At 51.3% G+C, this 57,671-nt stretch carries 51 protein-coding genes, 2 tRNA genes and 1 other RNA gene (2 of these 54 cut by a window edge); 41 read left to right on the forward strand and 13 right to left on the reverse strand.

Annotated features, from left to right (window positions below):
• The 9 genes from fdnI to darG all read left to right on the forward strand — a co-directional run.
• Positions 1-427, forward strand: partial view of a formate dehydrogenase-N subunit gamma gene (gene fdnI, locus AC3ISQ_RS00230; RefSeq protein ID WP_489349997.1) — the 3' portion only. It extends 212 nt beyond the left edge of the window; the window shows 427 of its 639 coding nt (coding positions 213-639); its start codon lies off the left edge, out of view; it ends in the stop codon at positions 425-427.
• Entirely contained in the window at positions 424-1,350 is a 927-nt protein-coding gene (fdhE, locus tag AC3ISQ_RS00235; protein WP_489349999.1) for a formate dehydrogenase accessory protein FdhE, read from the forward strand. The genes fdnI and fdhE overlap by 4 nt, the downstream gene beginning before the upstream one ends.
• 116 nt (positions 1,351-1,466) lie before the next feature.
• The gene (locus tag AC3ISQ_RS00240) at positions 1,467-2,120 is read left to right on the forward strand and encodes a DcrB-related protein (RefSeq protein WP_489353447.1); all 654 of its coding nucleotides are present in this window, start codon (positions 1,467-1,469) and stop codon (positions 2,118-2,120) included.
• A gap of 13 nt (positions 2,121-2,133) precedes the next feature.
• Positions 2,134-2,748 (forward strand): glutathione S-transferase, encoded by a 615-nt coding sequence (locus AC3ISQ_RS00245; protein ID WP_489350001.1) that lies wholly within the window; start codon positions 2,134-2,136, stop codon positions 2,746-2,748.
• 9 nt (positions 2,749-2,757) lie between these two features.
• On the forward strand, positions 2,758-4,140 hold the full coding sequence (selA, locus tag AC3ISQ_RS00250; protein WP_489350003.1) for an L-seryl-tRNA(Sec) selenium transferase: 1,383 nt from the start codon (positions 2,758-2,760) through the stop codon (positions 4,138-4,140).
• Positions 4,137-5,972, forward strand: coding sequence for a selenocysteine-specific translation elongation factor (gene selB / locus AC3ISQ_RS00255; protein ID WP_489350004.1), 1,836 nt, complete (start codon positions 4,137-4,139; stop codon positions 5,970-5,972). The genes selA and selB overlap by 4 nt, the downstream gene beginning before the upstream one ends.
• 64 nt (positions 5,973-6,036) lie before the next feature.
• Complete coding sequence (locus AC3ISQ_RS00260) at positions 6,037-6,621, forward strand: DarT ssDNA thymidine ADP-ribosyltransferase family protein (protein ID WP_489350006.1); 585 nt, start codon at positions 6,037-6,039, stop codon at positions 6,619-6,621.
• Positions 6,621-7,265 (forward strand): type II toxin-antitoxin system toxin DNA ADP-ribosyl transferase DarT, encoded by a 645-nt coding sequence (gene darT, locus AC3ISQ_RS00265; protein ID WP_489350008.1) that lies wholly within the window; start codon positions 6,621-6,623, stop codon positions 7,263-7,265. The genes AC3ISQ_RS00260 and darT overlap by 1 nt, the downstream gene beginning before the upstream one ends.
• Positions 7,266-7,277: 12 nt before the next feature.
• A complete protein-coding gene (gene darG / locus AC3ISQ_RS00270; RefSeq protein WP_489350010.1) occupies positions 7,278-8,351 on the forward strand; it encodes a type II toxin-antitoxin system antitoxin DNA ADP-ribosyl glycohydrolase DarG in 1,074 nt (357 codons plus the stop codon).
• A gap of 79 nt (positions 8,352-8,430) precedes the next feature.
• On the opposite strand, the gene AC3ISQ_RS00275 is transcribed toward darG, so the two are convergent.
• Together AC3ISQ_RS00275 and AC3ISQ_RS00280 are read right to left on the reverse strand one after the other, a co-directional pair.
• The gene (locus AC3ISQ_RS00275) at positions 8,431-9,699 is read right to left on the reverse strand and encodes a tetratricopeptide repeat protein (RefSeq protein ID WP_489350012.1); all 1,269 of its coding nucleotides are present in this window, start codon (positions 9,697-9,699) and stop codon (positions 8,431-8,433) included.
• Between the two features lie 198 nt (positions 9,700-9,897).
• Entirely contained in the window at positions 9,898-11,142 is a 1,245-nt protein-coding gene (locus AC3ISQ_RS00280; RefSeq protein ID WP_489350014.1) for an MFS transporter, read from the reverse strand.
• Positions 11,143-11,333: 191 nt separating this feature from the next.
• Between AC3ISQ_RS00280 and AC3ISQ_RS00285 the strand changes: the two genes are divergently transcribed.
• The gene (locus AC3ISQ_RS00285) at positions 11,334-12,323 is read left to right on the forward strand and encodes an acyltransferase (protein ID WP_489350015.1); all 990 of its coding nucleotides are present in this window, start codon (positions 11,334-11,336) and stop codon (positions 12,321-12,323) included.
• On the opposite strand, the gene xylB is transcribed toward AC3ISQ_RS00285, so the two are convergent.
• Positions 12,324-13,775, reverse strand: a complete 1,452-nt coding sequence (xylB, locus tag AC3ISQ_RS00290; protein ID WP_489350016.1) for a xylulokinase — start codon at positions 13,773-13,775, stop codon at positions 12,324-12,326. It lies immediately after the preceding gene.
• 62 nt (positions 13,776-13,837) lie between these two features.
• A complete protein-coding gene (xylA, locus tag AC3ISQ_RS00295; RefSeq protein ID WP_489350017.1) occupies positions 13,838-15,157 on the reverse strand; it encodes a xylose isomerase in 1,320 nt (439 codons plus the stop codon).
• Between the two features lie 352 nt (positions 15,158-15,509).
• Here xylA and xylF point away from each other — a divergent pair, with 352 nt between their 5' ends.
• The 4 genes from xylF to xylR all read left to right on the forward strand — a co-directional run bounded on the left by xylF (position 15,510) and on the right by xylR (position 20,512).
• The gene (gene xylF, locus AC3ISQ_RS00300; RefSeq protein ID WP_489350018.1) at positions 15,510-16,505 is read left to right on the forward strand and encodes a D-xylose ABC transporter substrate-binding protein; all 996 of its coding nucleotides are present in this window, start codon (positions 15,510-15,512) and stop codon (positions 16,503-16,505) included.
• A 47-nt stretch (positions 16,506-16,552) separates the two neighbouring features.
• Positions 16,553-18,076, forward strand: a complete 1,524-nt coding sequence (locus tag AC3ISQ_RS00305; protein WP_489350019.1) for a xylose ABC transporter ATP-binding protein — start codon at positions 16,553-16,555, stop codon at positions 18,074-18,076.
• A complete protein-coding gene (xylH, locus tag AC3ISQ_RS00310; protein WP_489350020.1) occupies positions 18,054-19,238 on the forward strand; it encodes a xylose ABC transporter permease XylH in 1,185 nt (394 codons plus the stop codon). Before AC3ISQ_RS00305 ends, xylH begins: the two co-directional genes overlap by 23 nt.
• Before the next feature lie 95 nt (positions 19,239-19,333).
• Positions 19,334-20,512 carry a D-xylose utilization transcriptional activator XylR gene (xylR, locus tag AC3ISQ_RS00315; RefSeq protein ID WP_489350021.1) on the forward strand — a complete coding sequence of 393 codons (1,179 nt, stop codon included), beginning with the start codon at positions 19,334-19,336 and terminating at the stop codon, positions 20,510-20,512.
• 124 nt (positions 20,513-20,636) lie between these two features.
• Here the strand turns inward: xylR and AC3ISQ_RS00320 are convergent, their stop codons facing one another.
• Positions 20,637-21,059 carry a lysozyme inhibitor LprI family protein gene (locus AC3ISQ_RS00320; RefSeq protein WP_489350022.1) on the reverse strand — a complete coding sequence of 141 codons (423 nt, stop codon included), beginning with the start codon at positions 21,057-21,059 and terminating at the stop codon, positions 20,637-20,639.
• Positions 21,060-21,289: 230 nt separating this feature from the next.
• Between AC3ISQ_RS00320 and AC3ISQ_RS00325 the strand changes: the two genes are divergently transcribed.
• From AC3ISQ_RS00325 to AC3ISQ_RS00360, 8 genes are all read left to right on the forward strand, one after another.
• Positions 21,290-21,384, forward strand: a tRNA-Sec gene (locus AC3ISQ_RS00325).
• Between the two features lie 298 nt (positions 21,385-21,682).
• Entirely contained in the window at positions 21,683-22,099 is a 417-nt protein-coding gene (locus AC3ISQ_RS00330) for a PPC domain-containing DNA-binding protein (protein ID WP_489353448.1), read from the forward strand.
• Between the two features lie 25 nt (positions 22,100-22,124).
• Positions 22,125-22,703, forward strand: a complete 579-nt coding sequence (locus tag AC3ISQ_RS00335; protein WP_489350023.1) for an ECF transporter S component — start codon at positions 22,125-22,127, stop codon at positions 22,701-22,703.
• Positions 22,703-23,413, forward strand: a complete 711-nt coding sequence (locus tag AC3ISQ_RS00340; protein ID WP_489350024.1) for an energy-coupling factor transporter transmembrane component T family protein — start codon at positions 22,703-22,705, stop codon at positions 23,411-23,413. The genes AC3ISQ_RS00335 and AC3ISQ_RS00340 overlap by 1 nt, the downstream gene beginning before the upstream one ends.
• 5 nt (positions 23,414-23,418) lie before the next feature.
• A complete protein-coding gene (locus AC3ISQ_RS00345; RefSeq protein WP_489353450.1) occupies positions 23,419-24,078 on the forward strand; it encodes an energy-coupling factor ABC transporter ATP-binding protein in 660 nt (219 codons plus the stop codon).
• A complete protein-coding gene (locus AC3ISQ_RS00350) occupies positions 24,072-24,752 on the forward strand; it encodes an ABC transporter ATP-binding protein (RefSeq protein ID WP_489350025.1) in 681 nt (226 codons plus the stop codon). Before AC3ISQ_RS00345 ends, AC3ISQ_RS00350 begins: the two co-directional genes overlap by 7 nt.
• 286 nt (positions 24,753-25,038) lie before the next feature.
• Positions 25,039-26,217 (forward strand): putative lipopolysaccharide heptosyltransferase III, encoded by a 1,179-nt coding sequence (gene rfaQ / locus AC3ISQ_RS00355; RefSeq protein ID WP_489350026.1) that lies wholly within the window; start codon positions 25,039-25,041, stop codon positions 26,215-26,217.
• Positions 26,217-27,440 carry an O-antigen ligase family protein gene (locus AC3ISQ_RS00360; protein WP_489350027.1) on the forward strand — a complete coding sequence of 408 codons (1,224 nt, stop codon included), beginning with the start codon at positions 26,217-26,219 and terminating at the stop codon, positions 27,438-27,440. Before rfaQ ends, AC3ISQ_RS00360 begins: the two co-directional genes overlap by 1 nt.
• A gap of 65 nt (positions 27,441-27,505) precedes the next feature.
• Here the strand turns inward: AC3ISQ_RS00360 and yicI are convergent, their stop codons facing one another.
• Both yicI and AC3ISQ_RS00370 read right to left on the reverse strand, forming a co-directional pair.
• Positions 27,506-29,830 carry an alpha-xylosidase gene (yicI, locus tag AC3ISQ_RS00365; protein WP_489350028.1) on the reverse strand — a complete coding sequence of 775 codons (2,325 nt, stop codon included), beginning with the start codon at positions 29,828-29,830 and terminating at the stop codon, positions 27,506-27,508.
• A gap of 13 nt (positions 29,831-29,843) precedes the next feature.
• Complete coding sequence (locus tag AC3ISQ_RS00370; protein ID WP_489350029.1) at positions 29,844-31,214, reverse strand: glycoside-pentoside-hexuronide family transporter; 1,371 nt, start codon at positions 31,212-31,214, stop codon at positions 29,844-29,846.
• A gap of 288 nt (positions 31,215-31,502) precedes the next feature.
• Between AC3ISQ_RS00370 and AC3ISQ_RS00375 the strand changes: the two genes are divergently transcribed.
• From AC3ISQ_RS00375 to AC3ISQ_RS00415, 9 genes are all read left to right on the forward strand, one after another.
• Positions 31,503-32,126: a histidine phosphatase family protein gene (locus tag AC3ISQ_RS00375; protein ID WP_489350030.1), complete on the forward strand. Its 624-nt coding sequence runs from the start codon at positions 31,503-31,505 to the stop codon at positions 32,124-32,126.
• 101 nt (positions 32,127-32,227) lie between these two features.
• Positions 32,228-32,464 carry a DUF4282 domain-containing protein gene (locus AC3ISQ_RS00380; RefSeq protein ID WP_489350031.1) on the forward strand — a complete coding sequence of 79 codons (237 nt, stop codon included), beginning with the start codon at positions 32,228-32,230 and terminating at the stop codon, positions 32,462-32,464.
• Between the two features lie 117 nt (positions 32,465-32,581).
• Positions 32,582-33,007, forward strand: a complete 426-nt coding sequence (locus AC3ISQ_RS00385; RefSeq protein ID WP_489350032.1) for an organic hydroperoxide resistance protein — start codon at positions 32,582-32,584, stop codon at positions 33,005-33,007.
• A gap of 229 nt (positions 33,008-33,236) precedes the next feature.
• The gene (gene eptB / locus AC3ISQ_RS00390; protein ID WP_489350033.1) at positions 33,237-34,922 is read left to right on the forward strand and encodes a kdo(2)-lipid A phosphoethanolamine 7''-transferase; all 1,686 of its coding nucleotides are present in this window, start codon (positions 33,237-33,239) and stop codon (positions 34,920-34,922) included.
• A 107-nt stretch (positions 34,923-35,029) separates the two neighbouring features.
• Positions 35,030-35,620 carry a response regulator transcription factor UhpA gene (gene uhpA / locus AC3ISQ_RS00395; protein WP_489350034.1) on the forward strand — a complete coding sequence of 197 codons (591 nt, stop codon included), beginning with the start codon at positions 35,030-35,032 and terminating at the stop codon, positions 35,618-35,620.
• Positions 35,620-37,146 (forward strand): signal transduction histidine-protein kinase/phosphatase UhpB, encoded by a 1,527-nt coding sequence (gene uhpB, locus AC3ISQ_RS00400; protein WP_489350035.1) that lies wholly within the window; start codon positions 35,620-35,622, stop codon positions 37,144-37,146. The genes uhpA and uhpB overlap by 1 nt, the downstream gene beginning before the upstream one ends.
• Before the next feature lie 95 nt (positions 37,147-37,241).
• Positions 37,242-38,573 carry an MFS transporter gene (locus tag AC3ISQ_RS00405; RefSeq protein WP_489350036.1) on the forward strand — a complete coding sequence of 444 codons (1,332 nt, stop codon included), beginning with the start codon at positions 37,242-37,244 and terminating at the stop codon, positions 38,571-38,573.
• A gap of 102 nt (positions 38,574-38,675) precedes the next feature.
• Positions 38,676-38,752: transfer RNA gene (locus tag AC3ISQ_RS00410), tRNA-Pro, on the forward strand.
• Positions 38,753-38,784: 32 nt separating this feature from the next.
• Positions 38,785-38,913, forward strand: a non-coding RNA gene (locus AC3ISQ_RS00415) — RtT sRNA.
• Positions 38,914-39,018: 105 nt separating this feature from the next.
• Here AC3ISQ_RS00415 and AC3ISQ_RS00420 read toward each other — a convergent pair.
• The 3 genes from AC3ISQ_RS00420 to AC3ISQ_RS00430 form a co-directional block, all read right to left on the reverse strand.
• Entirely contained in the window at positions 39,019-39,810 is a 792-nt protein-coding gene (locus tag AC3ISQ_RS00420) for a PhzF family phenazine biosynthesis protein (protein WP_489350037.1), read from the reverse strand.
• Between the two features lie 227 nt (positions 39,811-40,037).
• Positions 40,038-40,385, reverse strand: coding sequence for an HVO_A0114 family putative DNA-binding protein (locus AC3ISQ_RS00425; protein WP_489350038.1), 348 nt, complete (start codon positions 40,383-40,385; stop codon positions 40,038-40,040).
• Positions 40,386-40,397: 12 nt separating this feature from the next.
• Entirely contained in the window at positions 40,398-40,547 is a 150-nt protein-coding gene (locus AC3ISQ_RS00430; RefSeq protein ID WP_489350039.1) for a toxin-antitoxin system TumE family protein, read from the reverse strand.
• Positions 40,548-41,050: 503 nt separating this feature from the next.
• On the opposite strand from AC3ISQ_RS00430, the gene AC3ISQ_RS00435 reads away from it, so the two are divergent.
• From AC3ISQ_RS00435 to dppF, 6 genes are all read left to right on the forward strand, one after another.
• A complete protein-coding gene (locus tag AC3ISQ_RS00435) occupies positions 41,051-42,736 on the forward strand; it encodes a glycosyl hydrolase family 18 protein (RefSeq protein ID WP_489350040.1) in 1,686 nt (561 codons plus the stop codon).
• Between the two features lie 584 nt (positions 42,737-43,320).
• Positions 43,321-44,928, forward strand: coding sequence for a dipeptide ABC transporter periplasmic-binding protein DppA (gene dppA, locus AC3ISQ_RS00440; protein WP_489350041.1), 1,608 nt, complete (start codon positions 43,321-43,323; stop codon positions 44,926-44,928).
• A gap of 148 nt (positions 44,929-45,076) precedes the next feature.
• Entirely contained in the window at positions 45,077-46,096 is a 1,020-nt protein-coding gene (gene dppB / locus AC3ISQ_RS00445; RefSeq protein WP_489350042.1) for a dipeptide ABC transporter permease DppB, read from the forward strand.
• Positions 46,097-46,107: 11 nt separating this feature from the next.
• Entirely contained in the window at positions 46,108-47,010 is a 903-nt protein-coding gene (gene dppC, locus AC3ISQ_RS00450; protein WP_489350043.1) for a dipeptide ABC transporter permease DppC, read from the forward strand.
• A gap of 13 nt (positions 47,011-47,023) precedes the next feature.
• Complete coding sequence (dppD, locus tag AC3ISQ_RS00455) at positions 47,024-48,004, forward strand: dipeptide ABC transporter ATP-binding protein (RefSeq protein ID WP_489350044.1); 981 nt, start codon at positions 47,024-47,026, stop codon at positions 48,002-48,004.
• On the forward strand, positions 48,001-48,993 hold the full coding sequence (gene dppF / locus AC3ISQ_RS00460; RefSeq protein WP_489350045.1) for a dipeptide ABC transporter ATP-binding subunit DppF: 993 nt from the start codon (positions 48,001-48,003) through the stop codon (positions 48,991-48,993). The genes dppD and dppF overlap by 4 nt, the downstream gene beginning before the upstream one ends.
• Positions 48,994-49,182: 189 nt before the next feature.
• Here dppF and bcsG read toward each other — a convergent pair whose 3' ends face one another.
• The 3 genes from bcsG to bcsE are packed head-to-tail and all read right to left on the reverse strand — an operon-like array spanning position 49,183 to position 52,582.
• Positions 49,183-50,823 carry a cellulose biosynthesis protein BcsG gene (gene bcsG, locus AC3ISQ_RS00465; protein WP_489350046.1) on the reverse strand — a complete coding sequence of 547 codons (1,641 nt, stop codon included), beginning with the start codon at positions 50,821-50,823 and terminating at the stop codon, positions 49,183-49,185.
• Positions 50,824-50,825: 2 nt separating this feature from the next.
• Entirely contained in the window at positions 50,826-51,023 is a 198-nt protein-coding gene (bcsF, locus tag AC3ISQ_RS00470) for a cellulose biosynthesis protein BcsF (protein WP_489350047.1), read from the reverse strand.
• A complete protein-coding gene (bcsE, locus tag AC3ISQ_RS00475; RefSeq protein ID WP_489350048.1) occupies positions 51,020-52,582 on the reverse strand; it encodes a cellulose biosynthesis protein BcsE in 1,563 nt (520 codons plus the stop codon). The genes bcsF and bcsE overlap by 4 nt, the downstream gene beginning before the upstream one ends.
• Before the next feature lie 194 nt (positions 52,583-52,776).
• Between bcsE and bcsR the strand changes: the two genes are divergently transcribed.
• The 4 genes in view from bcsR to bcsB are tightly spaced (at most 38 nt apart) and all read left to right on the forward strand, a layout consistent with a single transcriptional unit that may run on beyond the window.
• Positions 52,777-52,968, forward strand: a complete 192-nt coding sequence (gene bcsR, locus AC3ISQ_RS00480; RefSeq protein ID WP_489350049.1) for a cellulose biosynthesis protein BcsR — start codon at positions 52,777-52,779, stop codon at positions 52,966-52,968.
• A gap of 3 nt (positions 52,969-52,971) precedes the next feature.
• On the forward strand, positions 52,972-53,706 hold the full coding sequence (gene bcsQ / locus AC3ISQ_RS00485) for a cellulose biosynthesis protein BcsQ (RefSeq protein ID WP_489350050.1): 735 nt from the start codon (positions 52,972-52,974) through the stop codon (positions 53,704-53,706).
• Entirely contained in the window at positions 53,703-56,297 is a 2,595-nt protein-coding gene (gene bcsA / locus AC3ISQ_RS00490; RefSeq protein WP_489350051.1) for a UDP-forming cellulose synthase catalytic subunit, read from the forward strand. Before bcsQ ends, bcsA begins: the two co-directional genes overlap by 4 nt.
• A 38-nt stretch (positions 56,298-56,335) precedes the next feature.
• Positions 56,336-57,671, forward strand: partial view of a cellulose biosynthesis cyclic di-GMP-binding regulatory protein BcsB gene (gene bcsB / locus AC3ISQ_RS00495; protein ID WP_489350052.1) — the 5' portion only. 962 nt of this gene lie beyond the right edge of the window; only the first 1,336 of its 2,298 coding nucleotides appear in the window; the start codon lies at positions 56,336-56,338; its stop codon lies off the right edge, out of view.

Below are 57,671 nucleotides of genomic sequence, written 5' to 3' on the forward strand. Positions count from 1 at the left end.
CACCCGCTTTGTGAAGCACAATATGTTCGACCGTGAAGACCTTCGCTGGATGCGCGGCATCAAAGAGGTGTTGAAAGGCAACGAACATAAAGTGGCCGATGTCGGTAAGTACAACGCCGGTCAGAAAATGATGTTCTGGAGCATCATGAGTTTGATTTGGGTGCTGTTAATTACCGGTGTCATGATGTGGCGGCCATTGTTTGCCGGTTACTTCCCGATCCCGGTGATCCGCTTCGCGATTGTGATCCATGCGATTGCGGCGGTCGTGCTGATCCACGCGATCCTGATCCATATGTATATGGCATTTTGGGTTAAGGGTTCCATTAAAGGCATGATTGAAGGTAAAGTCAGCCGTAAGTGGGCCGCGAAGCATCATCCACGCTGGTACCGTAAAGTGGTTGCCGAGGAAGAAGAAAATATAAAATGAGTATCCGCATCGTTCCTAAAGAGCAGTTAGGGGCACAGCGTGAGAAATCAACGGCGGATGCAATTCCGCCGTTACTTTTCGCGAATCTGAAAAGCCTTTATACCCGCCGCGCCGAGCGTTTGCGCCAATTGGCGGCGGAGCATCCGTTGGGGGATTATCTCAACTTTGCCGCCACCATTGCTGAAGCGCAGGACAAAGCACGGCACGATAATCCGCTGGAGTTGGATCTGAACGCCGCCTTGGAGCAAGGGGCCGCTAGCGGTAAACCGCCGTTGGATCTGAGCATTTATCCACGCAGCGATCACTGGCAGAAGTTGCTGACCTCGCTGATTGCTGAGCTGCGTCCACAGGCACCGGAGCATATCAGTCTGGTGCTGGAGGGGTTGGAAAAGGCCTCTGCCAATGAACTGGAGCAAATGGCCGATGCGTTGCTGAATCAAGAGTTTGGCAAAGTCGGCAGTGATAAAGCGCCCTTCATTTGGGCGGCGTTGTCGCTGTACTGGTCGCAGATGGCGAGCTTAATCCCCGGTAAAGCCCGTGCTGAATACGGCGAGCATCGCCAGTTCTGCCCAGTGTGTGGCAGTATTCCGGTTGCCAGTGTGGTGCATATTGGCACCACCAACGGCCTGCGTTATCTGCATTGCAACCTGTGCGAAAGCGAATGGCATGTGGTGCGGGTTAAATGCAGCAACTGCGAGCAAACGCGCGATCTCAACTACTGGTCACTGGAAAGTGAACAAGCTGCAGTGAAAGCGGAAAGTTGTGGCGATTGCGGCACTTATCTGAAGATTTTGTATCAGGAAAAGGACCCGCAGGTAGAAGCGGTAGCCGACGATCTGGCCTCGCTGATTCTCGACGCCAAAATGGAAGATGAGGGGTTTGCGCGCAGCAGCATCAACCCATTCTTGTTCCCCGGTGAATGAATATTTTGCCTCTGTCACTAAAATGGCAGAGGCAAATTCGGATTTCTTATCTGGCAAACCGCAGGGGGCGTTGCTACGTTTACGACATAACGTGTCAATGTGGAAGGAAAGGGATGATGTTAAAGCAAATTGCAAAATTTGTCGTAATGACGACCTTGCTGATCGGGTTGGTGGCCTGCGATAACCCAGACACCAAGCAGCCGACGGTACCGAAACCCGCTCCAAAACCAACCGCCACACAGGCTGTGCCGGTAGCCAAACCGGTCACTGAACCGGCTGCCCCGGTTCCGCCACTAGGGCTGAACGTCTCATTGCAACAGGGCAACATCACTTTCGAACTCCCGCCGGGTTTTAGCGACCAAACTAAATTCAGCGGTATCATGAATGACAACAAATCCACCATCCAACTGTTTCTCGATAGCAAGTCACGCCAACGTACCGTCTCTTCCGAAGTGATCCCACCGGATGATATGAAGCTGAATAACAGTGACAAAATGCTGAAAGATCTCACGCAAAGCATGATCACTGAGCTGTCCGATCGTTATCAGAACATCAAAACCACCAAAGAAGAGAATTTCAGCGTGGGTCAACAGAAATTCCACAGACTGGATACCGAACAAAGCGTCAACGGACAAAAAGTAGTTTCCACCATCGTTCTGACGGTGTTCAATAAACGCGTGGTGACATTACAAATGCTGACGCCGGCGAAAACACCTGAAATGCATCGGGAGCTGGTGCAGCGGATCATCGATACGATGACGGTTAAATAGCGAGGATGGACTGATGAAGCTGATCGGCAGTTATACCAGCCCTTTTGTGCGCAAGATTTCCGTGCTGTTGCTGGAAAAAGGGATAACCTTCGAGTTTGTTAACGATCCACCGAATACCCCCACCAGCCGAGTGACAGACTTTAATCCACTGGGTAAAGTCCCGGCGCTGCTCACTAAAGACGGCGAGGTGTTTTACGATTCGAAAGTGATCGCCGAGTATCTGGAATTATTGTCTGATGCTCCGGCGTTTTTACCTGCCGATCGCACCGAGGCTCTGCATATCCGCCAGATTGAAACCTTGGCAGATGGTATCACCGATGCCGCCGTCATCTTGTACTGCGAGAGTAAACGAACCGCAGACAAACAGGACGAAGAGTGGATTTTGCGCCATCGCAGCAAGATTATTCATGGTCTGGATGCGCTGGAAAAACTGGCACAAGAAAAACGCTGGCTGAACGGCGAACAACTGACGCTGGCGGATATTGCCACTGGCTGCGCGCTGGGTTATCTCAATTTCCGTCGCATTATCCCCAACTGGTGTGTTGAACGCCCAACGCTGATTAAGCTGGCTGAACGACTGTTTGCACGCAAAAGTTTTGCTAGCACCCAGCCAGCAATACGTAACTAATACCGAGTCATGATGAGCCAACTTTATAGTCAGTTACCTGCGATTGACCGCCTGCTGCGCGACCCTACTATCGAGCCGTTGGTGGCAAAATACGGCCAGACCTTGATTAGCGATTTATTACGCCAAATGCAGATGCAGGCGCGGGAAACCATCAAAACCAGCCAGCAATTGCCTCACTGGAACGCAAACTGGTCGTTGGAACTGATAGCCCGAATCGCAGAGCAACAGCGCTCGGCGCTGCAACCGGTATTTAACCTGAGCGGCACCGTACTGCATACCAACCTGGGGCGTGCGTTGTTGCCACAGGTGGCGATCGATGCGTTGGTGAACACCATGGGCGCGGCGGTGACGCTGGAATACGATCTGGATGGCGCCGGGCGAGGGCATCGCGATCGCGCCGTGGCAGATTTACTGTGCCAACTAACTGGCGCGCAAGACGCCTGCATCGTCAATAACAACGCGGCGGCGGTGCTACTGATGCTGGCGGCGGTGGCACCGGGTAAGCAGGTGGTGGTATCGCGCGGTGAGCTGGTGGAGATTGGCGGCGCGTTTCGCATTCCTGATGTGATGCGGCAAGCCGGTTGCCAACTGGTGGAAGTGGGCACCACCAACCGCACACATTTGAAAGACTACCGCAACGCCATCAACGAACAGACTGGCTTGCTGATGAAAGTGCATACCAGTAATTACAGTATTCAAGGCTTTACCGCGGCGGTGGATGAGGCCGAGCTGGCGCAACTGGGAGCCGAGCAGGGGATTCCGACGGCGACCGATTTGGGCAGCGGAACGCTTGTCGACATGACGCAATACGGTTTACCCGCCGAACCGATGCCCCAGCGGCTATTGGCGGCGGGGGTCTCTCTGGTCACTTTCTCCGGCGACAAACTGCTGGGCGGCCCACAAGCGGGAATTATCGTCGGTAGCAAGGCGTTGATTGCTAAGCTACAACAGCATCCGCTCAAACGGGTATTGCGTGTTGGCAAGCTGACGCTGGCGGCATTAGAAGCCACGTTGCGTTTGTATCAACAACCAGAATTACTGGTGCAACACTTACCGACGTTGCGTTTGCTCACGCGTCCACAATCAGAAATGCAAGCTAGTGCAGAGCGTTTGCTGACAGCGCTGACGCCACATTTCTCAGAACATTATCAATTATGTGCTGAACCTTGCTGGTCGCAGATTGGCAGCGGTTCGTTGCCCGTCGATCGCTTGCCGAGTTATGCCCTGACCTTTTCGCCGCGAGATGGTCGTGGCGGCACCTTGGAACGCTTGGCGCAGCAATGGCGCAGTCTGCCGCAACCGGTGATTGGACGTATCAACGACGGCAAATTGTGGCTCGATCTGCGCTGTTTGGAGCAAGACGGCGCGTTGATTGAGGCACTGAGCGCATGATTATTGCCACCGCAGGCCATGTCGATCATGGCAAAACCACTTTATTACAGGCGCTCACTGGGGTTAACGCCTCGCGCTTGCCAGAAGAAAAACGCCGTGGCATGACCATCGATCTTGGCTACGCTTATTGGCCACAAGCCGATGGTCGCGTACTGGGTTTTATCGATGTGCCGGGGCATGAAAAATTCCTCAGTAATATGTTGGCAGGGATCGGTGGCATTGATCACGCCTTGCTGGTGGTGGCCTGTGACGATGGTGTGATGGCGCAAACTCGTGAGCATCTGGCGATCTTGCGCTTAAGCGGACGCCCGCAACTGACCGTTGCGCTCACCAAAGCCGATCGCGTCGAAAGCGAGCGCGTGGAAGACGTTCGCCAACAGGTGACAGAAGAGCTGGCGCAGCAAGGCTGGCACGACGCGACGTTATTTGTCACCGCAGCGATGCAGGAATTGGGCATTGATGCGCTGCGCCAACATTTAGCGGCTTTACAACCGAGTGAACATGCCCTGACGCGCCGCTTCCGGCTGGCTGTCGATCGCGCATTCAGCGTCAAAGGTGCAGGGCTGGTGGTTACTGGCACCGCACTAGGCGGCATGGTCAATGTCGGCGATAACCTATGGTTGACCGGAGCTGACAAACCGGTACGGGTTCGCGGATTACATGCACAGAACCAGCCAGTGGAACAGGCGCAGGCTGGGCAACGTATTGCGTTGAATATCAGTGGTGACGTCAGTAAAGAGCAGGTCACGCGCGGCGACTGGCTGTTAGAGCGACAACCCCTCGCCAGTGCTGAGCGGGTATTAGTGGCGCTGGAAACCGATCATCCCTTGCAACATTGGCAATCGTTGCATCTGCATCATGCCGCCAGCCATATTACCGGCCGCGTTTCGTTGTTAAATCCGCAGTTGGCGGAGCTGATCCTCGATCGTCCGTTGTGGTTAGTGGAAAGCGATCGGTTGATTTTACGTGACATCGGCGCACGACAAACGCTGGGTGCGGCGCGGGTGCTGAGGTTGGACGCACCCAAACGTGGCAAACGACAGACTGAGTTTCTGGCTTGGCTGACACAGTTATCGCAAGCAGAAAGTGACGAACAGGCGTTGACGCTGCAATTGCCAAATGGCGCATTGGATCTGGCGACCTTTGCGTGGGCACGCCAACTCACCGATGCGGGTTTAGCGCAACAGCTGGCCGGGCATGCGTTATTGATGGCGGGTGATAAAGTCTTGGCGCAGAACAATGTGCAACAGGCGGAACAACGCCTGCTCGACGTGTTGGCGGCGTACCATCAACAACATGATGATCAACTTGGCCTCGGACGCGCTCGCCTGCGACGCATGGCACTGCCAACCTTGGATGAAGCGCTGGTGTTCAAACTGATCGAACGTCTGTTGGCTCTGGGGAAACTGGTGAATACCCGCGGTTGGCTGCATCTGCCGGAGCATGGTTTGGCGTTCAGCCCCGAAGAACAGGTGCTGTGGCAACGTATCGAACCGTTGTTTACCGAAGAACCTTGGTGGGTGCGTGACTTGGCTGCTGAATTGGCTGAAGACGAAAGCAGGGTGCGCAACCTGTTACGCAAAGCGGCGCAATTGGGGCATGTCACCGCCGTCGTCGCCGATCGCTACTACCATAGCCAGCGCATTGAATTGTTTGCCAAATTAATCCGTGAATTGGATGCAGAGCAAGGCAGCGCTAACGCCGCTGATTTTCGCGACCGGCTCGGCGTAGGGCGCAAATTGGCGATTCAGGTACTGGAATTCTTCGATCGCAGCGGCTTTACCCGCCGTAAAGGTAATCAACATCTATTGCGGGATGGCGGGTTGTTTTAAAACAAAGTTTTTTCTTTTGTTTTTCTTATGATTGGGACTGCGTAGGACATATAAGGAATTTGATATGAGCAGGGAAATTCAAAAGGGAAAATATCTCTATCATTTAACATGTTTAAGTAATTTAGGTTCTATATTGCAAAATGGGTTGCTCCCAAGGGCTGAACTACAGCCGTCTTTTCAAGACGTCGCAGATAAGGGTATTTTGCAGAAACGACAACATTTAGAATTAGATAAGAAAGTTCCATTTCACTTTTTCACTAAGAATCCATTTGATTATCGGGTGCAATGTGAGCGTCCAGAGGAAATGTTCGTCATTATTGGTGTATTAAGGATAATAGCAGAAGAGCAAAATTGGTATGTAATCCCACAACATCCTCTAGCCAGCGACGGAGATATCCAATTGTTTGATTATCAAGAAGGATTATCGCGAATTGATTGGCAAACAATGGAAAAATGCGATTATAGTGATAAAGCATCGAAGAGTATCTGCATGGCCGAATGTTTGGCTCCAGGTGTTGTTGCTCCTGAGCTGTTTCAAAGTATCTGGGTCAAGGATAATACGGCTAAACTAGCGGTGGATAAACTTCTTAAAACAACATCTTATGCTCCTTATCTCAACGTCAATGACAGAATGTTTATCAAGTTGTAATGGCAAACTATAAGAGCCTTAATCCACAAAAAGCGCTGATCTGGCGTATTGTTCACAGGGATAATTTGCCCTGGATTTTGACTCATGGTTTATCTGCAGGGAGCCGCATTCAAGATCAAGCCGAACGCTGGACTTCTATTGGTAATGCTGAATTGATCGAAAGGCGCAAGCAGCGAGAGGTTCCCATTGCGCCGGGGGGAACGCTGAATGACTATATTCCCTTCTATTTCACGCCATTTTCCCCCATGTTGTACAACATCTATACTGGTCGTGGTGGGGTAACGCGCTATCCTAATGAAGAAATTGTTATTTTGGTTTCCAGTTTACATCGGTTACAGGAGCAAAAATTGGCGTTTACGTTTACTGATCGTCACGCTTATACACCGATGGCTGGTTACTATAACCAATTAGATCAATTGGATAATGTCGATTGGGAACTATTACAGCAACGTAATTTCAAACGTGATCCTGATAAACCTGAGCAAATCGAACGTTATCAGGCCGAAGCCTTGATTTATCAGCATATGCCAGTCACGGGATTGCTAGGGATCGTATGTTATACCCAGACATTGCAAACTCAGTTGCAGCAAGACGTCGGAGACTTGTTGGATATACACTGTCTGCCGGGCTGGTATTTTTCTTAATGGGGGAAACTGATGATTCGCTTTACACAAGGTAACCTGTTGGAGGCACCTGCTGAAGCGCTGGTCAATACCGTTAATACCGTCGGCGTGATGGGCAAAGGCATTGCTTTAATGTTCAAAGAGCGCTTTCCAGCCAATATGCGTGCCTATGCTGCAGCCTGTAAAATGGGGGAAGTGACGACTGGCAAAATGTTTGTTACGGCTTCTGGTGAATTAATGGGGCCGCGATGGATTATCAATTTCCCTACCAAACAACATTGGCGTAGCCCATCTCAGTTGGAGTGGATTGTTGATGGGGTACGTGATCTGCGTCGTTTCATTGTACAAAACAAGGTGAAATCTATTGCCATTCCGCCATTGGGTGCGGGGCATGGAGGATTAGCTTGGCATGATGTACGTGCCGTACTTGAAAGTGAACTGGCTGATTTGGATCAGGTTGATATCATCATCTACGAACCGACGGAAAAATATCAGAATGTTGCAAAGAGTGCAGGGGTAGAAAAACTGACGCCTGCTAGGGCTCTTATTGCAGAATTAGTGCGGCGTTACTGGGTGTTAGGTATGGAATGCAGTTTGTTGGAAATCCAAAAACTGGCTTGGTTCCTCGAGCGTGTCATTATTGCGCAAGGTATAGAAAACCCATTGAATCTTCAATTTAAAGCAAAAAATTATGGTCCTTATGCTGATCGGTTACGTCATTTATTAGATGGGTTGGATGGGAGTTACCTGAAAAGTGACAAGCGGCTCGGTGATGCTAAACCTTTGGATATTATCTGGTTCAATGATGAAAAATCCGATTTTTTAAATGCTTATCTGAAGAATGAAGCCAAACTTTGGCTACCCGCCTTACAAAAAACGTCTGAGTTGATCGATGGTTTCGAGTCACCATACGGTTTAGAGCTACTGTCCACCATTGATTGGTTAGTGCATGAAGAAAATGTTCCAGCGGAAGAAAATGCCGTATTAGAAGGTATTAGCCACTGGCCTGCGGGTAAGCGTTGGGCGGAAAGAAAATCGCAACTCTTTGAGAAATCTGCGGTGAATGCTGCTCTTACACGGTTACAACAATCCCATGGTTATTGTTAAAGAAAATCTGATAATTATTTGATTTTTCTTTGTTTTCATGGCCCCTCCTCCAAGGAGGGGCACTATGGTGCCCCGATACTCAGTCGATATTGCGTAGTTTCCACTGTTTGGCAGTAATACGATCTAACAAGAAGAACGGCAACGACTCCTTCCACATTTTGCCTTGTACCGGTGAAGCGTACTGACATAAACGAACACTGTTTTCATCAACAATTTCCCAGCGTTGCATCTCGCCATCGGCTTTGTTGCTTTCGACAGCGGCTAACTGATAGCTGGTATTGCTGCCAACGTGGAAACTCGCGGTTTGCCAGCGAATCGGCTCATGTGGCGGGAAGGGGCGAGCGTTGTAAAAACCGAAGATGTCATCGTGACTGAGTAGGTTCTGTTTTACGGTTGGCCAGACTTGTTGACGCAGGAAATACTGATCAACGAAGCGGCGGTGAGCTTCTTGTTGGCTCAGATATTCCCGAGTTTGGTCAATGAGCGAAGGTAGATTTTCGTTATGGCAACCGCCCCACATCCCGGCGAGTAGCAGTTCGGTATGAGTAAAATAATCACGCATATGGTGATACCAATAATCGCTGTTCAGCCACTCTTCAACCGCAACTAGCTCACGTTCTGAGAGTAAGGAGTCTGCATCGCGAATCAGATAACGTTTCACCGTGGGATCGTCGAGCACTAAGAAACGCCACATCAACGCTGGAATATTGTCGTGTATTTCCCCTTCAACTTTAATCACTTCGGCGCCGGTTTGCTGTAGCCGCTGCTGTATTTCTTGCGGCACGCTATCGTCTAGATAGAAGCGACAACGCCAAGCGGGGAATAACTCTTTGCTGACTTCCGCGTTTAGAACGGCAGTTTCGCAATAACGCGCCAAGTCACCAAACAAGGTGAAGGCAATGATGTTTTCTTGTGGGTTATTCGGATTAAACGGCGGCGGTGAAGCGGCGGGCAATGGATAGGCTTGCCCATTGCCAAACTTTTTGTCGCCGAGTTCTAATGACATGACGCCATAATGTCGAATGTCTTCTTGACGATCTAGCCAGCCGCAAACCTCGACAAAACCATCGAGCGCAGTATCTGGCAAGTTTTCCAATGGCACAAGTTTGAGCAGTTTTTTATAGGTTTTGTATGACTCGTCGTATTTTTTAACGCGCATTAAACACAACGCATAGCTTGCTAGCACGTCGGGATTCTTAGGAATGATTCGCAGTGTAGTTTCCGCGATAGTTTTACCGGCAGCATAATCATTATTGTCTATTGCTGTGCGGTACTGCTGTGCCAGAGAGTTAAGGCGCTGTTCTTGCTGTGCGTGTAATGAGGGTTTAGTTCGTTGAACTGGGTGCATGAATCAATTTGCCTCGTTCTTGATTTGAATATCCCGCTTCATCAAGAGTCGGGCAATATAGGGGACATATCAGAGCAAATTGCAGATTTTCGGTCAATAAAACGACGGGTTTTTCGGAGAAAAACAAGACGCGTCTGGTGTGAGGCACATGATTAAGGGAAGAATGCGATAAAAACGGAGCCGTAACCCCGTTTCAAATTAGGCGACTGTAGATGCGGGGGTAATGCCACTGCCGTTGCGTTTGCGCAGGAATACAACAACCAGAGCCAACCAGCAAATACCGCTAATCAGATTGAACAGGTTAAATGCACCGCTGCCGTTCCATACATAGGCCACTTTCGCCAACTCAATGCCGACGGTAAATACCGCCATACTCATCATGCCCATGGTGGCAGAAACGGTCCCTTTGCTGACGTCGCTGGAAAATAGCGTCAAACGATACAGACCGGCATTGGCGAGCCCGATACCAAAGGCATACAAGCTCAATCCTGCGGTCATCCACAGATAAGCGTGGGCGGAGAATATCGTCGCCAGTGTGGCGATCAACAAACCGATGATCATCGGGCCTGCGCCCAGTTTAATCAGCCGTTCAACGCTGTTTTTACCGGTCAGGCGTGCCAGCGTCAGGTTGCCGATAATCAACGCACCAAATACCGGGATTTGCAGCAAACCATATTCCAGCGTGGTCAGCTTCTCGCCGCTGATCAAAATCACTGGTGACTGAGCGATCCACGCCAATAACGGCAAACTAGCAAAGCCGATCGCCAACGCGCCGCAGACAAACCGACGATTAGTCAGTACCTGACGATAATCACGCCACATATTGGCTGGGGAGAGTTTTTCACCGCGTAGCGTGGCGGTTTCCGGCATCGCTTTCCACAGGCCGTAGAAGGCGATGGCCGCCAGCACAGCAAATATCACAAACATGCTTTGCCACGGCGCGATATGGATCAGCGCCGCACCAGCCAATGGCCCGAGTAGCGGGGCGATCAACGCCACGTTAGCCATCAGCGCGGTAATTTTGATACACACTGATTCTTCGAAAGATTCTTGAATGGTGGCGTAACCCACCGCGCCGATAAAGCACAGTCCAATCCCTTGCAGGAAGCGCATGGCAATAAATTGCTCAATGTTAGTGACCAGCAGGATCGCTAAGCAGGAAACGATAAAGAATGCGACGCCAGCTAGCATCACCGGGCGACGACCACGGCGATCCGACAGCGGGCCGAGTAGCCACTGAAGGAAAATACCGCCAGCCAGATAGGCGGTCATTGAAGTGGGTACCCACTCTTCGCCTGCGTTGAAGTTGGCCACCACGGCCAGCATACCGGGCTGGATCATATCGTTCGCGATATAGGTGGCGAATTCGAATAGCACCAAACAAAGCGGGAATAAAAGCGCCTGTCGACCCAAACGAGCCGCAGGTGGTAATGTGTTTTTCATAATTATGGCACTGAATAATAAAAGGTAATCAGGGAACTGCCAGGGCGGGAACGCAAGCTGGGCGAGTTATTGTGGCTATTTTGCCGCCAATTGCCGATATTAGCAATGATTAGCTTAATACTAAGGTTGTCATGTTTCTCCGCGCCCTATAACCTTTGTGTAACATTCGCAAATAACCACATACTGGATTCATGAGTCATAAAATTGGTTGGATAGATAATTTACGCGCAGTGGCCTGCATGATGGTGGTGATGATCCATGCGACTACCTACCCTGTGACACAAGGGGTCGTGGGGGAGCATAACTGGGACGTTGCCAACCTATTGAATTCATTATCGCGTGTATCAGTGCCGTTGTTTTTTATGATCTCCGGCTACCTGTTTTTTGGTGAGCGAAGCGCTAACCGCAAACACTTCACCCGCATCGGTTGTTGTATTTTGTTCTACAGCATCATCGCATTGATTTATATTGCCTTCTTTACCAACATTGGTTTTTGGCCTTCACTGCGTAATATCCTGCAAAAACCGGTGTTCTATCACCTGTGGTTCTTCTATGCCATTGTGGTTATCTACCTGCTTTCGCCGTTGATTAGCGTCAAACCGGTTTCGGCTCGTTATCTGGCTGGGGTACTGGTGATCCTGGCGATTATTGCTAACCCCAACACCAGTCAGCTTAACTACGGCAATCTTCATCTGTTGCCAGTTAATTTGTATATCTATGGCGATACTTTTTATTACTTGCTGTATGCGCTGGCTGGCCGAGCGATCGGCACCATGGATACGCAACGGCGCGGCGTCAGTGTGTTGGCTGCACTATGTTTTGTTGTCAGCGTACTGTTGATTATGAATGGCACCAAACGTCAGACGCTGACCAATGGGAGTTTCGCCGATACCTATTACATCTACTGCGGTCCGTTGGTATTTCTCGCCGCTGTCTCGTTGTTGGTGTGGTGTAAAAACTGCCTGTCGCAACCGATCGGTTGGTTAAGCGTTTTTTCCCGACATTCGCTGGCAATCTATGGTTTTCACGCCATTATCGTCAATGTTATGCGCAACAAGAATTTAGGTATTAGCCAATATCCGTTGCTGGATATTTTCTGGGTATTTGGTGTGGCGCTTATCTTGAGTCTGCTGCTTTCCATTGGTTTGCAACGGATAGATAAACGCCGATTAGTATCCTGATTACATCAGCGGCAATAAATGCTGATATAGCTCACGGAAGGTCTTACGCCGCTCGGCATAACGCTGGTGGCGTTCGGCATCGGGTTGATGTACTTGCTCCAATGGCAGCTCTGGCAACAACTCATTTAACGGGACATGTGGATTCAGTGCGATCTGCGCTAAACGAGCCGCACCCAGTGCCGGACCTACATCACCACCGCTACGGTATTCCAAACGCTGACCGCTAATATCGGCCAGCATTTGTCGCCAGAACGGACTGCGTGCGCCACCGCCAATCAGGGTAATGCTGCTGGGTTGCAAGCCGCTGTTATGCAGTACGTCCATGCCGTCCGCCAAGGCAAAACCGACGCCCTCTAGTACTGCGCGAGCCAGATCGTTCGCCCCATGTTGATGGGTGAAGCCCCAGAATGCGCCTTTAGCGTTGGGGTTGTTATGCGGGGTACGTTCGCCAGAAAGATAAGGCAGGAACCATAATGGCGCATTGGCGGGTGTGGATTGTTCGACATTATGCAAAAGCGTGGCAACGTCGGCGGTATTCGTTAGCTGACAGGCCCAATCCAGACAGGATGCCGCACTCAGCATTACCGACATCAGGTGCCAAGTATTGGGCAATGCATGACAGAAGCTGTGCACTGCGTTGGCTGGGTTACTGCGAAAACCATCGCTGACTGCGAAATAAACCCCCGAAGTACCGAGCGACAGCATCGCTTGCCCCGCCTGATACAAACCGACGCCTATTGCCCCAGCGGCGTTGTCACCCCCACCGGCAATCACTGGCACGCTTGGCATATGCCAACGTTTTGCTAACTCGCAATGAAGCTGCCCGGTGACCTGATTGCCTTCGAACAAGGCTGGCATTTGGCTGCGTGTTAGCCCGCAAGCACCTAGCATCGCATCGCTCCAATCGCGCTGTGCGACATCTAACCACATTGTTCCTGCCGCATCAGACATGTCACTGGCGAACTCGCCGGTCATACACCAGCGCAAATAATCTTTTGGCAGTAATACTTTATCGATTTGGCTAAATATCTGCGGTTCGTGCTGTTTTAACCAGAGTAACTTCGGTGCGGTAAAGCCGGGCATCATCAGGTTGCCAGTAATGGCACGGGATTGTGGCACGGCCTGCTCTAACTCTTGGCATTGCGCAAAGCTTCGTCCATCGTTCCACAGAATAGCCGGGCGTAAAACGCGCTGTTGCTTGTCCAACAGCGTTGCACCGTGCATTTGTCCGCTTAGGCCAATGGCTTTCACTTGCTGTAAATTCTGTTGCTTAGCCAGAGCCAGCATGGCGCGATCGGTCGCTTGCCACCAATCCTGCGGATTTTGTTCCGACCACAAAGGGTGAGGGCGGGAAACCGACAGCGGTTCGCCATGGCTGGCGAGCAATTGCCCTTGCTCACTGAGCAGAATGACTTTTACACCTGAAGTGCCGAGATCGATACCGATGTACATAGGGGTTATCCTTGAATGTGCGGCACAAGGCGTGCCGCACGAGTCAGATCAACTGAACGCGATCAATCAAATAAATAGCGGTTTACCAGATTCTCCAGTCTTTCCTGACGGCCGCTGGCATGCTGTGGTGCCAAATTTTGTTGCTCAGCGTACTTCGCCAAGGCTTCCAGTGACAGTTTACCTTGTAAGATTTGCTGCCCTAATTCACCGTTCCAACCGGCATAGCGCTTGGCGACCTGTTGGTGTAACTGACCGTCTTCGATCATCTTCGCGGCGACTTTCAGCGCGAGCGCCATGGTATCCATCGCGCCGATATGGCCGTAGAACAGATCGTATTTATCAGTGCTTTGGCGACGCACTTTGGCATCGAAGTTCAGGCCGCCAGTGGTGAACCCACCTGCTTTGAGGATTTCGAACATTACCAACGCGTTTTCTTCTACGCTATTTGGGAACTGATCGGTATCCCAGCCGAGCTGCGGATCGCCGCGGTTGGCATCCACGGAACCAAAGATCCCCAAAGCAATGGCGCTGGCTATCTCATGGTGGAACGAATGCCCAGCCAGCGTGGCGTGGTTGGCTTCGATATTGACCTTGATCTCTTTTTCCAAGCCAAATTGCTTGAGGAAGCCGTACACGGTCGCGACATCATAGTCATATTGATGTTTGGTCGGCTCTTGTGGTTTTGGCTCGATCAGCAGCGTCCCTTGGAAGCCGGTTTTGTGTTTGTGCTCGACCACCATCTGCATAAAGCGACCGATTTGTTCACGTTCTTGTCGCAAGTCGGTATTCAGCAGGGTTTCGTAGCCTTCGCGACCGCCCCACAGCACATAGTTTTCCCCACCGAGTTTATGCGTCGCATTCATGGCCGTGAAGACCTGAGTGGCGGCCCAACTGAACACTTCTGGGTCTGGATTGGTCGCGGCACCAGCACCGTAGCGCGGGTGGCTAAAGCAGTTGGCGGTACCCCAAAGCAGTTTCACGCCGCTGCTCTGCTGTTTTTCCGCCAGTACGTCGGTCATGACCGCGAAATTGTTCAGATATTCTTTCAGCGAGCTGCCTTCTGGTGACACATCGACGTCATGGAAGCAGTAGTAAGGGACATTCAGCTTGTGGAAGAACTCGAATGCGACATCAGCCTTGCGTTTGGCTAGTGCCAGCGCGTCGCCGGGTTGTTGCCAAGGCCTTTCGAAAGCACCAAGGCCAAACATATCGGCACCGTTCCAGCAGAAGGTATGCCAGTAACAGGCCGCGAAACGCAGATGGTCTGCCATACGTTTGCCAAGCACCAGTTCGTCAGGGTTGTAATGGCGAAACGCCAGTGGGTTTTGGCTGTTGGTGCCTTCGTAACGAACTTGCTCAAGCTGATCAAAATAGGATTGCATTATCGACTCCTCGGTAACAAACCGCGACTGGCGGGAATGCGTTAATCTTCGGAGCTTGCGAGCATTTGCTCAATTACGTTATTTCACACTCAAATTCCTATAATTATTAAATGCGATGGAGATCGCATAATTTGCCTGACTCATATTCTGAAAGCGCTACGCATTTTTATTTGTAGCGCAGAGAATTTACAGGATGAAAACATGACCGCCATCATAATTCTAACATTAAACCAAAAAACGTAATTGGTCGGTAAAAATCAGTAATTGCTGAATGCAGAGTAAGCGACAACAATCGACTGGACGTTTCGTGATTTATATTACCCCTACAGATTAAATAAAAAAGGTATATAAGATGAAATTCAAACACCTCTTACTTTCTGCTTGTGCTTTGTTAGTGTTAACCAGCCAGCCGGGATTCAGTAAAGAAATAAAAATAGGTATGGCGATCGACGACCTACGTTTAGAGCGTTGGCAAAAAGATCGCGATATTTTTGTTAAGAAAGCTAAGTCATTAGGTGCCGATGTGTTTGTTCAGTCGGCTAACGGTAATGAAGAAACCCAAATGGCGCAGATTGAAAATATGATCAATCGCGGTGTCGATGTGTTGGTGATAATCCCTTATAACGGTCAGGTTTTAAGTAATGTCATCAGCGAGGCCAAGCGCGAGGGCATTAAAGTGCTGGCCTATGACCGCATGATCAACAACGCTGATATCGATTTCTATATCTCATTCGACAATGAAAAAGTCGGTGAGCTACAGGCAAAAAGCTTGGTTGAACGGGTGCCACAGGGTAATTATTTCCTGATGGGCGGCTCACCGGTAGATAACAACGCCAAACTGTTCCGTAAAGGGCAAATGACGGTACTGCAACCGCTTATCGACAGCGGGAAAATTAAAATAGTCGGCGATCAATGGGCCGATGGTTGGCTGCCGGAAAATGCGTTGAAAATTATGGAAAATGCTCTGACGGCGAACAACAACAAGATTGACGCCGTGGTTGCCTCTAACGATGCGACAGCGGGCGGGGCGATTCAGGCATTGGCGGCACAAGGGCTGGCAGGTAAGGTCGCGATCTCCGGGCAAGATGCCGATCTAGCCGCGGTGAAACGCATTGTGGCCGGAACACAAACCATGACGGTGTATAAACCGATCAGCAAATTAGCCGATGAAGCCGCAGACATTGCGGTGCAGTTAGGCAAAGGTGAGCAACCTAAATCCAATGCCACGTTGAATAATGGTAATAAAGACGTTCCTGCTTGGTTATTAACCCCAATCCCAGTCGATAAATCCAATATTGAAAGCACCATTGTTGCTGATGGGTTCCATAAAAAATCCGATCTTAATTGATTTGTTCTAGTAACTCGGAGGGAATAGTGTCCCCATGTTTGTTAGAAATGAAAAATATCACTAAACAATTCGGTGTAGTCAAAGCCGTGGATAATGTCAGCCTAAAGCTAGAGGCCGGGCAGGTATTATCATTGTGTGGTGAAAATGGATCGGGGAAGTCTACCTTGATGAAAGTGCTCTGCGGAATATATCCGCAGGGCAGTTATCAAGGGGATATTTATTTTTCCGGTGATTTGTTAACGGCGAAAACCATTCGCGATACCGAACAAAAAGGTATTGCCATTATTCATCAGGAACTGGCGCTGGTAAAACAGATGACTGTGTTGGAAAACATGTTCTTGGGTAATGAATGGGGACGGTTTGGCTTAATGGATTACGACGCCATGTATCTGCGCTGCCAACGGATGCTGGCGCAGGTCAAATTGGCGGTTGATCCTCATACTCGCGTAGGTGAATTGGGGTTGGGGCAACAGCAATTAGTTGAAATTGCTAAAGCGCTCAACAAGCAGGTGCGTTTGCTGATTTTGGACGAACCGACCGCGTCGTTAACCGAAAGCGAAACCGCCACATTGCTGACGATCATTGGTGATCTGCGCGATCACGGTATTGCCTGCATCTACATTTCGCATAAGTTAAACGAAGTGAAGGCGATTTCAGATCAGATCTGCGTGATCCGCGATGGTAAGCACATCGCCACTCAACCCGCAGCCAGCATGAGTGAGAACGACATTATCGCCATGATGGTCGGGCGTGAGCTGACGGAGCTTTACCCGCAGGAGGAGCACAATATTGGTGAAGTGATCTTGCAGGTGGAAAACCTCACCGCTTGGCACCCGGTTAATCGGCATATTCGTCGGGTAGATGATGTCTCGTTCACCCTACGCCGTGGAGAGATCCTAGGAGTGGCGGGATTGGTGGGCTCTGGGCGTACTGAAACCATGCAGTGCTTGTTTGGTTCGTATAACGGACGTTGGCAAGGCCAGATCACCATTGATGGCCAACCAGTGACCATTAGCCACTGCCGCCAAGCGATGAGCTACGGTATTGCGATGGTGCCGGAAGATCGTAAACGTGACGGCATCGTGCCGGTAATGGGCGTGGGAGCAAACATAACGCTGGCTTCGCTGGATGATTTCAGCGGTGCGCTAACCCTGTTGGACGATGCTCAGGAGCAAGCCACTATCCAGCAATCTCTGGCGCGGTTGAAGGTGAAAACTTCATCGCCAGAATTGGCGATTGCTCGCTTGAGCGGCGGCAATCAACAAAAAGCGATTTTGGCGAAATGCCTGCTGCTTAACCCGAAAATCTTGATCCTTGATGAACCGACGCGCGGTATCGATATCGGTGCGAAGTACGAAATCTACAAACTGATCAATCAACTGGTGCAGCAGGGGATCGCGGTGATTGTGGTGTCTTCTGAACTGCCGGAAGTGCTGGGATTGAGCGACCGGGTATTGGTAATGCATCAAGGGCGGATAAAAGCCGATCTAATTAACCGCAATCTTACCCAAGAACAGGTGATGGAAGCGGCGTTGAGGAGTGACAAACATGTCGAAAAACACGCAATCTGAGGCAAGTCTGCCGCCAATGGCGGTAAAAAGCCCGCTATTCAAATTGAAATCCCTCAACCTGCAAGTATTGGTGATGCTAGCGGCAATTGTCATCATCATGCTGTTCTTCACCGTCACCACGGAGGGGGCGTACCTCAGCGCACGTAACATCTCCAACCTGCTGCGCCAGACGGCGATCACCGGCATTTTAGCGGTGGGCATGGTGTTTGTGATTATCTCGGCGGAGATCGATCTGTCGGTGGGTTCGATGATGGGCTTGCTAGGCGGTGCGGCGGCGATCTTTGACGTCTGGTTTGGTTGGCCGCTACCGCTGACCATCGTCGTTACGCTATTGGCAGGCTTACTACTGGGAGCGTGGAATGGCTGGTGGGTGGCCTATCGCAAAGTACCGTCGTTTATTGTCACGCTCGCGGGGATGCTGGCGTTTCGTGGCATTTTGATCGGTATTACCAATGGCACCACCGTCGCGCCGACCAGCAGTGCGATGTCGCAAATTGGACAAAGTTATCTGCCTGATGGTCTAGGCTTTGGTATTGGGGCTATCGGTTTGATGTTGTTTGTAGTTTGGCAGTGGCGGCGTCGTAGTAAACGACTCCAGCTCGGTTTGCCGGTCGCGGCACCCACGGGTGATGTGACTAAGCAAAGCATTCTGGCGGTGATTGTGCTCGGTGCTATCTATTTGCTGAATGATTATCGTGGCGTACCGACGCCAGTATTGCTGCTGACTGCGCTGATGCTAGCTGGGATCTTTATGGCGACGCGTACCGCCTTTGGCCGGCGGATTTACGCTATCGGTGGCAATATCGATGCGGCGCGGTTGTCTGGCGTTAATGTTGAGCGAACCAAACTGGCAGTATTTGCCATCAACGGCTTGATGGTAGCGATTGCCGGATTAATCCTCAGTTCGCGCTTAGGCGCGGGTTCACCTTCGGCGGGGAATATCGCTGAACTGGATGCCATCGCCGCCTGTGTTATTGGTGGCACTAGCTTGGCTGGCGGCATAGGCAGCGTCGCGGGTGCGGTGATGGGGGCATTCATCATGGCTTCTCTAGATAACGGCATGAGTATGTTGGACGTGCCGACCTTCTGGCAGTACATCGTCAAAGGCGCCATTTTGCTGCTAGCGGTGTGGATGGATTCGGCCACTAAGCGCCGAGTTTGATAAAAGCGAGCCGCTTCGCAAATAACGCGCCACTTTTACTGCCTTCTGAATGTTTATGCTATTCAGAAGGCAATTTGTTTGTCGGGGATAAACCCATGTTCGAAAAGCGCTACCGAATTACTTTGCTGTTTAACGCCAACAAAGTGTATGACCGTCAGGTGGTTGAGGGCGTCGGTGAGTATTTACAGGCATCGCAGTGCGACTGGGATATTTTTATCGAAGAGGATTTCCGCTGCCGTATCGATAACATCAAAGATTGGTTAGGTGATGGCGTGATTGCCGATTTTGACGATCGCGATATCGAACAACTGTTACATAACGTTCAGGTGCCGATCGTGGGTGTCGGTGGCTCTTATCACCGTAGCGAAGATTATCCCCCGGTACATTACATCGCTACCGACAACCATGCTTTGGTTGAAGCGGCGTTTATGCATTTGAAAGAAAAAGGCTTAAACCGTTTTGCTTTTTACGGCCTACCGCAAGAAGGCGGGAAGCGTTGGGCGCAAGAGCGTGAACATGCGTTCCGGCAATTGGTCGCGGCAGAGCAATATCAAGGCGTGGTGTATCAGGGAATGTCTATTGCGCCGGAGAACTGGCAGTATGCGCAAAACCGTTTAGCGGATTGGGTGCAGACGTTACCGCAGCAGACCGGCATTATCGCAGTGACCGACGCCCGTGCGCGCCACTTACTGCAAGTGTGTGAACACCTGGATATCGCCGTGCCGGAAAAACTGTGTGTTATCGGCATCGATAACGAAGAACTTACCCGTTATTTGTCACGCGTCGCACTTTCTTCCGTGGCGCAAGGCACTCGGCAAATGGGCTATCGGGCGGCCAAACTGTTGCACCAACTGTTGAATCAGCGCGAATTACCGCTGCAACGCATCTTGGTGCCGCCGGTAAAGGTGATTGAGCGGCGCTCTACCGATTTCCGCTCATTGCGCGATCCGGCGGTGATTCAAGCGATGCACTACATCCGCCATCACGCCTGCAAGGGGATCAAAGTCGAACAGGTGCTGGATGCGGTGGGGATGTCGCGATCCAACTTAGAAAAGCGCTTCAAAGACGAAACTGGGCAAACTATTCATAACGTCATTCACGACGAGAAACTGGAGCGTGCGCGCAATTTGCTGACGGCAACTTCGTTATCGATCAACGAAATCTCCCAGATGTGCGGCTACCCCTCGTTGCAATATTTCTACTCGGTATTTAAGAAAGGTTACGACATCACACCGAAAGAATATCGTGATAAATATGGCGAAGTGGCGTATTGAGGTGGCCGCAGGGCTCACTCTAAGAATTTAGATCCTATCGTTCTTAGAGTGGGCAACGACGGCCAATAAAGATGCTGCTCGAAGTATGGCGAGTACAGTGATGTTCTCTCAGTACAGGTAAGAGTTATTCTTCCTTTAACTGTTTGATTCGCGTAAGCGTCATTTCGATGGATGCCTGATGAGCCTGAAGATCACCGCCATTACCAGACCCGGCAGAGGTCTCTGCGCGCTTAGACTCGGCAGTTCGAAACTCCCGGAATACGCGCTCAGCATTGTCGAATGCCTTAACGGGATGAACACTCCGACTACCTTCGCTTATTTGCTCCAACTCGATCAGTTCATCCCGTACTTTTTTCTCAACTGCGACGAGTTCGGCTTCAGATTGTTTTTCCACCACTGGATAGCATTCGCGTTGTTCGACAGTTGTTGATTTGGCTTCACATTGCTTGTAAAGCGATTCAGCGGATTCAGCCGCTATCGCTGTTTGAGAACACAGAACGATAAACACGATCCCTGCTAAAGTATACCGGGTTGTATTAATCTTCATTCTTATACTCCTTATTGTTGAATAGTTTTGAGGGATTCCACTTCCAGTAAGTGACTGGGGTGAGGGAGTACAGCTAACACAGATGCAGCTTCAAGTATGACAGGTATATACCGCAACAATGATGTTGACTGAATTTATACACGTTGTTTGGCTCGGTTGCACTTTTGTGCCGTGCCGATTAACGCCGTAGTGAAAAGAAGTTATAATCAGCCGCTTACTTCCGACCCAAAGGAAGATCATCGTCCCCGGTGGGGCGGCTGGACTTCAAATCCAGTTGGGGCCGCCAGCGGTCCCGGGCAGGTTCGACTCCTGTGATCTTCCGCCATTATATGAATAAGACTGATTGGCGAATGGGTATTCGACGCAACTTGTAAGCCTTACTTACAGGTTCAACAGGTAGGAACCCGTGAGGTAAGCAATCGAACTTATTCAGTTGTTCGGTTTTACCGAACAACTGCCACCACCACACTTTCCCTGACCCAAATCACATACATCCCATCAATCTCTCTTTATCATGCACCCTAACGTCCGAGGTTCGGAGTTGCCTGAAAGAGTCAAATCCCCAATGTTGCACCTACCCTCCTGACGCCACTTTTTATCTTTCAATACAGGATCTCATCGTGATGACATCTACGCCGTCAACGGCGCGGTTTTACGCTTTGCGTCTGCTGCCGCAACAGGAACTGCTGAGCGTTTTACGTGATTTTATCCAACAGCAGGGTTTGCGGGCTGCGTGGATCAGTGGTTGTGTCGGGAGTTTGAGCGAGGTGGCTCTGCGTTACGCTGGGCGCGAAGACGTCACGGTATTGAGTGGAAAATTTGAAGTGGTATCGCTGATCGGCACCTTGGAGGCGGGTGGTGAACATCTGCATCTGGCGGTGGCTGATGAAAAGGGTCATATGACTGGCGGCCATGTGATGGAAGGTTGCACGGTGCGCACTACGCTTGAATTGGTGATTGGGGAACTGAATGACGTCTGGTTTAGCCGACAACCTTGTGCGCTCTCAGGTTATGACGAACTAACCGTCAAACCGCGTTAATTTTCTTTTTATCTTTGAGGTCGTTATGGCAGGTAAAGGGTTGTCGAGTCGGATGTTGGTTTTGATCGTTATCTCAATCGCTATCAACATGATTGCGGGTCAGTTGGTATCAATGTTGAAACTCCCCATCTTTCTTGACTCCATAGGTACGCTGCTGAGTGCGTTACTCGGTGGGCCGATTATTGGCATGCTGACCGGTTTCTTAACTAATCTTCTCTGGGGGTTACTCACCGGCCCGATTGCGACGGCGTTTGCACCCGTGGCGATGGTGATTGGTTTGGTAGCGGGGCTATTGGCGCGTATCGGTTGGTTCCGTTCATTACCGAAAGTGATCCTCAGCGGTGTGGTGATCACGCTGGTAGTGACGCTGGTTGCTGTGCCGATCCGTACCTATTTGTTCGGCGGCGTGACGGGTAGCGGTGCAGATTTTTTCGTCGCGTATGTCAATTCAATGAGCAGCAACCTGCTTGAGTCCGTAGCGATGACCGTGTTGGGCGTTAATCTGATCGATAAAGTGCTATCGGCCATTTTGGTTTGGTTGCTAGTGCGCAGCATGCCGCAGCGCACTTTGCGTCATTTTCCACAGATGGCCACCGTGCGTTAATGCATCCTTTTACCTCCCTGACTGTCTGGGTGGTGCTCGGTATTAGCAGTTTGCTGATGCCGCTCGGTTACCCGCTTTTGGCCTACAGTCTGGCGACTTTTTTGCTGTTGATTGCAATGAAGAGTACCCGACAGCGCTGGCGTTACGTGGTGTGGATTATGCTGCCAATGGCTGGTGGGTTATGGCTAGTTCATAGCGGATGGGTGGCGTGGTGGTTGTGGGGCAAAGCGAGTGATAACACTGGGTTACTGAACGCAGCGGCACTCTGGTTACGTCTGTTAGCGCTGCTCTGCACCGGCCAAATCTGGCTGCAATATGTGCCGACGCAACGCATGATCCGCGCACTTTTTGCCAGCCGTTTACCGCTCGGGCTTTCCTATCTGCTTGCTGGCCCCTTGTTGGTTGTCGAACAACTGCGTGCGCAATTGGCCGCGATTTACGAGGCGCAGTTGGCGCGCGGAGTGCCGTTGGATGGGCGTTGGTATCAACGGTTGCGTTATATCCCGGCGTTGGTGATGCCGTTAACTCACAGTGCGCTGAATGATTTAACCGCACGCAGCACCGCGTTGGATATGCGCGCCTTTCGCCTGCATCCTAAACGCACCACGCTATGGGCTCCGGCTGATAGCTCGCTGCAACGTGCTTTACGCTACGGTTTGCTGCTGCTGGCGGCGTTAGAAATAGGAGTCTGGCTGTGGTTGTGGCGCTGAACGCATTGAGTTTTACCCCGCAAGGCAGTACCGGTTGGCAGCTAGATAACATCAGTCTGCATTGCGATAGGCCGGGTTTGTACGGCATCTGCGGCGGCAATGGCAGCGGTAAAACCACACTTGCGCAACTGCTGGCGGGCTGTTATCCCGATTTTTTGCCCGGCGTATTAGAGGGAACAGGGCAAGTACTTGGTGATGAAATAGGTGCGCGTCCGTTGGTGGAAATGGCGCAACAGGTACAACTAATTCAACAAGCACCGCAATTGCAACTCTCCGGTTGCACCTTCACCGTCGAAGAGGAAATCGCCTTCGGGCCAGAGAATCTTTGCCTGAGTGAATCCGAGATCATGACGCGTATTGAGCAGGCGCTGACATTCACCGATTGCCATGCGTTACGCCATCGTCACCCGGCAACGCTTTCCGGTGGAGAGGCGGAGCGGGTGGTGATGGCCTGTGCGATAGCGATGCAGCCACGGTTGTTGCTACTCGATGAAGCCTTTAGCCGATTAACGCCGCAGGCAACAACGACGCTATTACAACGGCTGGTCGTTTATGCACACGAACAAAATTGCGTCATTATCCTGTTTGAACACTCATTGGCTGATGTCGCGGCTTATTGCCAACAAACTTGGGTGTTAGCGCAAGGGAAATTATCCTTATGCTGAGTATAGAAGCACTGAATTACCAATGGCCTGCGGCGGAAAAACCGATTATCAGCGGTTTAAACCTGACTATCGAAGCGGGTGAATGGGTTGCCTTAATTGGCGATAACGGCGCCGGGAAATCGACCTTATTACGCTTGATGGCGGGGTTATTAAAACCAACCGCTGGGCAAATAAAGCTACAAGGGAAAAATATTGCCACCCTAAAAGCGGCGCAGCGAGCGCCGTTGCTGGGGGTATTATTTCAGGAAGCGGAACGGCAGATATTCCATAGCCGTGTACGTGATGAAATTGCTTTTGGTCTACGCCATCAGGGTATACGGGGTGAGGTGTTGGAACAGCGAGTGATGCAAACGCTCGCCCTCTGTGAGCTAACCGATGTGGCAGATGTCCATCCATTGGATCTTCATGCTGGGCAGCGACGCATGGTCGCGGTGGCGAGCCTAGCTGCCGTCGCACCGCCACTGTTATTGCTGGACGAGGCGAGCCGTGATTTTGATAGTCATTGGCTGGAGGTATTGACCCGCTGGCTGGATATCTGTCGTACACAAGGCACCACGGTGCTGGCAATTAGCCATGACTATGCATTTATCAAGAAACATTTCTCACGCACGATTCGATTGGCTGATGGGGTTATCGCAGATGATTTTCAAAAACCCTCAGATATATCCCTATAGTTAGTATTGGATCGATCGGTTTCAACGATCGATAGCGCTTTATTGATCAATAGAAGCAATTATCTTTGTTGTTCAGCTACCTATAAACTTGATCAGAGTTGCTGTCTATTTGGATCTTTGTGAGGATCGCAGGGATTGTGGTCTTTCAAATAAAGAGAACAGAGTGCGAATTGTGCTCTGTTAATTAGCCAACTTCAGCAAACACTCGAATTTTAATTTTCTCCCTCACTGACTCTTTCGATGTCTGTTCAAAAGAGAGCCGCTGGTATTTTTGAGTTGATGGAATATGACGATCAATCATCCTACTGCAGTTAGCAGTAGAGGTACGGTATTGCCTGATAATCGGATACCAAATACCTTGCTGCATCGGCAACGAGTGCAGCGTATTTTAGTGATTAAGCTGCGTCATTTCGGCGATGTGCTGCTGACAACCCCGTTGCTCAGCACCTTGCGCGCTAATTACCCTAATGCCTTGATCGACGTATTGGTTTATCAGGAGACAGAGGTGATGCTGGCGGGAAATCCGACGGTTTATCTGACCTATACCGTCGATCGCAGCCTAAAACATCAAGGAATTAAGGCGCAATATCGTGGGGAGAAAGCGCTGTGGAATAGTTTGCGTAGTGGTCGTTATGATTTGGTTATTAACCTTTCGGATCAGTGGCGTGCCGCATTATATTGTCGCTGGTTGAAACCGGCGTTTAGTTTGGGATTTCATTACCCCAAACGTAATAATTGGCTGTGGCGGGTATGTCATTCATTGCTGGTGGAACCACAGACGCAGCAGCATACCGTACTCAATAACCTCAGTATTCTTGACCCGTTGAACCTGCCGACGCAGATAACGAAAGTGACGCAGAGCTATCGCCAAATGGATGTGGATGAAGTTGAGCGCCTCTGCGTTCACCATCGTTTGACGGATTTCATTGTGATCCAACCCACCGCCCGTTGGGCATTTAAAACCTGGTCAGTCGCAGGTTTTAGCCAGGTAATCAATCATCTTACTGCTGCCGGGCAAACCGTGGTGTTGACTGGTGGACGTTCCGAGCAGGAAGCCGCGATGATAGCGGCGATTTTGGCGCAATGTACCACTGTGCAACTGGTGGTCAATTTGGCTGGGCGGCTGGAGTTACCGGAGCTTGCGGTACTGATCGATCGCGCCAAGTTGTTTATCGGCGTGGACTCCGTACCCATGCATATGGCCGCCGCGCTGCAAACACCGTCGGTGGTGTTGTTTGGCCCTAGCAATTTGGCGCAATGGCATCCGTGGCAGGCTCCGCATACGTTGCTGTGGGCAGGAGACTATCGGCCATTACCGCGACCAGAGGAGATTGATACTAACACCACCGAACGTTATTTGGACGCCATTCCCATCAGTGAAGTGATCCGCGTGGTGGATAAGCAATTAGCACTCAACAGCAGCAGTGCGCCGTATGTATTTAAACCTGAAATGAGCGAGTCATAATGTCCCCGACCGGTAACCTTACTCCTACGGCCTTGAGTCCGTACCGCCAACGATTCTTCAGCATGACAGCTTGTTTACTCGGGCTAGCGCTGCCCACTTCTAATTTCTTACTTAGCGTCTCATTAGTGTTGGTTTTGCTGTGTTTATTGTGGCAACGCGATACGCGCTATTTAAAAGCACTGCTAAAGCATCCTTTGGTCTGGCTACCGGCATTAATGTTTGGTTTGTTGGCCTTTTCCCTGCTGACTCAAAAACATGACTACGGCATGAATATGGTCGGGAAATATAAAAAATTACTGTATGTCTTGCCGTTAGCGCTGTTCTTTTTGCAACAACGTCAGCGGATTAGTGGGTTTGTTGATGGTTTTCTCGCGGCTAATGCCTTGATTTTAGCGATTAGCCTGACGTCGGGTGTATTTGGTGTGACGTTGTGGGGTATTGATCCTTCGAATCCAACGGTGTTTAAGTTACAGATCACCCAGAATGTTTTTATAGCACTGGCAGCCCTCGTGTGGCTCTCACGAGCTTTCAACCACCACGGGGTTAAGCGCTTGGGTTACGGATTATTGGTGGTGCTGGCCTCGCTCAATGTGTTGTTGATGGTTCAGGGGCGTACCGGCTATGTGGCGTTAGCGGTTGGTGTCGGGATTTGGTTGCTGTTGAGCTTACAGCGCTGGCAGCGTCTTGGTGTGCTCCTGTGTGGATTATTGGCTGTCGGGGTGTTGACGTTGACGCCTAATCGAGCAATGGAACGCATATCTTTGGGTTTTCAACAAATCCACGAATGTGTGGTGGCTCCTGCTGATGTGGCCTATCAAGCCTGTAGCAACTCGATGGGGCAGCGTACCGCTTTTGCTCGTGAGTCGCTCCGGTTGATCAAACAAGCGCCATGGTTGGGAAATGGTGCCGGTAGTTTCTGGTATGGCAATTCGCAAACGGGCTATAGCGTATATAATCCGCATAACGAATATTTATTAGAGACGGTGCAAAACGGTTTGGTGGGATTGGCGCTGTTTCTCGGCTGGATGCTGTGTTGTTACGTAGTGGCTTGGCGTCAACCGGTCGCTCAACGTAACTTGTTGCTAGCGGTGCTGAGCAGCTACATGGCGTGTCACTTGTTTAACTCATTTCTGCTGGATTCGTCAGAAGGGCATCTGTTTATGGTCATCGCCGCGATCTTGGCGGGCTATGCCGTGACGCGGCAGCGACGATTAATCGAGTAAATAAAAAATAGCTGTGATGGAAAAGTACACCACGGCTATTTGATTTTATCTTCTACCGATGTCGATTATTCCATCAAATAAACGACCACTTTTTCCCCTTGCGGCGTAATCACTACACCTTGCTGCCCCGGCTGTTGTTGCGCGTTCTCCAGTCGTGCCAGTTGGTGGATATTACGCAGGCATAGCGTCCAACCTTCGGCGTGGCCTTCTGTTGCCAGATAAATTGCCTGACCTTCTCGACGCGCTTTCAGCGTAAAGATGGTTTTGCCATCAGCGCGTGGGATCTGGCTTTGCGCTTCGGCTCCATCGGCTAATTCAAACAGTTGGAATGCAGGCTGTTGGTCGTAATCGTAGTCTGGTTTTTGGTTATTGCTGCCCAATGCCAGCAAGGTGTTTGGGCGAACATACAGCGGTAGACTATCGAAGCCATGCTGTTCGTGCTGCCAGCGGCCCCCGTCAACGGTTTGATTGCTGAATAAATGCGTCCAGCGACCTTCTGGCAGATAGAAATCCACATTGCCTTGCTCGCTGAATACTGGCGCAACCAGCAGAGAATCACCCAGCATGTACTGGCGATCGAGATAATCGCAGGCGGGATCACTGGCAAATTCCAGCATCATGGCGCGCATCACCGGTGTACCTTGGCTGGCCGCCTGAGCTGAGGCCGCGTACAGATACGGCATCAGACGGCATTTCCACTGGGTGAAGTGACGCACCACATCGCAGGCTTCATCGTCATACGCCCACGGCACCCGATAGGATTTGCTGCCGTGCAGGCGGCTGTGGCTGGAAAGTAGGCCGAAGGCGCACCAACGTTTGTAGATATGTGCTGGTGCGGTATTTTCAAAGCCGCCGATATCGTGGCTCCAGAAACCAAAACCGGATAAGCCGATAGACAAGCCTCCGCGCAGGCTTTCCGCCATCGATTCGTAGGTCGCGTAGCAGTCGCCACCCCAGTGAACCGGGAACTGTTGAGCGCCGACGGAAGCCGAGCGTGCAAATAGTACGGCCTGATCCTGCCCAAGGGTGTCTTGTAAGGTTTTATAGACTAGCTCGTTGTAAATAAAGGCATAGTGGTTGTGCATTTTTTGCGGATCGCAGCCGTCATGCCACACCACATCCGTTGGGATACGCTCACCAAAGTCAGTTTTGAAGCTGTCGACACCTATTGCTACGAGGCGTTTCAGGTGGTCGGCATACCACTTGCAGGCGGCTGGATTGGTGAAATCAACAATCGCCTGACCCGGTTGCCATTTGTCCCATTGCCAAACGTCGCCGTTCGGACGTTTCAGCAGGTAGCCGTTTTCCATACCAATTTTAAACAACGGCGATTTTTGGCCGATGTACGGATTAATCCATACGCAGATTTTGAGGCTACGGGCTTTCAAGCGTTGCAACATGCCTTGTGGATCGGGGAAGGTCGCCGGGTCCCATTCAAAATCGCACCACTGGAAGGCCTTCATCCAGAAGCAATCAAAGTGGAAAACGTGCAACGGTAAGTTGCGCTCGGCCATGCCATCGATGAAGCTGTTGACCGTCGCTTCGTCGTAGTTGGTAGTGAACGAAGTGGTTAACCATAGACCGAACGACCAAGCCGGTGGCAGCGCCGGGCGACCGGTCAAACGGGTATAGCGATCCAGCACCTGTTTCGGCGTTGGGCCATCCAGCACGATGTATTCCAAATATTCACCGGCCACGCTGAACTGCACTTTGGAGACTTTCTCTGAACCGACTTCGAACGAAACACATTCTGGGTGATTCACTAACACGCCGTAGCCACGGTTAGTCAGATAGAACGGAATGTTTTTGTAAGCCTGCTCGGTGCTGGTGCCGCCATCACGGTTCCAGGTATCGATGCTTTGGCCGTTTTTCACGAAAGCGGCAAAGCGTTCACCGAGGCCATACACGGTTTCACCCACGCCGAGATCGAGTCGTTCGTACAGGTAGGTGTTACCGTCGTGGGTGTCTTGCACGTAACCGGCGGATTTCGCCACGCTACCGGTGATGCGCACGCCATTACGCAGGAAATCGAGCGCCCAATCGTCGCCTTTAGTGACTCGCACGCATAAATCACCGCTGTGTAGCGCCGCGTATTGATCGTTATCTTCAAAGCGCACTTCATGATCGCCGCTCAGTTGCAGCGGATAGTGCGGGCCGCGTGGGACTTGGCCTGCAAAGTGGCTGATGCGTACACCGATGGCACCTGCTTGCGGAGAAAAGAAGCGCAGGGTAAACAGCGGTGTGTCGAGTTGACCCGCGCGCTGGCTAGCGTCACGTGGTGCGGCGTAGACAACCATCTCACGCCCTTCGGTTTGCACTTCAAATACTTGAAGCGGATGAATCAGATTTAAACCGGGTTGAATCAACCAGTTGCCGTCACTGATTTTCATAATTTTTCCTCTCTTACTGCATGTATTCGTGTTGGTTACGGCGCGCACCTGCAGAAAGATCGGTCAGGATGCGTTGTAATAACGGACTGCGCAGGGTGTAGAAACCACGGGCGATAATGGCGCTAATCAGGTAGCAAATCCCAGGTACGAGGGTAAACAGCGCAATGATGGCGGTGATGGTTGCCGGGTTCTGTGTGGCTGCGCCAGATTGATAACCCGCTCCGGCCAGCATCCAACCGATCATTGCGCCACCCAGTGCCAGGCCCAGTTTGAGTACGAATAATGTTCCCGCAAAACTGATGCCGGTCAGGCGCTTACCATTTTTCCATTCACCGTAATCGACGGTGTCGGACATCATTACCCATTGAATTGGCGTCACCAGTTGGTGCAGCACACCAATGACGAAAATGAACACAAACATGGTAAGTTCGGCGCGGATCGGCACGAAGAACATGGCGAAGCTGAGCACGGCCAATGCGGCGTTAGTCCACCAGAACACGCTGACTTTGCATTTCCAGTCGGTGAGCGGTTTAGCCAGTGCGCTGCCGAATAGGTTGCCGACTGAATAGGTGGCGAGGAACAAGGCAAACACGGCGGGAGAACCGAGGATGTAGGTGACGTAGTACATCATCGCGCCGCCGCGTACCGAGACAGCCAAAATGTTGAGGATGGTCAGCAGGCCAACGATGCGCCACTGATCGTTATGCCAGATATCACGTAAGTCGCTGGACATACTGCTCTGTGTTGTTGTGTCGTCGCTGATACGTTCTTTGGTGGTGAAGAAACACACCGCCAGCATGATCACGGCAACCACTGACAGTACGGCGATACCGCCTTGGAAACCGAGCGCTTGGTTATCGCCACCGATCAGTTTCACCAATGGCATCATCAACACAGTGCTTAACATGCCACCGAGGGTTGCCAAAACGAAGCGGTAGGATTGCAGTGAGATACGTTGCGTTGGGTTGTTGGTGATCACACCGCCTAATGCGCAGTAAGGAATATTAACCACGGTATACATCAGCGTCAGCAGCGTGTAAGTCACGGCGGCGTAGATCATTTTACCGGTCAAACTCAGTTCTGGCGTGCTGTAGGCGAAGACACAGACGATGCCGAATGGAATGGCGCCAAACAAAACATAAGGGCGGAATTTACCCCAACGTGTTCGGGTTCGGTCAGCCAGCAGCCCCATGCAAGGATCGGATATGGCATCCAAAGCGCGTGCCAGTAGGAACATGGTGCCGACAAAACCGGCGGGAATACCGAAGATGTCAGTATAAAAGAACATCATATATAACATGACGTTATCGAATACGATATGGCTGGCGGCATCGCCGAGGCCATAACCGATCTTCTCTTTCACTGAAAGGGTTTGGTTGCTCATGTTTAATCTGTCCTACGGCGAGGCCGTAATAAATTAAGAAAGCTGATGAACAGGTTGTAAAGGATAGGTGGTGGTTGAACCATTGTGTTTTTTTGTTCTGAAATTACGATTCTTGATTTTTGTGATCGTGGTAACCGGTTTCAGTCACGGAAAAAGAAGATTGGTAAACACTTGGCAACATTAAACTGGAAGCGCAATAACATTTTTGCGGTGTCTATGGCTTAACTCCTTGCTACTCGATGTCATAGTCTATAGTTAATCGTCAACATGGACGTTCGGAGCAAAATTATGCGTTTTATTGTCGTTAGGCATGCAGAATCACAGTGGAGTCGGGAAGGTATTATCCAAGGGCAACTGGATAGCCCGGTGACGGCGAACGGCCACCAACAGATTGCGGCGCTGATGGCGGCTTTGAAAAACACCCCAGTGACTCAAGTGATTAGCTCCCCCTCCGGTCGTGCGATGACCACCGCACAATCTCTAGCGGCACATTGCCGTTGTGATCTGAGTTGTGATTCCCGTCTGTATGAACAACATTTCGGTTATTTGCAGGGCTTGCCTTACCATCAGGTGATGAAGAATGAGTCTGATGAAACCTCTCGCGTGCTTTCTGGCGATCCGACAGCGGTGCTACCGGGCGGCGAATCGGTGAGCGACGTTGCCGAACGGATGTTATCTTTCTTTGCCGATTTTCCAACTGCTCAAAGCGGTACGTTGGTAGTGGTGACGCACGGTCATGCCCTTCAGACGTTGATTTGGCAACTACAAGGCGCCAATCAACATGAAGATGCCAGCAAATACCATCATCTCAGTTGTAGTTACTCGGTAATAGAAGCTGGGCACCAAGGGTTGCAATTGCAAGCTTGGGGCATCGCCACGCATTTGCGTTCCCTGCATCACGCACCTATCTGATTTTACTTTTGCCAACCTCGCTGAGCTGATTGCATACTATTGTCCTACTGTTCAGTAGAAAACCCTCTAGGATAACGAAACTAATAAAGGAAGGACACATAATGAAGAATATTTTCTTTTTTGACGCGATGCTGACGCCGAAAATTATCACCGTAGTCTATTGGATCTGCTTATTGATATTGGTGATTGGTGGCATCATTGCCATCTTTAATGGTGAAGTGTTACGCGGTCTATTCGGCATGGTCATCGGTGGTGTAGTGACTCGTGTTTGTTTTGAAATGATCATTATTGCGTTCAAAAATAATGAATATCTGCGTAAAATTGCCGAAAAACCATAATACTGTAAAACAACGCCGGTTTTCTCCGGCGTTTCTGTCAACCTCCCCCCGTTTTCGTCAACGCTCCTTGGTCGGTCTACACTGAATGGATGTGTAACCTGCAAGAAGGAGTCAACGATGTCTATTGATAAAGTGGTGTATCGTGCTCATGCTACGGCAACCGGTGGTCGCGATGGCCGTGCAACCTCTTCTGATGGTGTGCTGGATGTAAAATTGGGCGTACCGAAAGAGATGGGCGGTGCCGGAGGGGCGGTGACCAATCCTGAACAACTGTTTGCGGCCGGTTATTCGGCCTGTTTCCTTGGCGCATTGAAGTTCGTCGCGGCAAACGAAAAAGTGAAAATCCCCGCCGAAGCCTCGATTGATGGGGCGGTAGGTATTGGTGAGATCCCAAACGGTTTTGGTATCGAAGTGACACTCAATATCAATCTGCCGGACATCGAACGTAGCGTGGCGGAAGACCTGGTGAAAAAGGCTCACGTGGTGTGTCCATACTCCAACGCAACCCGCGGCAATATCGACGTAACCCTCAATATTAAATAATCATTTCTTATCTCTTCATCTAAAAACGGAGGTGATTTTGTCTCCGTTTTCTTATGCCACCCTCTGTAATCTATAGTCCGAAAAGCGCCAATAAGTAGCAGAATGATGAGAATTCTCTTGATTATTGCGGCGAAAAAGGGGCTTATGGCCGTTTCGCTGAACCTGTCACCGTATCGGGTGTCTGACTGTTTCTGAATATGTAAAAGTACCCCCGGAGTTACCGCGTTACATGAATAAAGTTAAGTCGCTATCACAGCAGAATTTATCGTTATTGTTAGCGATTTATATCGGCATATTTTTGAACATCTCGGTTTTTTATCGTCGTTTTGATTCATTCGCTCATGGTATTCAAGGCATCAAGGTGATCGCCGCGGTAACGGAAATTATCGCTATCGTCTTGTTTACTTTCTTTATTATGCGACTGGTATCGCTCGGTGGGCGGTTGTTCTACCGCATAATTGCCTCGTTACTGGTGCTGATTTCCGTTGCCGCCAGTTACTACATGACCTTCTTCAATGTGGTGATCGGCTACGGCATCATCGTTTCGGTGATGACCACCGATATCGATTTGTCCAAAGAAGTGGTGGGTTGGCACTTTGTGCTATGGATGGTGCTGGTTAGTGCCTTACCACTGTTGCTGATTTGGAAAAACAACCTGCGTTATACCCTGCTTGAACAGCTAAAAACCCCCGGACATCGCATCAAACCATTAGTGGTTCTGTTGGCTGTGGTGGCGTTGGTTTGGGTGCCGCTGCGTATGTTGGATCAAGAACAGAGCGAACAAGAAAAGGTCACCAATATTGATTTGCCGAGCTACGGCGGCGTGGTGGCGCATTCCTATTTACCCTCTAACTGGTTGTCGGCTCTGGGGTTGTTTGCCTATACCCGCTACGACGAAAGTCAGGATCAGGCCAATATGTTTGATCCGGGCAAAGCGTTTACTTATGTGGCTCCTCCGGGCATTGATGATACCTATGTGGTGTTTATCATCGGTGAAACCACCCGTTGGGATCATATGGGGATGTTGGGCTATAACCGCGATACCACTCCGTTATTGTCGAAAGAGAAAAACTTGGTGGCGTTCCGTGGCGAGTCTTGCGACACCTCAACCAAGTTGTCGCTACGCTGCATGTTCGTGCGCGAAGGCGGTACCTCCGATAACCCGCAGCGTACCTTGAAAGAGCAAAACGTGTTCGCGGTGATGAAAGAGCTGGGTTTCACCTCTGAACTGTTCGCGATGCAGAGCGAAGTTTGGTTCTACAACAACACCGAAGTGGATAATTATTCGTTCCGTGAGATGATCGCCTCCGAAAAGCGCAATGACGGTAAATCCGTGGATGACATGTTGTTGGTCGACGAAATGAAAGAGTCGCTGGGGCGTTATCCCAAGGGCAAGCATTTGGTGATCCTACATACCAAAGGCTCGCACTATCTATATTCGCAACGCTACCCACGTAGCTACGCGCGTTATCAGCCAGAATGTATGGGCGTGGACGAGTTTTGCTCCAAAGAACAGTTGATCAACGCCTATGACAACTCGGTACTGTATACCGATAGCTTTATCGATAAGGTGATCGATCAGGTACGGGATAAGAAAGCGATCGTGTTCTATGCCGCCGACCACGGTGAGTCGATTGGCGAGAACTCGCATTTGCACGGTACGCCGCGTGAAATGGCTCCGCCAGAGCAGTTCCGTGTGCCGATGATCGTTTGGGCCTCCGATAAATATCTGGAGGAATCGAATAATATGCAGGCGTTCGAGCAGCTCAAAGCACAACAGCGCGTCGGCAAAAGACACCGCCACGTTGAGCTATTTGACACTATTCTCGGTTGCTTGGGATATACCTCGCCGGATGGCGGCATCGTGGATAAGAATAACTGGTGCTATAAGCCGCAAGCGGCAGGCAAGCAATAACTTCCCTCGACGGGCGCGTTCTGCGCCCGTAATCATTTCCTTGGTCAATCATTTCAGCCGGTAGCTGGGGTATACTTGCGCACTTCCCCTGTTGACCGGAGACATCCATGACCCTGCGCGTGGCGTTTATTGACGATCATGACATTGTGCGATCGGGCTTTGTGCAACTGCTCTCGTTGGAGCCTGATATTCAGGTGGTCGGGGAGTTCAGCAGTGCGGCGCAGGCACGAGCCGGACTGCCGGGGTTGGATGTACAAATCTGCATTTGTGATATTTCGATGCCGGATGGTAGTGGGCTGGATTTGCTGGCGGATATTCCTTCCGGCATTCGTGTGGTGATGTTGTCGATGCACGATAATCCTGCGCTGGTAGAAATGGCGTTAGAGCGTGGAGCCTGCGGTTTCTTATCCAAACGCTGTAAACCAGAGGATTTGATCACCGCAGTGCGCACTGTCGCCAGCGGAGGTGTCTACCTGATGCCGGAAATCGCCCAACAACTGGCGCGTGGACAGGTTGATCCGCTGACCCGCCGTGAGCGCGAAATTGCACTGCTGCTGGCTCAGGGGATGGAAGTGCGCGCTATCGCCACTACGCTGGGTCTGTCACCGAAAACCGTGCATGTTCATCGCGCTAACCTGTTTGCCAAACTAGGCATCAATAACAACGTCGAACTGGCGCAGCGAGTGTTGAATCTGTGATGCAGCGGCTGATCACGCAACTGGCTTTATTCTTCATTTATCTCACCAGCGCATTTTGTTTGTGGGGCATCGGCACGGCGCTGATCGATCCTCCTTGGCAGGCGTTATTACTGTTCCCATTCGGTTTACGCATGGGGATCTTGCTGCAAAGCCCTTACCGCTACTGGCCGGGCATTCTGCTTGGTGATCTGTTATTGATGCTGTTGCTGGCCGATCAGTTCGGTTACGGCGCGGCGCTGTGGGCTTCGTTGGTGGTATTGGTGCTGACGGTGTTACTCAGCTTGTGGGCTTCCCCGTGGCTGTTACGGCACCAGCAGAGCGATAGCGAATGGCGCTGGCCGTTGCTGCAAGGTGCAGTCATTGTGCTGGCAGCACTGTTACAGGCGGCGGTATGGCAGTTAGTGAGTGGCAACGGAGCGCGGGTTTTGCTGTTGGGTTTGGCCGGTGGTTTCACCATCGCTCCAACGTGCTTGTTGCTGTGGCACTATTTGGCGCGGCAAATCTGGGTACCGCTCGAGCCGGGACTGATCCACAAGCCGGTACGGCTGCGGTTGCACCATTTGGGCAGTTATCTGGTGTTGTTCGTGCTGAGTATTTGGCTACAACAGCAGGTCGATGTGGCGGAGCTCCACCGTTTTGCACCGTTCTGTTTGGCAATCCCGATCGTGTTTATGGCTTATCGCTATGGTTGGCAAGGGGCGCTGTTAGCGACCTTGCTTAACGGCGTGGCGCTATTGGTGAACGAACCGCCTCGCCCGGATTCGCACCGCGATCTGTTACTGGCGCTGTTGGCGCAAAGCTTGACCGGATTGTTACTTGGCGCGGGTATCCAACGGCAACGCGAGCTGAATCAGCAACTGCAATTGCGACTGAACGAAAACCGCCAATTGGCGCGGGCGCTGGTGACGACGGAAGAGCAAACCCGGCGTGAAGTTGCACGTGAGCTGCACGATGAAGTAGGGCAAACCATTACCGTGATCCGCACGCAGGCCAGTATCGTCAAACGCCTGGCTCCACAACCACCGGTATTGGCCTGTGCCGATACCATCGACAAGTTGGCACTGCGGGTTTATGACGGCGTCCATGACGTCCTGACGCAATTGTGGCCTGCGGCGTTGAACAATTTGCCACTGTCGGCGGCGGTCGCGGCGCTGCTGCGTGAATTAGTGCCGCAGGATGGTACGGTGATCAGCCAGATGCAATGGCAGGTGCCGGATGAACAACTGGATGAAACGCTGAAAATCACGCTGTACCGCATTTGTCAGGAAGGTGTGACCAATGCCTGCCGTCATGCCAAAGCCAGCCGGATTGAACTCGATGCGCGCATTAAAGAAGGCCATATTGAGCTGATGCTACGTGATAACGGAGTGGGGTTCGATCTGGCGAATCATGCGCCGGGTTACGGTCTGCGGGGGATGCGTGAGCGGGTTAGCGCCTTGGGCGGGCGCCTGAATCTGACGTCGGAAAAGGGCACGCAGTTGCATGTGATCTTACCCACAGTTTTATTACCGAATCAGCAAAACTAGGAAATAGTCCTAATGGCTCTGGGAATCCGGCCTAAGGTTTTGACGCGCGCGCGCAGCATGATAGCGGTACTTTCCTAATACTCTGAGGTTTTCCCATGTGGTCTTTCCTTAAAAGCCGCCCAGATGCGCTGCTGGTGACCGATCAACAACAGATCGATAGCAGCTACAAATACTGGCGTATTCAACTGATGTGGACGATGTACATCGGTTACGCCGCGTTCTATTTCACGCGCAAAAGTTTCAACTTCATCATGCCAGCGATGTTGAGCGATCTTGGCCTGACGATGTCAGATGTGGGGATCTTGGGGACGCTGTTCTACATCACCTACGGTTGCTCGAAATTTATCTCCGGCATGATAAGCGATCGCTCTAATCCACGTTATTTCATGGGGTTGGGACTGATTGCTACCGGTATTCTGAACATCTTCTTTGGCCTGAGTTCGTCACTGATGATGCTAGGGACGTTGTGGATCTTGAATGCCTTCTTCCAAGGTTGGGGCTGGCCGCCGTGCTCAAAAATCCTCACCAGTTGGTATTCCCGCTCTGAACGTGGCGGTTGGTGGGCAATCTGGAACACCTCGCACAACTTCGGTGGCGCGTTGATCCCGCTGCTGGTGGGCTTTATCTCTCTGCATTTTAGCTGGCGCTACGGCATGATTATCCCTGGGATTATCGGCGTGGTGATTGGCCTACTGATATGCTGGCGCTTACGTGACAAGCCTTCCACGATGGGGTTACCGAGCGTGGGGAAATGGCGTAATGACGCCATGGAACTGGTGCAGGAATCAGAAGGTCAGGGGCTGTCGAACAAAGAAATCATCAAACGTTACGTACTGACGAATAAGTATATTTGGTTGTTGGCGGTCTCTTACGTGCTGGTGTACATCGTGCGTACCGCGATCAACGATTGGGGCAACCTGTATCTGACGCAAGAGAAAGGGTATTCGCTGATGACCGCTAACTCGGCGATCTCGTTGTTCGAAGTCGGTGGTTTTATCGGTTCGCTGGTGGCGGGTTGGGGTTCTGACAAACTGTTCCGTGGCAACCGGGGTCCGATGAATCTGATTTTCGCCATTGGTATTTTCCTGTCGGTCGCTGCGCTGTGGATCATGCCGGGTATCAGCTACTTGTTACAGGCGGCGTGCTTCTTCGCGATTGGTTTCTTTATCTTTGGGCCACAAATGCTGATCGGTATGGCGGCGGCAGAATGCTCGCATAAAGATGCGGCCGGTGCGGCAACGGGTTTTGTCGGCCTGTTTGCTTACCTAGGCGCAGCGCTGTCTGGCTACCCAATTGCTCGCGTAATGGAAGTGTGGCACTGGAATGGTTTCTTTGTGGTGATCTCGGTGGCGGCGTGCTTATCGGCATTCTTCCTGCTGCCGTTCCTGCGTGCCCAATCGCCGAAACTGAAAGCGGCTGAGGTTTAAGTGACATTTTGAGTCCTCTTTGGCGCTTTTATCACCATTTAAAGTGCGGGGATAAAAAAGAGATTGACGCCCTAGGTAGCCGGCAGTAACATGCGCTCCGCACGGCGAGTAGCGCAGCTTGGTAGCGCAACTGGTTTGGGACCAGTGGGTCGGAGGTTCGAATCCTCTCTCGCCGACCACATTCAAAAAAACCGACGAAAGTCGGTTTTTTTACGTCTGTAGTTTATAGAGGATGAGAACCTCCGAAGGAGGTTTGAGCCGAGCGAAGCGAGACAGCGTTGCGCAGCAACGACCCGAAGGGCGAAGAACGCAGTGATGAGTTATCCTCTCTCGCCGACCACATTTGAAAAACCTGCTTTTATAGCAGGTTTTTTTCGTCTGGAGTTTATAGAGGATGATCAGACGTTATACTTGAAAAACCATTCCAAGCAGCATTTTGGAAGCTCTAACGCAACATCACTTTACCAATCAGATAAGTTGTTGCTTGTCCACTGATGTGGACACGATCACCTACTAACTGGCAGCATAAATCCCCGCCACGCTCGGACACCTGACGCGCTAGCATCTGTGTTTTATTCAGTTTTTCAGCCCAGTAAGGAATGAGCATGCTATGGGTTGAACCTGTGACAGGGTCTTCCGCTACGGCTTCTCCAGGGCAGAAAAAACGGCTGACAAAATCGTATTCTCCTTCGCCTGGAGCCGTAAGACAGACCATTTTTCCCAGTGGGAGCATGGCATTAATATTCGGGCGTACGGCTTCTACCTGCTGTTGATTCTCCACCACTACCATGTAATCACGCGCCACGCGCATTTCTTGGCACTCTGTGATGCCCAACGTTTCTAGCAGCAAAGGCAATGGCGTGATGGACTCGGTTTTCCAAACTGGGAAATCAAGCGTCAGCCATTCGCCACTACGTGTCACCGTCAGTGGGCCAACAAACCGGGTATCGAAGTGGATAGTCGTGTCCGGGTAATCAAGATGTTCAAAGATGACGTGTGCAGCAGCAAGTGTGGCGTGTCCGCACAAATTGATTTCACCCTGAGTGGTAAACCAGCGCAGCTCAAAGCCACTATCGGTTGTAACAAAAAATGCTGTTTCTGACTGGTTATGCTGCTTAGACATTTTCAATAATGTTTTATCGGGCAACCATTCGGTGAGCGGGCATACTGCTGCGGCGTTACCACCAAAAGTGGCAGTGGTGAAGGCATCTATCATGTAAAAATCAATTTGTTGCATGGTATAAACCTCTAATCATTCCCGGGGAAAATCATGCTCTACCATGCCACGACAACGCACAATTTCGAATTTTTTTATGCATTCACATCTACCCAAATAAATGAGAGTAGTGTTTAACTAAAAGTGGTCACCGCATTAGCGTTTTTTCCCAACCGATATAACGTCTGTTCTTGGCACAGAGCCACCCTAGCTTAGACTCCAATTGACCCAAATAAAGAATGAAACCCTCAAGCCGCTTTCCCGACGGTAAAATCGAAGTGTATTTCGTCATAAGGGAAAATCAGGCCGTTCTCTCCTTTTTCCACGATACCGCATCCCAGCAATGTCTGTAGATCGGTATGCACCGCTTTGACATCACGCTCCGCGCGTCGAGCAATTTCTCGGATAGAGAGTTCACCAGCACCGGTCATCAGATGCAAAATCTGCATTTTCTTCGGTGACAGCGTTTTCCACAGGGTTTCCCAATCCAAAAAGGTGATGTAGCTACCTTGGGTTTGCTTATCACCTTGCAACGCATTGAGCATATTCTGTTTGGTTACCGCGAGAGAGGAAACCCTGATGGTGACTGTATTCATTTTACTTTCCTCTTAGGTTGTCGACATCGCTCCAGAAGCAATCAAGGCTTCTAGTGATGTGAAGTACATTGTGCTTTCTTTATCACCTAGGTGCTTGTGGTCTCCTTTGCCAGATTCGTTATCGTAGCGAAGACGACAGATACCTTCTTCAACATAAGCCAAACGGTATTTGTAATTGTGCTGACTGGCTTTAAGTCCGGATCTACTTACCAGATAACGATTTGAACAAAGGCATTGTGTGCTAGTAGGATCTTATCTCGGTAAATCAGTTGAGACGCCATGTTCTCTTCCTTAAGTGTTGGTGGCAATAACAACAGTCATGGTGTGTTGTCAATGATGACAATAGTTATTTATATATGATCAATTCTTATATTTCCCTAGCAATTAATTCACGCTCCTTATTCTTTCTGGCTTTCATTCACCATATTTTAATTAATTCATCTTTGCATCACAAAGCTCTGTTGATAACACTCTTGTATTCTTTTTTTATTTATCTATATTCTGAATGTACGTAATGAGAGCCATTGATTCTTATTGCGTGACAAAACTGTGATTTTATTTGATTACTTTAATCATTGGTTAATTATTTTTGGAATAAATTCACTATGAAATAATTTGCTGATTAAGGTTTTATTTTATCCTCTCGGATTTAAAGGAATTCAGTTATGCGCAAATTTAATAAACCGCTGTTGGCGTTGCTGATTGGCAGCACGTTGTGTTCTACGGCGCAGGCCGCGGTGCCAGGCAAACCATCGATTGCTTGGGGTAATACCAAGTTCGCTATTGTGGAAGTCGACCAAGCGGCGACGGCTTATAAAGATTTAGTGAAAGTTAAAGATGCGGCTGATATTGCTGTTTCATGGGATTTATGGAGTGGCGATGCGGGAACTACGGCGAAAGTTTTATTAAACGGTAAGGAAGTTTGGACTGGGCCATCAACCGGAACTTCCGGTACAGCGAATTTTAAAGTCAATAAAGGTGGCAAGTATCAAATGCAGGTGGCGTTATGTAATGCTGAAGGTTGTACCAGCAGCGATGCAACGCCAATCGTGGTTGCCGATACCGATGGCAGTCATTTAGCACCATTAAATGAACCGCTGTTGGAAAAGAATAAACCGTATAGCCAAAACTCCGGCAAAGTGGTAGGCACTTATTTTGTTGAGTGGGGTGTATATGGGCGCAACTTTACCGTCGATAAACTGCCAGCGAAAAACCTGACCCACATCTTGTACGGCTTTATTCCGATCTGTGGTGGTGATGGCATCAACGATAGCCTGAAAGAGATCGAGGGCAGTTTCCAAGCGTTGCAGAAATCTTGTCTGGGACGTGAGGACTTTAAAGTCTCAATCCACGATCCGTTCGCTGCGGTGCAGAAATCGCAAAAAGGCGTCACCGCTTGGGACGACCCCTACAAAGGTAACTTTGGGCAGTTGATGGCGTTAAAACAGGCGCGGCCAGATCTGAAAATCCTGCCATCAATTGGGGGCTGGACGCTGTCTGATCCGTTCTACTTTATGGACGATCAAGTGAAGCGCGATCGTTTCGTGGCCTCGGTGAAGGATTTCCTGAAGACCTGGAAGTTCTTTGACGGCGTAGACATTGACTGGGAATTCCCTGGTGGTCAAGGTGCTAACCCGACTCTGGGCAGCGCGCAGGATGGAGCAACCTATGTGCAACTGATGAAAGACCTGCGTGCGATGCTGGATCAACTGTCGGTGGAAACCGGTAAGAAGTATGAGCTGACATCTGCTATCAGCGCCGGTAAGGACAAGATCGACAAAGTCGATTACAACACCGCGCAGAACTCGATGGATCACATCTTCCTGATGAGCTACGACTTCTACGGAGCTTTCTCTCTGACGGATTTGGGTCACCAGACCGCGTTGAAGGCCCCAACTTGGAGGCCAGATACTGCGTACACTACCAATAACGGTGTGCAGGCGCTGTTGGCACAAAATGTGAGCCCGGGCAAGATCGTGGTGGGTGCAGCGATGTACGGACGTGGCTGGACTGGAGTTAGCGGCTACCAGACCAACAATCCGTTCACAGGTACTGCTACGGGGCCGGTTAAGGGGACTTGGGAGAATGGCATCGTGGATTATCGCCAGATCGCTAATGAGTACATGAGCGGTGAATGGGTGTATAGCTACGACGCAGCGGCTGAAGCACCCTATGTGTTCAAAGCTTCAACTGGCGATTTGATCACCTTTGACGATGCGCGTTCGGTACAGGCAAAAGGTCAGTATGTGCTGGATAACCAACTGGGTGGTCTGTTCGCTTGGGAAATTGATGCTGACAACGGTGATATTCTCAACACCATGAACGCCAGTTTAGGTAACACCGCTCAATAATCGATTGTAGTCCCTGCCGGAGGGTAAGTTTTACCTCCGGCTTTTTTTACGCTGCGCTCATTGTTGTGATTCAGGGCACAAAAAGCGCCTTTCGGACTCACTCTTTCGAGGGGGTCTTCAGCATTTCCTCCTGCCTTTAACCCAGAAAACAAAAATAACCGCTCATATATTCAGCATTCAGTAACAAACTTTTTGGGTTTTTTATTGGAGGTTAACTCTGTTCACATTCTGTAATGCAGTCGATTGGCCTGAATATAAACCCATAGCCTATATTTTAATGCTGGAAGTGTTAACGAAAGGTTTTTTTTATGTTTGTTTGCTGTTTCTCACAGTATGCGTAAATCCCTACTGGTTATATTGACGGCACCCCAAACAGTTGGCAATTTGTTAGCCTCAGGGGTAAGAGCGAGGGCGGTTTGAGTGGTTTCCACGCGCTCAGACACCCAGGCAGCGATGCGTTCCATCCGCTACCTTCGCCATTGTTCCTTCTGCCTTCGGGCGCTGACCGCACAGGCCGTGCAATAAAAAATATAGGGTCTGGCGGTAATTACACACATCACCACATCACAAATGGGGCACTAAAGATGACAAGTTCCTTAGGGAAGTCTGGGATGCTGAAGTTCGGTATCGGTTTGATTGCGCTAACCGTAGCGGCTAGTGTGCAGGCAAAGACGCTGGTTTACTGTTCTGAAGGTTCTCCTGAAGGGTTCAACCCGCAGTTATTCACCTCTGGTACCACCTATGACGCCAGCTCGGTGCCAATTTATAACCGTCTGGTCGAGTTCAAAACCGGTACTACCGAGTTGCAACCGGGTCTGGCGGAAAAATGGGACGTCAGCGAAGACGGTAAAACCTATACCTTCCACCTGCGTAAAGGCGTGAAGTGGCAAAGCACCAAAGACTTCAAACCGACCCGCGAACTCACTGCTGACGACGTGGTGTATTCCTTTATGCGTCAGTTAGATCCGAAAAACGCCTACCATAAAGTGTCTGGTGGTACCTATGAGTACTTCCAAGGCATGGGTATGCAGGATCTGATCAGCAAAGTTGAGAAAGTGGACGACAACACCGTGAAATTCACGCTGACGCGTCCAGAAGCACCATTCTTGGCCGATCTGGGTATGGACTTCGCTTCCATCCTGTCTGCGGAATACGCCGACAACATGATGAAAGCAGGGACACCAGAAAAAGTGGACTTGAACCCAGTCGGTACCGGTCCATTCCAACTGCTGCAATACCAGAAAGACTCCAAAATTCAGTACAAGGCATTTGATGGTTACTGGGGCACCAAGCCGAAAATCGATCGCTTAGTGTTCTCCATCACGCCGGATGCTTCTGTGCGTTATGCCAAACTGCAAAAGAACGAATGTCAGGTGATGCCGTATCCGAACCCGGCTGACATCGCCCGTATGAAGCAAGACAAAACCATCAACCTGATGGAGCAACCAGGCTTGAACGTCGGTTATGTTTCGTTCAACGTCGAGAAGAAACCACTGGATAACGTGAAAGTACGTCAGGCGCTGACCTTGGCGGTGAACAAAAACGCTATCATCGAAGCGGTTTATCAGGGGGCTGGTCAAGCGGCCAAAAACCTGATCCCACCAACCATGTGGAGCTACAACGACGCGGTGAAGGATTACACCTACGATCCTGCCAAAGCGAAAGAGTTGCTGAAAGAAGCCGGTATGCCGGATGGTTTCTCCATCGATCTGTGGGCAATGCCAGTACAGCGTCCGTACAACCCGAACGCCCGTCGTATGGCGGAAATGATCCAGAATGACTGGGCGAAGATTGGTGTGAAAGCCAAGATCGTTTCCTACGAGTGGGGTGAGTACCTCAAGCGCGCCAAAGACGGTGAGCATCAGACAGTGATGATGGGTTGGACTGGCGACAATGGGGACCCAGACAACTTCTTCGCCACGCTGTTTAGCTGCGCCGCAGCGAAAGATGGCTCCAACTACTCCCGCTGGTGCTACAAGCCGTTTGAAGATCTGATTCAACCGGCGCGTGCCGAAAGCAACCACGAAAAACGCATAGAACTGTACAAACAGGCTCAGGTAGTGATGCATGATCAAGCTCCGGCGCTGATTGTTGCCCACTCTACCGTTTACGAGCCAGTGCGTAAGGAAGTGAAAGGCTACGTGGTTGATCCGTTAGGGAAACATCACTTCGAAAACGTTTCTTTAGACTGATTTTGAGTTAAAGACGGGTATTGGATTCCGGGGCGTATAACCTACGCTTCGGTGTTCCCGTCCCTGTAATAACGTTCAAAGTTGTGTGAGCATTAATAAGCCCGGTGGACGATGAGCCGCCGGGCACTTTATACAGAGAGTTCGGGATATGTTGCAGTTCATACTCCGACGTTTGGGGTTAGTTATCCCAACGTTTATCGGCATTACCTTGCTGACTTTTGCATTCGTCCATATGATTCCCGGCGATCCGGTGACCATTATGGCCGGGGAACGCGGGATCTCCGCAGAACGCCACGCTCAGTTGATGGCAGAAATGGGGCTGGATAAGCCGCTTTATCAACAATATTTCACCTACGTAACCAATGTGCTGCATGGCGATTTGGGTACGTCACTCAAAAGCCGTATCTCCGTTTGGGAAGAATTCGTTCCGCGCTTCAAAGCCACGTTTGAACTTGGGCTCTGCGCGATGCTCTTCGCGGTGATCGTCGGCATTCCGGTCGGCGTGCTGGCGGCGGTTCGGCGCGGCTCAATTTTCGATCACACCGCAGTAGGAATTTCTCTCACTGGCTATTCGATGCCGATTTTCTGGTGGGGCATCATGCTGATCATGCTGGTGTCGGTGCAGCTCAACCTGACGCCGGTATCGGGGCGAGTCAGCGATACCATCTTCCTCGACGATAGCCTGCCGTTGACCGGTTTTATGCTGATCGACACCCTGATCTGGGGCGAGCCGGGCGACTTCATTGACGCCGTGATGCACATGATTCTGCCTGCCATCGTGTTGGGCACCATTCCGCTAGCGGTGATCGTGCGTATGACGCGCTCTTCAATGCTGGAAGTGTTGGGAGAAGACTACATTCGTACTGCCCGCGCCAAAGGTGTGAGCCGGATGCGGGTGATCGTAGTTCATGCCTTGCGTAACGCTTTGCTGCCAGTAGTGACGGTGATTGGTTTGCAGGTCGGTACTATGCTGGCCGGTGCGATTCTGACCGAAACTATCTTCTCTTGGCCGGGGCTGGGGCGTTGGCTGATGGAAGCATTGCAACGCCGTGATTATCCGGTGGTGCAGGGCGGCGTGTTGCTGGTCGCCTGTATGATCATTTTGGTTAACCTGCTGGTAGATCTGCTCTACGGCGTGGTCAACCCGCGTATTCGCCACAAGAAATAAGGGGCGCTCTAATGTCTCAAGTTACCGAGTCTGTTGTTAAAGGTGCGCCGAAGCCAATGACCCCGTTTCAGGAGTTTTGGCACTATTTCAAGCGCAACAAAGGGGCTGTTGTTGGCCTGGTTTATATCGTTATTATGCTGGTCGTCGCGCTTGGTGCGGGTTGGTTAGCGCCACACTTGCCAGCCGAACAGTTCCGCGATGCTCTACTTAAGCCGCCGGCCTGGCAGGAAGGCGGCAGTTGGCAATATATCCTTGGCACCGATGATGTCGGTCGTGATGTGTTATCGCGCCTGATGTATGGCGCACGTCTGTCGCTGTTGGTCGGTTGTTTGGTGGTGGTACTGTCGCTGATCATGGGCGTGATTTTTGGCCTGCTGGCGGGGTACTTCGGCGGCGTGGTGGATGCTGTCATCATGCGTGTCGTTGACATCATGCTAGCGCTGCCAAGTCTGTTGCTGGCATTGGTGCTGGTGGCGGTATTTGGTCCGTCGATCGTGAATGCTTCACTGGCGCTGACCTTCGTTGCCCTGCCGCACTACGTGCGTTTAACCCGTGCGGCGGTACTGGTCGAAGTGAACCGCGATTACGTCACCGCTTCACGGGTAGCGGGCGCCGGTGCGCTGCGCCAGATGTTCGTCAATATTTTACCAAACTGCTTGGCACCGCTTATCGTGCAGGCTTCCCTTGGTTTCTCTAACGCAATCCTCGATATGGCCGCTCTCGGCTTCCTCGGTATGGGTGCGCAACCGCCAACGCCGGAGTGGGGCACCATGCTCGCCGACGTATTGCAGTTCGCGCAAAGTGCTTGGTGGGTCGTGACCTTCCCTGGTGTGGCTATCTTGCTGACCGTACTGGCCTTTAACCTGATGGGGGACGGCTTGCGTGATGCTCTCGACCCCAAACTCAAGCAGTAACGAGGAACGGATCATGGCGTTATTGAATATAGACAAGCTTTCGGTGCACTTCGGTGACCAAGGCGAACCGTTCCGCGCGGTTGACCGAATTAGTTACAGTGTGGAGCAGGGGCAAGTGGTTGGGATTGTGGGTGAATCCGGTTCGGGTAAATCCGTTAGTTCGTTGGCAATCATGGGGTTAATCGACTTCCCCGGCAAAGTGATGGCCGACAAACTGGAGTTCAACGGCCAAGATTTGCGTAAGATCTCCGAAAAAGAGCGCCGCCAATTGGTGGGTTCTGAAGTGGCGATGATCTTCCAAGACCCAATGACCAGCCTCAACCCGTGTTACACCGTGGGTTATCAGATTATGGAAGCGCTGAAAGTGCATCAGGGCGGCAACCGTCGCACTCGTCGCCAACGCGCTATCGATCTGCTGAACCAAGTGGGCATTCCTGATCCCAGCTCGCGCTTGGATGTTTATCCGCACCAACTTTCCGGTGGTATGAGCCAGCGCGTGATGATCGCGATGGCGATTGCCTGCCGGCCAAAATTGCTGATTGCCGATGAACCGACAACGGCACTCGACGTGACTATTCAAGCGCAGATCATCGAACTGCTGCTGGAATTGCAACAGCGCGAAAACATGGCGTTGATGCTGATCACCCACGATTTGGCGCTGGTGGCGGAAGCCGCGCACCACATCATCGTGATGTACGCCGGGCAAGTGGTGGAATCGGGCAAAGCTGCGGAAATCTTCCGTGCGCCGCGTCACCCTTATACTCAGGCGTTGCTGCGGGCGTTGCCGGAGTTCTCTACCGACAAAGCGCGCTTGGCCTCACTGTCGGGCGTGGTGCCGGGGAAATACGATCGTCCGAACGGTTGCCTGCTCAACCCACGTTGTCCGTATGCGACCGAGCGTTGTCGTCAAGAAGAGCCAGAACTGCGCAGCATTCCTGGTCGTCAGGTTAAATGTCACACACCGCTGGATGATGCAGGGAGGCCGACCGTATGAGCCAGAATCAACCTTTATTGCAGGCCATTGACCTGAAAAAACATTACCCGGTGAAGAAAGGATTGTTTGCTCAAGAGCGATTGGTTAAGGCGCTAGATGGCGTTTCCTTTACTCTCGAACGCGGCAAAACGCTGGCGGTGGTGGGGGAATCTGGTTGTGGTAAATCGACGCTGGGTCGTTTGTTAACCATGATCGAAGTGCCGACCGGCGGTGAGTTGTATTATCGCGGGCAGGATTTGCTGCAACCGGATGCAACGGCTGAGAAATTGCGCCGTCAGAAGATCCAAATCGTGTTCCAGAATCCTTATGGATCGCTCAACCCACGTAAAAAGGTCGGGCAGATCCTCGAGGAACCGTTGTTGATCAACACGCCGCTGAGCAGCGCCGAACGACGCGAAAAGGCGTTGGAGATGATGGCGAAGGTTGGGCTGAAAACCGAGCATTACGATCGTTACCCGCATATGTTCTCCGGCGGTCAGCGTCAGCGTATCGCTATCGCCCGTGGGTTGATGCTCAACCCTGACGTGGTGATTGCCGACGAACCGGTTTCCGCGCTCGACGTTTCGGTACGTGCGCAGGTCTTGAACCTGATGATGGATTTGCAGCAGGACTTGGGGCTGTCGTACGTGTTCATCTCGCATGATTTGTCGGTGGTGGAGCATATCGCCGATGAGGTGATGGTGATGTATTTGGGGCGCTGCGTGGAGAAGGGCAGTAAAGACGCCATCTTCAACAATCCGCGCCATCCGTACACCCAAGCTCTGCTGTCTGCCACACCGCGGTTGAATCCAGGAAGTCGCCGTGAGCGCATCAAACTGACTGGCGAACTGCCAAGCCCAATGAGCCCACCACCGGGTTGCGCCTTCAACGCCCGTTGCCGCCGTGCCTTCGGCACCTGCACCCAGTTGCAACCACAATTGAAACAGTACGGTGAGCAAATGGTGGCGTGTTTCGCGGTCGATCAGGATGAAGAAGCGGTAAGTTCATAGGGATTAAAAAGTCTAACGCCGGTAGCGATACCGGCGTTTCTTGATCTAAATATCAGGTTAGCTATCAATTTTTACTATTTTAAAATCTATTAATCAGTGATTAAAAAATAGGGTTATTAAGATTCTTCGTGGAGTCGTTAAATAGCAACTCATTATTTCTAATGATTATCTCGCTATTTATCACCTTATTTATTGTGGATAAGGCACCCAATCTCCGCCATTCAACCGAATATAGGTTTTGCCCTGATATTGCATCACCACGGCATTGTCATTCTCAGAAATAACCGGTGTTTGTGGCAGATTCTGCGTCAGAGTTTGCCAGTCGACGCTAGGCGCAGCGAACGCTTTACCATCGACCATACGGGCGACCAGTTCTGACAGCGCCAGATAACTGCTCGGTGTTTTGACGTGCACCGGGCTGCTTGGCTGCGGTGCTTGCATTCCCACCAGTTTAATCCCGACCGGAATATGGGTGATGCTTGGGCTGGGGATATCACGCAGGCCGGACATCTGCATCTTGTCGCCAACCAGCGCTGCGCCGTGCTCTGGCACCACAACCACCATCACTTTACGGCCAGATTTCTCCAGTTCGCCTAGGAAAGTGTTCAACTGATCGAACAGCGTTTTCGCCCGTGGTGGATAATCGGCGGTTTTGTTGGAGCCAGCGAAGTGGTTGCCGTCGTGCAGTGGGATCAGGTTGACGAAGGTGGCACTGCGCGCATCACCGGCTTTTTTCTGCTGTTCCAACCAGCGATTGAACAGTGCCAGATCGTTGTAAATCGGTTCACCATCGAACGAAGCCAGTTCGTTGCCTAAACCGGCTTGCGACATCAATGGAGCCTGTAAATCCCCTTGTTCGCGCAGTTCTTTCAGGTAGTTACCGAACACGCCGGAGTGGTCCATCATCAATTGTTCTTTAAAGCCCAACTTGGCGAGATTATCGAACAGGTAACATTGCTGACCGACGGGTTGATACAGATCGTGGTGCGATGGCTGGCCGCAACTGGCGCGCAACAGACGGATCGACGCAGGGCCGCTATAGGCGGTTGCCGAGTTGAAGTTGTCGAATAGGATGTCCATTTTCGCCCACAGCGGGTGGTTCTCCAGCTTGGAGGCTTCCACGTCGCTCCAGGCCAGCGAACAGATGTTGATAATCAGCAAGTCGAACGGTTGGGCATCCGCAGGTAACGTGGTAGGGAAAGTGGTGGCGCGGCCTTTTTCCTGTTCATAAAACTTGTTCAGATAAGCGGTCAGGTTGGCGTTGGTCGGTGGAGCGCTGTCGGCAGCGGTGTCTGCTGTCACCGCTGGGGTTGTGGTGGTCGCAGCGGTGGGCGACGTGCTGCTAGTTGGCATCAACGAGAATGCCGGGCCACCAATAGCCAGCAGATTTAGCCACACCAATGCCACCACGGAAAACACCGTAATACGTAGCCACTGGCTCAGGAATAGGTAGCCGACCAGCATCACAAACCCGGCACCGACCATTTGCCAGTTAATAAAGCGGTTTGCCAGTTCAAGCAGGTATTGCGGGCTGAAACCCGCCAGTTGCGAGCCTTGGCTGAGAATACTGTTGATGCCCGGCAACCAAGTATCGTGCCAAAACAGGCCGAAGCCGATCGGAATGGCGATGAGGTGCCGCCAACGATGCAGACGCAACGAAGGGATTGGCATCAGCAAGAAAGCCATAAACACCAAATTCGGCAACGCATGGAAGTTCAAGTAGCCGAACCATAGCAAAGCAAACTTAGCTAAAAAGTACAGGTTCCAGCCACCGAGACCGCGCCAGTAGCGCCATAAGCCGCTTTCGTTGTGGGTATTTTTTGGGTTCATGGTTATTTCTTATGTTTAATCTGAGATGACGCGCCGTTACGCACCCATAACCCAGCAGATTTCAAATAACGCGGTGAGAGCAATAGGTTTTGCCAATGCTGCCGCCAATGTGGGAAACGTCGATGGAAAGCGTAACCCAACGGCACGAACACCAAGGCGCACAGCAGCACCAGTTGCACAATGTCAGTGAGATTCATCATGCCTTGTTCTCCGCTGCGCCGGTGGCTAAGGTAAAAGCGACCGGCTGACGGCGCTCTGGCGTGGCGCTCGCTTCCTGTATGACTTTTTTGGTGCTGGCGATGGCTTGCCCGCTGAGCGGTGAAAGCAGATTGCTGCCATGAGCCATTTGTTTGATTTCAGAAACAATATCGACGTCTTGATGCCAAACGACACGGTTACTGAATGCCTCGTCTACCGGCAAGCGAAAGATAAACTTCAACGCGGTGTCGAGATCGTTAATGCGGCAGGTGGAAAGGAACAGTACCAAGCGATTTTGCACCACGGTCATTACGTCACCAAAACGGCGCAGGTGGCACAAGGTTAACGCCTGCTCGGCACGTAGACCGGGAGCTGGGCGCAATGCCACCATCACCCCTTTGCCATCCTCCGGCAACAGAGTGTTTTCCATCAGCGTTAGCACCGCCTGACTAAAGTCTTTGGGCTTCATATAACCTTTGAGTTGCAATGGGCGCAACCCGCGCAGTAGGGCGTCAATATCGGCAGGAACATGGCGCGGGAAACGTTGCCCTTGGATGCCTTCTAACATGGTCAAAAAGCGTGAAAGCGAGGCTACGTGCGGCACGATAAGGTTAGCCCCGCAGGCCAACAGCAGGCGTTCATCGCTGTAACGCAGGCTGGCGCTCATCTCGCGCACGACGATTTTTAGGCTGTTACCGCGTTGGCGGCGTAAGTTGTGGATCTGGCTTGCCAGCGCGTCGATTTGTTCACTTTTGGCTAGGGCAAAAATCAGCGTGGCCGCTAGCGTTAACATCCCATGCTGCGCCAGTTCGTTATTGTTCGCCAGCAGTTGCCAGTTGGCAGAAAGCGGTGGTGCGCCTTCCAAAATGCTTTGTTCCGCCAGATAACGATTTTCGTCATTACGCGCTGCGGTGGGAGAAGGTTTATTGCTGTCATCGTCACCTTGCCAACCCTGCTCGCCGCGATACAGCGTCAGTTGCTGATTGGCATTGATGCCGTTCTCTGTACTCCACCAATTCACCAGATATTGGGCGTTATCTTGCTGCCATTGCAGGCTGGATAGGCCGTCGAGAATACGGTGCTGATTGCTGAGTTGTCCTTTGAGTTTGTTGACGCCGCTGCCGTGGCTGAGGATCGCTAACGTACACTGCTGTTGGCGCAACCAACGGCCTAGTGAGCTGGTCCACTGTAATAGCTCGTCACTGGTAAAGGTTTGCCACAAGCTGGCGTGCACTAATAGGATCAGCAAACGGTGGGTCGGTCTGAGCACCCGCATCATATCGTCGCGAAAATGCAGCAATGCGGCCTTTTTTTCCGGCAAGCTATACAAAGGGAGTTTTTTTAATGACGGCGAAATCAATTCGGTGAGTAATTTATCGGGCTTATCACCACTATAAATCAGCGCCACGCGGCTGGTTTCTGCCTGTGCGGCGATCATTTGTTGGCACAACAGATCGGCATCGATTTGACGATCGATATTAATCCAATACAGCCCGGAGGACTGCATAACAGACAGTTCTTCCCAAATCTGCCGAATACCTAATGAGAATGAATGTGCCATAGGTTGTTTTTCTACGTTTGGTGAAAGTGCAGCGGGCTAACTGGATAAAGCTATTAAACAATTGTAACATTGCCATCCATAATAACAAACATAACCCCCGTGAAATTATAACCATTAGGAATCATCTCGCGGGTCATTTTCTTTTTATCATTGCTATAGTTAATTAACCGTAGCCTATTTCTTGTGGCGGCAGGATGAATAACCCATTACCCGATTTTAATGCCGTAGTTTCAGCAGAAAGTCAGGACGATTTGCTGGCGCTGAGTCAGGCTTTTTCTTTACCAAAATTAAACTATATCGATATTTCACGACAGGAACGGTTAGCGCAAATGATGACGCGCTGGCCGTTGTTGGGTGAGCTGGCAAATAAAACGGGGAGTCAATAACTTATGCCGGTGATTGCATTGCAGGGTGTGCGTGGGGGTGTTGGTACGACGTCGGTGACGGCGGCGCTCGCTTGGGCATTGCAACAATTAGGTGAATCGGTATTGGTGATCGACTTTTCGCCAGATAACCTGCTACGTCTACATTTCAACACGCCTTTCGAATTGGAACGCGGTTGGGCACGTGCCGAGCAAGATGATTCCCACTGGCAACAGGGCGCGCTGCGCTATAGCGAAAAGCTAGATTTTCTTCCTTTTGGCCGTGTAAACAGCATGGAACGGCTGGATGTACAACAAAAATACCAACAGAACCCACATGAGTGGCAAGACAAACTGGCGCAGTTGCAAGCTAGTGGGCAGCACCGCTGGTTTTTGTTGGATATTCCCGCCAATGATGATGGGTTAACACGACAAGCGCTGGCACTGGCCGATAGCGTTTTCCTGTTACTGAATCCCGATGCTAATTGCCACACGCGGCTGCATCAACAAGCGTTACCCACGCCATGTTATTTCTTGGTCAATCATTATTCTGCCGCCAGTCAGTTACAGCAGGATATACACCAATTGTGGCTGCAAACCTTGAACAGCTTATTGCCGATAGTGATCCACCGCGACGAAGCGATGGCTGAAGCTTTGGCGGCAAAACAGCCATTAGGGGAATATCGGCCAGAAAGTTTGGCCGCCGACGAAGTATTGACGCTGGCGAACTGGTGTCTGATCAACCTTGCGGGTAAGCGATGAGTCAGGTTGCCAACCTGTTGTTGATGCCGCCGGTCGCACAGGCGGTGCAGACACGTTATCGCTATTATCGCCAGAATGGTTCTTCTGCATTCACGGCGTTTTTCGCCACGCTGTTGGTGGCGTTCGCGTGGTTATTCTTGCGTTTGGAATCCCCCAGTTGGCAACGGTTGCGCGCTAGCCGTGTGTATTGGTTTCCGCATATTTCCCCGGAACGACCACGGTTAGCCGATCTGCTGCGTTACTTACTGCAAGGGGCGTGGTTGTTGGCGATCCGCCACGATCGAACGCCGCCGGAACGACGTTATCTGTCCGGATTGCAGCGTTGGAAGCAACATTACGTCAACTGGATGAAACAGCTACCACAGCGGTTGGAAAGCGCCGGCGTGGAACAACGCTCGGTGCAACGCCTGAGCCGCATGAATCAACGTTTGCGGCGCGTGTCGTTTATCGTCGTCGGTGTACTGATGGCGTTACTGGCACTGCTGTGTATTTCACAGCCGTTTGATTTGGCGGCGCAATTTGTCTTTGTGCTGTTGCTGTGGGGTATTGCGATGGTGGTGCGCCGGGTGCCGGGGCGTTTACCGGCCTTGATGCTGATTGTGCTGTCGCTGACCGTTTCCTGCCGCTATTTGTGGTGGCGCTACACCGCTACACTGAATTGGGATGATCCGGTCAGTCTGGTGTGTGGTTTGTTGCTGTTGGCGGCGGAAACCTACGCTTGGGTGGTACTGGTATTGGGCTACTTCCAGACCGTTTGGCCGTTGAATCGGCAACCGGTGCCGATGCCTGCGGATAGCAACACTTGGCCAACCATCGATCTGCTGGTGCCCACTTACAACGAAGATTTAGGTGTGGTGAAACCGACCATTTATGCGGCGCTGGGGATCGACTGGCCGAAAGATAAGGTCAATATCTATATTCTTGATGACGGTGGTCGTGCTGAGTTTAAAGCCTTTGCCGAAGAGGTTGGGGTGAAATATATCGCCCGAACCACTCACGAACACGCCAAGGCCGGGAATATCAACAACGCGTTAAAACAGGCAACCGGCGAATTCGTGGCGATTTTCGACTGCGACCACGTGCCGACGCGTTCGTTCTTGCAACTGACGATGGGCTGGTTCTTCAAAGATAAAAAGCTGGCGATGCTGCAAACGCCGCACCATTTCTTCTCACCAGACCCGTTTGAGCGCAACTTGGGGCGCTTTCGCCAGACACCGAACGAAGGCACTTTGTTCTACGGTTTGGTGCAGGACGGTAACGACATGTGGGACGCGACGTTCTTCTGCGGCTCCTGCGCTATTTTACGCCGCAGCGCATTGGATGAGATCGGTGGTATTGCGGTAGAAACCGTCACCGAAGATGCTCATACCTCGCTGCGCTTGCACCGCCGTGGACACACTTCGGCTTATATTCGTATTCCGCAGGCGGCGGGCTTGGCAACGGAAAGTCTGTCGGCTCACATTGGCCAGCGTATCCGTTGGGCGCGCGGTATGGTGCAGATCTTCCGCTTAGATAACCCGTTGTTTGGTAAAGGACTCAAGCTGGCACAGCGCCTGTGTTACGCCAATGCCATGCTGCACTTCTTGTCTGGCATTCCGCGCTTAATCTTCCTGACGGCGCCGTTGGCATTTTTGCTGCTGCACGCCTATATCATCTTTGCTCCGGCCTTAGCGATCGCGCTCTACGTGTTGCCGCATATGATCCACGCCAGTCTGACTAACTCACGCATTCAGGGTAAATATCGCCATTCGTTCTGGAGTGAAATCTACGAAACGGTGTTGGCGTGGTATATCGCTCGCCCGACCACGGTGGCGCTGTTCAATCCGCATAAAGGCAAATTCAACGTCACTGCCAAAGGTGGCTTGGTAGAAGAGCAGCATGTCGATTGGGTGATCACCCGTCCTTACATGTTCTTGGTGGTACTGAATCTGGCGGGGCTGTGCTTTGGGCTTTGGCGCATGTTCTACGGCCCGACAGACGAAGTGGCGACGGTGATTATCAGCTTGGTGTGGGTGCTGTACAACATGACCATTCTCGGTGGTGCGGTGGCGGTAGCGGTGGAAGCCAAGCAGGTGCGTCAGTCGCACCGGGTGGAGATTGCCATGCCGGGGGTGATTGCCCGTGCCGATGGGCATTTGTTCCCTTGTACGCTGCGTGATTACTCCGATGGTGGCGTGGGGATCGAAATGCGTGTGCCAGACCCACTGAAAGATGGCGATAAAGTGCAACTGCTGCTCAAACGCGGGCAGCAAGAATACAGTTTCCCTTGTGTGGTAACGCGCGCCTTCGGTAGCAAAGTCGGGATGCGTATGGTCGATCTCTCCACTCAACAACATATTGATTTTATTCAGTGTACCTTTGCTCGCGCCGACACTTGGGCGTTGTGGCAGGACGGGTTCCCTGAAGATAAACCGATCGAAAGTCTGCGCGATGTACTGGTGCTGGGCTTCCACGGCTATATGCGCATGACGGATTACGCCCCTCCGGTCATTCGCAGCATTCTTGTCGGTTTCACCACTTTGCTGGCGTGGATAGTTTCCTTTATCCCACGCAGCGTAGGGCGTAACCCGGCGTTTGGTACCGATAATTAGTTACCCGGCAAACCGGCTACAACATTGATGATGATACGATGATGAAAAAAATAACCTGGTTTACCGCTTTAGTTTTGGGTATCAGCACCTTATCTCACGCTGAAACCGCGCCTGCGCCAGCACCGACGGTGACGGCAGAACCTAATGAGCCGATCACCGTGCCGGTCAACCCGGCGGTGCCGCAAGATCCTAATGCGCCGATCCGTGACGTGCAGTTACGCTTTGGGCAAATTGCCCCACCACCGGGTTCGTTTACCCTGCGTGGTACGCGCCCAGACGGTCAGGTGGAGTTCGGTGTACGTAGCGATGAAGTGGTGTCGCAGGCGTTGTTGGATTTGGAGTTCACCCCATCACCGGCGCTGATCCCGGTGGAATCGCACGTCAAAATCTATCTGAATGACGAACTGATGGGCGTTACCACCATTGCCAAAGAGCAGTTGGGTAAAACCAATCGTATCCAAATGGCGATCGATCCGCGCTATATCAGCGATTTTAACCGCATAAAACTGATATTTGTCGGTCATTACCAGAATATCTGTGAGAATCCGGCCAGTACTTCGCTGTGGCTGGATGTCAGCAAGTCCAGCTCGTTAAACCTGCGTTACCAGACTTTGCCGCTGAAAAACGATCTCTCGCATTTCCCGGAGCCGTTCTTCGACTCACGTGATAACCGCCCGCTGACTCTGCCGATGGTGTTTGCTGGGCAGCCGGATCTGGATCAGCAACGTGCTGCAGGCATTTTGGCCTCATGGTTTGGTAGCAAGGCACAGTGGCGCGGTCAGTCATTCCCAACCTTATTCAATAAGTTGCCCGATCGTCACGCTGTCGTGTTCGCCACCAATAAGCAACGGCCAGACTTCCTGAAAGATTATCCGGCGGTGAACGGCCCGACGGTGGAGATGATCAGCCATCCTGATAATCCTTACGTCAAACTGCTGTTGGTTCAGGGGCGTGATGACAACGATTTGATCACCGCGGTTAAAGGCATCGCTCAGGGCAATATCCTGTTCCGTGGGCAGAATGTAACGGTCGATAAGGTCGAACAACTGGCACCGCGCCAACCTTATGATGCGCCGAACTGGGTACGTACCGATCGAGCGATGAAGTTCTCCGAATTGCAGCAATATGAGCAGCAATTACAGACCAGCGGCGTCGAACCGAGCCCGATCTCACTGACGCTAAATCTGCCGCCGGATCTGTATTTGATCCGCAGTGCCGGCATTGATATGAAGTTGAAGTATCGCTACACCTCGCCGCGTATTCAGGATGGTTCGCGCCTGAGTGTCAGCCTGAACAATCAGTTTTTGCAGGATTATGCGTTGCTACCAGAGCATGAACGCGATAGCCAGTTACTGCGCCTGCCGTTAGTGCAAG

The organism is Serratia sp. KH_031 (assembly GCF_057839655.1).

Coding starts and splice junctions, on each gene's coding strand:
- bcsF (WP_489350047.1), bottom strand. CDS start 51,023: ATGATGAATCTCACTGACATTGTGCAACTGGTGCTGCTGTGCGCCTTG.
- selB (WP_489350004.1), top strand. CDS start 4,137: ATGATTATTGCCACCGCAGGCCATGTCGATCATGGCAAAACCACTTTA.
- dppF (WP_489350045.1), top strand. CDS start 48,001: ATGAGCCAGAATCAACCTTTATTGCAGGCCATTGACCTGAAAAAACAT.
- bcsG (WP_489350046.1), bottom strand. CDS start 50,823: ATGAACCCAAAAAATACCCACAACGAAAGCGGCTTATGGCGCTACTGG.
- dppB (WP_489350042.1), top strand. CDS start 45,077: ATGTTGCAGTTCATACTCCGACGTTTGGGGTTAGTTATCCCAACGTTT.
- AC3ISQ_RS00425 (WP_489350038.1), bottom strand. CDS start 40,385: ATGAATACAGTCACCATCAGGGTTTCCTCTCTCGCGGTAACCAAACAG.
- AC3ISQ_RS00370 (WP_489350029.1), bottom strand. CDS start 31,214: ATGAGCAACCAAACCCTTTCAGTGAAAGAGAAGATCGGTTATGGCCTC.
- rfaQ (WP_489350026.1), top strand. CDS start 25,039: ATGACGATCAATCATCCTACTGCAGTTAGCAGTAGAGGTACGGTATTG.
- darG (WP_489350010.1), top strand. CDS start 7,278: ATGATTCGCTTTACACAAGGTAACCTGTTGGAGGCACCTGCTGAAGCG.
- darT (WP_489350008.1), top strand. CDS start 6,621: ATGGCAAACTATAAGAGCCTTAATCCACAAAAAGCGCTGATCTGGCGT.
- AC3ISQ_RS00240 (WP_489353447.1), top strand. CDS start 1,467: ATGTTAAAGCAAATTGCAAAATTTGTCGTAATGACGACCTTGCTGATC.
- eptB (WP_489350033.1), top strand. CDS start 33,237: ATGAATAAAGTTAAGTCGCTATCACAGCAGAATTTATCGTTATTGTTA.
- AC3ISQ_RS00245 (WP_489350001.1), top strand. CDS start 2,134: ATGAAGCTGATCGGCAGTTATACCAGCCCTTTTGTGCGCAAGATTTCC.
- AC3ISQ_RS00350 (WP_489350025.1), top strand. CDS start 24,072: ATGCTGAGTATAGAAGCACTGAATTACCAATGGCCTGCGGCGGAAAAA.
- xylA (WP_489350017.1), bottom strand. CDS start 15,157: ATGCAATCCTATTTTGATCAGCTTGAGCAAGTTCGTTACGAAGGCACC.
- AC3ISQ_RS00340 (WP_489350024.1), top strand. CDS start 22,703: ATGCATCCTTTTACCTCCCTGACTGTCTGGGTGGTGCTCGGTATTAGC.
- yicI (WP_489350028.1), bottom strand. CDS start 29,830: ATGAAAATCAGTGACGGCAACTGGTTGATTCAACCCGGTTTAAATCTG.
- xylB (WP_489350016.1), bottom strand. CDS start 13,775: ATGTACATCGGTATCGATCTCGGCACTTCAGGTGTAAAAGTCATTCTG.
- AC3ISQ_RS00320 (WP_489350022.1), bottom strand. CDS start 21,059: ATGAAGATTAATACAACCCGGTATACTTTAGCAGGGATCGTGTTTATC.
- AC3ISQ_RS00420 (WP_489350037.1), bottom strand. CDS start 39,810: ATGCAACAAATTGATTTTTACATGATAGATGCCTTCACCACTGCCACT.
- AC3ISQ_RS00285 (WP_489350015.1), top strand. CDS start 11,334: ATGAGTCATAAAATTGGTTGGATAGATAATTTACGCGCAGTGGCCTGC.
- AC3ISQ_RS00275 (WP_489350012.1), bottom strand. CDS start 9,699: ATGCACCCAGTTCAACGAACTAAACCCTCATTACACGCACAGCAAGAA.
- AC3ISQ_RS00335 (WP_489350023.1), top strand. CDS start 22,125: ATGGCAGGTAAAGGGTTGTCGAGTCGGATGTTGGTTTTGATCGTTATC.
- fdhE (WP_489349999.1), top strand. CDS start 424: ATGAGTATCCGCATCGTTCCTAAAGAGCAGTTAGGGGCACAGCGTGAG.
- AC3ISQ_RS00435 (WP_489350040.1), top strand. CDS start 41,051: ATGCGCAAATTTAATAAACCGCTGTTGGCGTTGCTGATTGGCAGCACG.
- AC3ISQ_RS00375 (WP_489350030.1), top strand. CDS start 31,503: ATGCGTTTTATTGTCGTTAGGCATGCAGAATCACAGTGGAGTCGGGAA.
- dppA (WP_489350041.1), top strand. CDS start 43,321: ATGACAAGTTCCTTAGGGAAGTCTGGGATGCTGAAGTTCGGTATCGGT.
- bcsE (WP_489350048.1), bottom strand. CDS start 52,582: ATGGCACATTCATTCTCATTAGGTATTCGGCAGATTTGGGAAGAACTG.
- xylF (WP_489350018.1), top strand. CDS start 15,510: ATGAAATTCAAACACCTCTTACTTTCTGCTTGTGCTTTGTTAGTGTTA.
- dppC (WP_489350043.1), top strand. CDS start 46,108: ATGTCTCAAGTTACCGAGTCTGTTGTTAAAGGTGCGCCGAAGCCAATG.
- AC3ISQ_RS00260 (WP_489350006.1), top strand. CDS start 6,037: ATGAGCAGGGAAATTCAAAAGGGAAAATATCTCTATCATTTAACATGT.
- AC3ISQ_RS00280 (WP_489350014.1), bottom strand. CDS start 11,142: ATGAAAAACACATTACCACCTGCGGCTCGTTTGGGTCGACAGGCGCTT.
- AC3ISQ_RS00380 (WP_489350031.1), top strand. CDS start 32,228: ATGAAGAATATTTTCTTTTTTGACGCGATGCTGACGCCGAAAATTATC.
- AC3ISQ_RS00360 (WP_489350027.1), top strand. CDS start 26,217: ATGTCCCCGACCGGTAACCTTACTCCTACGGCCTTGAGTCCGTACCGC.
- xylR (WP_489350021.1), top strand. CDS start 19,334: ATGTTCGAAAAGCGCTACCGAATTACTTTGCTGTTTAACGCCAACAAA.
- dppD (WP_489350044.1), top strand. CDS start 47,024: ATGGCGTTATTGAATATAGACAAGCTTTCGGTGCACTTCGGTGACCAA.
- uhpA (WP_489350034.1), top strand. CDS start 35,030: ATGACCCTGCGCGTGGCGTTTATTGACGATCATGACATTGTGCGATCG.
- bcsA (WP_489350051.1), top strand. CDS start 53,703: ATGAGTCAGGTTGCCAACCTGTTGTTGATGCCGCCGGTCGCACAGGCG.
- uhpB (WP_489350035.1), top strand. CDS start 35,620: ATGCAGCGGCTGATCACGCAACTGGCTTTATTCTTCATTTATCTCACC.
- selA (WP_489350003.1), top strand. CDS start 2,758: ATGATGAGCCAACTTTATAGTCAGTTACCTGCGATTGACCGCCTGCTG.
- bcsR (WP_489350049.1), top strand. CDS start 52,777: ATGAATAACCCATTACCCGATTTTAATGCCGTAGTTTCAGCAGAAAGT.
- AC3ISQ_RS00405 (WP_489350036.1), top strand. CDS start 37,242: ATGTGGTCTTTCCTTAAAAGCCGCCCAGATGCGCTGCTGGTGACCGAT.
- AC3ISQ_RS00330 (WP_489353448.1), top strand. CDS start 21,683: ATGACATCTACGCCGTCAACGGCGCGGTTTTACGCTTTGCGTCTGCTG.
- xylH (WP_489350020.1), top strand. CDS start 18,054: ATGTCGAAAAACACGCAATCTGAGGCAAGTCTGCCGCCAATGGCGGTA.
- bcsQ (WP_489350050.1), top strand. CDS start 52,972: ATGCCGGTGATTGCATTGCAGGGTGTGCGTGGGGGTGTTGGTACGACG.
- AC3ISQ_RS00305 (WP_489350019.1), top strand. CDS start 16,553: ATGAAAAATATCACTAAACAATTCGGTGTAGTCAAAGCCGTGGATAAT.
- AC3ISQ_RS00385 (WP_489350032.1), top strand. CDS start 32,582: ATGTCTATTGATAAAGTGGTGTATCGTGCTCATGCTACGGCAACCGGT.